We start from the raw sequence: 57,671 nt of genomic DNA, 5'->3' as shown, positions 1-57,671 counted from the left end.
ATGGGTGCGTATTCTCCAGTGCCACAAATTCCAGAATCAGCAGTTCAAGAGGCGATAAAAACGGTATTACATCCAACTGCTAAAGTGATGATTGCAGAAAACCGTTCGTTTACAGGCATTTTATACGCAGGTCTTATTTTAACAAATGATGGTCCAAAGGTAATTGAATTTAATGCACGCTTTGGTGATCCTGAAACAGAAGTAGTATTACCTCGCTTAGAAAACGATTTAGTTGATGTATGTAACGCTGTATTAGATGAAAGTGAGCTAACGTTACAATGGTCAGAGGAAGCAGTAATTGGTGTTGTACTTGCTTCGAAAGGATATCCAGAAGCATATAAAAAAGGTGACATTATTAAAGGATTAGATGCACTGCAAGATGCGATTGTTTTCCATTCAGGCACAGCGATGAAGCATGGTGATTTTGTAACAAACGGTGGCCGTGTACTATTTGTTGCTTGCAAGGCGAATAGTTTACAAGAAGCAAAAGATAAAGTATATAAAGAAATCGGTAAAATTGAGAGTGATGGTCTATTTTATCGAAGTGATATAGGATATCGTGCAATTGAGCATAAGATGACGAGAAGTTAATATGTAAAAATCCCGCTGAGGAATCAGCGGGATTTTTTATGCATCTTTATCTTTTTTTAATTTCCCTTTTTGCTTTGCCATTTCTCGAAGTAAATACTCGATGTGTGCATTGACGCTACGAAACTCATCATTTGCCCATTTTTCGATGACTGCGTGTAATTCAGGATCAATACGTAATGGAAAGCTTTTCTTTTTAGCCATAATTACTTATAGCCCTTAGTATAGGCTTCCTGTATTAATAACCGGTTGCGCACCTTTATCTGAAACGATGGCAACTAATAAGTTGTTTACCATATTTGCTTTACGCTCGTCATCAAGTTCCAGTACGCCTTCTTCATCTAACATATGGATTGAATCTTTGGCCATCTTCACAGCACCTTCAACAATTTCTTTTCTAGCAGCTAATACTGCTTTTGCTTGTTGACGTTGTAGCATTGCATGGGCAATTTCTGTTGCGTAAGCTAAATGCGTTAAACGAGTTTCCAATACTTCTACACCAGCAATTTCAAGACGTGCCTCTAACTCACGTTTTAATTCTTCAGAGATTTCTTCAGTATTTCCGCGTAACGTAATGCAAGTTTCATCTTGGAAATTGTCATATGGATATTTTGTTGCGACGTGGCGGATTGCCGTTTCGCTTTGAATTTCTACAAATCGATCGTAATGTTCAACACCGAACATTGCTTTTGCAGAATCAACTACTTTATATACGATAACAGCTGCAATTTCAATCGGATTTCCCTCAACATCGTTTACTTTTAATTTCTTACTATTAAAGTTTTCAACACGTAAAGATACAGTTTGACGGAATGCGAACGGAATCGTTAAAAATAAACCGTTTTGACGAATTGTTCCTAAATAATTACCAAAGAACGTAATAACTTTCGCTTGATTTGGTTGAACAATCCCGATACCCGTAGCGAGAATTGCGGCTAATACAATAGTTAGTGCTGCTCCTATAAAAATTTCTTGTGCAAGGAAAAATACACCGATAGCCGCTAAAATCAAAATTCCAATAATACCGAGAAAACCATTTACATAAAATACTTGTTTCTCTTTCATATGATCGCCTCCTGATATAAAAATGATATCACTTTTATATCATTTTAAGCAAGAGGTATGCACCTAATTTTCTGAATTTTATTGATTGATATCTTTTATATACATTTTAAGCTTAAAAAGGGAATGTACGTTCTGTTTTTATGGTAAAATAAAGAAGACTTAACCGCCCACTGCAGCAGCTAAGTCCCTTTGAGAGCATCTTGCATCGTGACAAATGATTCAAAGCGGTTTTGCCAGGATTATTTCTTCAATCGCTGACTCAATCTCTTTGTCAGAAGCGTCATAACTTCCTTTTGACTTTGGCTTGTCATGAGAGGAAGTTTGATTCACTTCTTCTTTAGCATGTCCTTTTTCAGTAAAATTCATGCTAGGCATTTTAAATGCACCCATATTCATGTATTTTCCAAACTTCCACGCTTCAACAATAGGGCAGAAGCGAACAATTCCCTCTGCAACTTTCATTGCACCAATCCATAGAAAAATGTTAGACCAAGTGCACCATGGCTTGCGTACAAGTTTAGTTGCACTACATCCGAAGAGGACAAGCCCAAGTGTAATTCGAATTAGAGCGTTTATTGTCCCGATGTTTTGCTTCATTAGAAAAACACTCCTTTTTATGAAAATTGAAATAGTAAATACTACTTCTCTTATTAGTATCCCGTGTGATTTTGGGGATATGTAATCCAACATTTGACGTTGAAAAAGATGTTGGAATGGGCGTGTGTGTCAGTAGCTTTTTTTGTTATAATGAAAGAATGCATAAAAAGAAGATGAAATTAAATCATTCTTTTTGAAAAATATTTAAAAAACAAGATGAAAACTAACTGTTATTTTAAACAGAACTATAGATATAACTAGAGAAAAGGAAGGGTGTTTTCATGTACGATATTTCCGGATGGAAACATGTATTTAAGCTTGATCCAAATAAGGAGTTAAGCGATGAACATTTAGAAATGATTTGTGAGTCTGGAACTGATGCGGTTATTGTAGGCGGAAGTGATGGGGTTACAATTGATAACGTATTACACATGCTAGTTAGCATTCGTAGATATGCTGTTCCTTGTGTATTAGAGGTCTCTGATGTAGAAGCAATTACACCAGGATTTGATTTTTATTACATCCCAAGTGTGTTAAATAGCCGAAAAGTAGAATGGGTAACAGGTGTTCATCATGAGGCATTGAAAGAATTTGGGGATATTATGGACTGGGACGAAATTTTTATGGAAGGGTATTGTGTTTTAAATCCAGAAGCGAAAGTAGCCCAGCTTACAGATGCGAAATGTGATTTAACAGAAGATGACGTTATTGCATATGCTCGTTTAGCAGACAAGTTATTACATTTACCGATATTTTATTTAGAATATAGCGGTACGTATGGAGAAGTTGAACTTGTTAAAAATGTAAAAGCAGAATTGAAACAAGCTAAGTTATACTATGGCGGCGGTATTTCTAATGCAGAACAGGCGAAAGAAATGGCACAATATGCTGATACAGTAGTTGTTGGAAATATTATTTATGATGATATAAAATCGGCGTTAAAAACAGTTAAAGCAGTAAAAGGAGAGTAGGTGCAGGCGTATATGAGTATGACAGATAAGTTATTAAACGGTTTAAATCCACAGCAACAAAAAGCGGTACAAACAACGAATGGACCACTTCTATTAATGGCAGGTGCAGGTAGTGGTAAAACACGTGTGTTAACACACCGTATTGCGTATTTGCTTGGTGAAAAAGGTGTAGCACCATGGAATGTATTAGCTATTACCTTCACAAATAAAGCAGCTCGTGAAATGCGCGAGCGTATTGATACACTTGTGGGACCAGAAGCAGAAGATATTTGGATTTCGACGTTCCACTCTATGTGTGTACGTATTTTACGACGTGATATCGATCGTATTGGCATTAATCGTAACTTTACAATCTTAGATTCAGGTGATCAGTTAACGGTAGTCAAAAAAATTATGAAAGAGCGCAATATTGATCCGAAGAAATTTGAGCCGCGCTCTATTTTAGCGGGTATTAGTAATGCGAAAAATGAACTGTTATCTGCGGATAAATATGCAAAAAAAATTACAATGGCTGATCCATATGAAAAATTAACGAGCGATGTATACACAGAGTATCAAAAACGTCTTTTGAAAAATAATTCATTAGACTTTGATGATTTAATTATGACGACGATTCAGCTATTTGAACGTGTTCCAGAAGTATTGGAGTTTTATCAGCGTAAGTTCCAATATATTCACGTTGATGAGTATCAAGATACGAATAAAGCGCAATATCTTCTTGTTAAACATTTGGCAGCGCGTTTTAAAAATCTTTGCGTTGTAGGTGACTCTGACCAGTCTATTTATCGCTGGCGTGGTGCAGATATTTCTAACATTTTGTCATTCGAAAAAGATTATGAGAATGCACAAGTAATTTTGTTAGAACAAAACTATCGTTCGTCACAAAATATTTTAAATGCAGCGAATGCTGTTATTGAAAAAAATACGAATCGTAAACCGAAGAAATTATGGACGGACAATCAAGTTGGGAGCAAAATTTCGTATTATCGTGCTGCAACTGAAAAGGACGAAGCGTATTTTGTTGCGAAAAAAATTCGTGACGATCTTCAAATGGGGAAACGAAAATACACTGATTTTGCAGTACTATATCGTACGAATGCTCAGTCTCGTATGGTCGAGGAGATTTTCCTTAAATCTAACATCCCGTACAAAATTGTCGGGGGTACGAAGTTCTACGACCGTAAAGAGATTAAAGATATTTTGGCGTACTTACGTTTAATCGGTAATCCAGATGATGAAATTAGTTTTGCACGTATTATTAACATGCCAAAGCGTGGTATTGGTGCGACTTCTATTGATAAAATTATTAATTATGGTGTGCAAAACGGAATTTCATTAACTGCTGTATTTGATGAGATTGAGCATGTTGGAGTAAGTGCAAAAATTACAAAGGCAGTAAAAGAATTCGCAAGTTTATTACACAACTGGGTAAATATGCAAGAGTATTTATCTGTTACAGAATTAGTAGAAGAAGTTATTGAAAAAACAGGCTATCGCGATATGTTGAAAAATGAGCGTTCTTTAGAAGCGGAAGGTCGTTTAGAAAACTTAGACGAGTTCTTATCTGTTACGCAAACATTTGAATCTCAAAGCGAAGATAAGAGTCTTGTTGCATTCTTAACAGATTTAGCACTTGTTGCTGATATTGATCGTGTAGATGAAGACCCAACTGCTGGTGAAGAAGTTATCTTAATGACGATGCACTCAGCGAAAGGATTAGAGTTCCCGGTTGTCTTTATTGTTGGTTTAGAGGAAGGGATATTCCCTCATACTCGTTCTCTTATGGAAGAGGATGAAATGCAAGAAGAACGTCGTCTTGCTTATGTAGGTATTACTCGTGCAGAAGAAGAGCTATATTTATCTAATGCGCAAATGCGTACTTTATTTGGTAGAACAAGTATGAACGCTGCGTCTCGCTTCATTACAGAAATCCCGACAGAACTAGTGGAATCATTAAATGAAACAGCGCCGAAGCGTGAAAATTCGTTTGGTGCAAAAGGCAGAACAGCAAGTAGCAGTAAAATGACAACGACAACCACAACACGCTCTCGTTCAGCTTTCGCGCGTCCTGCAGCTAAGACGACAGGCGGTGAGCAAATTGGCTGGGCAGTAGGCGATAAAGCTTCCCACCAAAAATGGGGAATCGGTACAGTTGTAAGTGTAAAAGGTGAAGGTGATGCAAAAGAATTAGATATTGCGTTCCCAAGCCCGATTGGTGTTAAACGTTTGTTAGCAAAATTTGCACCTGTGACGAAACAATAGAAAGGAATGAGGATATGTCAAAAGAGATAGCAAAAAAACGTATAGAAGAACTGCGTGATTTGTTAAATACATTTAATTATCAATATCACGTATTAGACAATCCTTCTGTTTCTGATGCGGAATATGACCGTAATATGCAGGAGCTTATAAAATTAGAAGCAGAGAACCCAGAGTTTATGAGTGAAGATTCTCCCTCCGTTCGCGTTGGGGGAACTATTCTTGATATATTCGAAAAAGTAACACATAAGTCACCAATGTTAAGTTTAGGAAATGCATTTAACGAAGGAGATTTACGTGATTTCGACAGAAGAGTACGTCAAGGAATTGATGATGCGAATGTAAGATATATATGTGAATTAAAAATTGACGGGCTTGCCGTTTCGCTTCATTATGAAAAAGGACGCTTCATTCAAGGGGCGACACGTGGTGATGGTGTAACGGGTGAAGATATTACTCAAAATTTAAAAACGATTAAAGCTATCCCACTTCGTTTAAATGAAGAAGTAACGTTAGAAGCACGAGGCGAAGCTTATATGCCGAAGCGTTCATTTGTTAAACTAAATGAAGAAAAAGAGCAAAATGGAGAAGATGTATTTGCGAATCCGCGTAATGCGGCAGCAGGCTCAATACGTCAACTTGATCCGAAAATTGCAGCGAAGCGTAACTTATCTATGTTTGTGTACGGTCTTGCGAATGTAGAAGAAAAAACAATTCCATCGCACAGTGAATCGCTTGATTTCCTAGGTGAACTCGGATTTAAGACAAATCCAAATCGCCGTACATGTGAAATAATCGAAGAGGTTATAGCTTATGTAGAAGAATGGCAAGAAAAACGTCCGCATCTTGATTATGAGATTGATGGAATCGTTATAAAAGTAGATGATGTTGCTCTTCAAGAAAGTCTAGGAACTACAGCGAAGAGTCCAAGATGGGCGATTGCTTATAAATTCCCGGCTGAAGAAGTTGTAACGAGATTAACAGGCATTGAATTAAGTGTTGGCCGAACAGGGGTTGTAACACCGACTGCAGAGCTAGAGCCAGTGAGAGTTGCTGGTACGATCGTTCGTCGTGCTTCTTTACATAACGAAGATTTAATTCGTGAAAAAGACATTCGAATTGGTGACTACGTTGTTGTGAAGAAGGCTGGAGATATTATTCCTGAAGTTGTGAACGTTATTTTTGATAAGCGTACTGGTGAAGAAGAAGAATACCGCATGCCAACGCATTGCCCAGCATGTGAGAGTGAACTTGTTCGTTTAGAAGAAGAAGTAGCACTTCGATGTATAAATCCAACTTGTCCAGCTCAAATTCGCGAAGGATTAATTCATTTCGTTTCAAGAAATGCAATGAATATTGATGGGCTTGGAGAACGTGTCATTACACAACTTTTTGATGCAGATTATATTCGTACATTTGCTGATTTATATGCATTAACGAAAGAGCAGTTATTACAGTTAGAACGTTTTGGTGAAAAATCAGCAACAAACTTAATACAAGCAATTGAAAATTCTAAAGAAAACTCGTTAGAGCGATTATTATTTGGTCTTGGAATTCGACACGTTGGAGCGAAAGCAGCACGTACATTTGCAGAGCACTTTGAAACGATGGATGAGCTTGTAAAAGCAACAGAAGAAGAACTAAAAGCAATTAATGAAATTGGCGAAAAAATGGCTCAATCTGTTGTGACATATTTTGATAATGAAGATGTATTAGAGTTATTACAGCAGTTTAAAGAGTATGGCGTGAATATGACATACAAAGGTATAAAAATTGCAGATTTACAAAATGTTGAATCTTACTTCGCAGGAAAAACGGTTGTTTTAACAGGTAAGCTAGAAGTTATGGGACGAAGTGAAGCGAAGAAGAAGATTGAGGCATTAGGTGGAAAAGTAACAGGAAGTGTTAGTAAGAGTACAGATTTGGTTGTTGCAGGTGAATCGGCTGGTTCGAAATTAGCACAAGCGGAGAAACATAATGTTGAGGTTTGGAATGAAGAGAGGTTCTTACAAGAGCTAAATAAGTAAGAGGTGCAAACTTACCATGAAAAAAATAGCATTAGCGGTATTAAGCCTTGGCCTACTTGTAAGTGGGTGTAGTGCAGGTGCCGACAAAGATGAAAAAGTGTCTGAGAAATCGGGGAAAGCAAAAGAACAATCAGTTGTCCCAAAATACGCTATGTCGGATGAATATTATAAGACGACTATTCCATTTTATGGTGGAAAGGCACGTGGTTTAGTCGTGCAAGGAGTAAATAATCGTCTTGATATAGATGAATTTGAAACAGGATTAATGCGTATTGCGAAGGAATCATTTAGTACGAAAGATCATTTCTTTAAAGGCGGAGATACTCTAGAGGCTCAATATGTACAAATGCTTGTTAAAAGAAAGCGTACAAATGCTGAACAGAAAGAACTAGAAGATACATTAAAAAAAGATGCAGTTAAATTTCCAAACATAGGATTAAATCCAGCTTTAGGTGAAGGATCCGAAATACTAGAAGAAAAAAACAAAAAAAATCCAATATATATTTCCAATATTTTAGAGCATGATTATTATGTGAAAAACGGCGACAAAGATGAGCGTAGCGGCATTGTAGTTGGATTAGCAATGAATTCAGTGCATTATTATAATGAAGAACATGGTTACCCACGTGAAGCTACAATCTCGAATGAAAAAATGTTAGCTGAAGGGAAAAAAATGGCGCAAGAAGTCTTGAAGTTTATGCATCAAAAAGATCCTGAAACAAAAAACCTTCCGATAACATTTGCAATTTATCGTCAGGCTCCGAAGGCGTCACTTGTGCCAGGTAATTTTGTTTCTTATGCAAATGTTGAAAAAGGTAGTGAAACGGTTGAAGATTGGAAACAAATTAATGAAAAATATTATTTGTTCCCATCAGAGCAAGCGAAAACAGATAATAAACGTGAAGATCTTGCAAGAGTATCCAACTTTAAGGCAAAACTAAGCGATTATTTCCAAGGCGACTATACAGCTGTTATTGGTACGGGTATGTATAGAGATGATGAATTAAGAGAAATGAAGCTTGATATTCCTGTCCAATTTAATGGAAAAGCTGAAATAGTTGGTTTTACACAATATGTGGCAGGGCTTGTTATGGAATACTTCCCGAATTATATGAAAGTACAAGTAACAATTAAATCTGTAGAACGCCCAGAAGCCATTATTATACGTGAAGCAAAACAAGATGAACCACTTGTGAAAATTTTAGATTAAATATGAAGGCTGTTCCTCTAAGGAACAGCTTTTTTTCTTATGCAATTTTGTTATAATTTAAAATGTTGTAAATAATAGGGGTAAGGGGTAAAGCTCATGGAAGAATTAAGTTTTCAAGTCATTATTTTATTAATTGCATTCGGTTTTTTAGCAGCTTTTATTGATTCGGTTGTTGGAGGAGGAGGGTTAATTTCGCTTCCGGCGCTTATGTTTGTTGGCTTATCGCCAGCTTCGGCAATTGCAACGAATAAATTAGCGGCAACGATGGGGACGTTTACGAGTGCGATGTATTTCATTCGATCAGGAAAAGTTGATTTTAAAATTGTAGGAAAGTTAATCCCGTTAACTATTGTTGGAGCTGTTGTAGGCGCTTTAGTAGTAAAATTTATTCCATCGGATATTTTACGCCCATTAGTACTTGTAATGTTGGTATTTATTGCTATTTATATTATTGCAAAAAAGAATTGGGGAAGTGTGTCTACCTATAAGAAGATGACGCAAAGAAAAACATTAATATTTTTCTTTGCTATTTTAATGATAGGATTTTATGATGGATTTTTTGGACCAGGGACAGGGTCGTTTTTAATTTTTGCATTTTTATTAATTGGCTTGGATTTTATTCAAGCGGCAGCATCTGGAAAACTTTTGAACTTTGTTAGTAATATTGTATCTTTAATTACTTTTTTATTTTTAGACATAATTCATTTTGAATACGGTATTATCATGGGATTATCAATGATCTTAGGTGCTTATTTTGGATCGAAGTTTGCGGTTCAAAAAGGTGTTGGATATGTAAGAACTTTATTTTTATTAGTTACTATATTATTGATTGGGAAAAATGTTTTGGAATATACTCATATTTTGTAGATTCATACGCATGTATGAATCTCTTTTTTTATTATATTTTAAAAATTTATTAATTTTTAAAATATAAGTCTAGGAATATTTGAATAAATCTAAATTATCGTGTAGAATAATGTTGTAAAATGTAAACGTTTTTCTAAGGGGAGGCTAAAAAAAATGGTAGTAGCATACAAACATGAGCCATTTACAGATTTTTCAGTGGAGGCTAACAAATTAGCGTTTGAAGAAGGTTTAAAGAAAGTAGAATCTTATCTTGGACAAGACTATCCATTAATTATTGGGGGAGAAAAAATCACTACAGAAGACAAAATTGTTTCTGTAAACCCTGCAAATAAAGAGGAACTTGTTGGTCGTGTTTCAAAAGCAAGCCGTGAGTTAGCTGAAAAAGCAATGCAAGTAGCGGATGAAACATTCCAAACTTGGAGAAAATCAAAGCCAGAAATGCGTGCAGACATTTTATTCCGTGCTGCAGCAATCGTTCGTCGCAGAAAACATGAATTCTCTGCTATTCTTGTAAAAGAAGCAGGTAAGCCATGGAATGAGGCAGATGCTGATACAGCAGAAGCAATCGACTTTATGGAATATTATGGTCGTCAAATGTTAAAATTAAAAGACGGTATTCCAGTAGAAAGCCGTCCAATTGAATATAATCGTTTCTCTTACATTCCATTAGGAGTAGGTGTTATCATTTCTCCTTGGAACTTCCCATTCGCAATTATGGCAGGTATGACAACAGCTGCTTTAGTTTCTGGTAACACAGTATTACTAAAACCAGCTAGTACAACTCCTGTAGTAGCAGCGAAATTTATGGAAGTATTAGAAGAAGCTGGCTTACCAGCTGGCGTAGTAAACTTCGTTCCAGGTAACGGTTCTGAAGTTGGTGACTACTTAGTAGATCATCCTCGTACACGTTTCGTAAGCTTCACGGGATCTCGTGATGTAGGTATCCGTATCTATGAGCGTGCAGCGAAAGTAAACCCAGGACAAATTTGGTTAAAACGTGTTATCGCTGAAATGGGCGGTAAAGATACAATCGTTGTTGATAAAGAAGCAGATCTTGAATTAGCAGCTAAGTCTATCGTTGCATCAGCATTCGGATTCTCAGGACAAAAATGTTCTGCATGTTCTCGTGCAGTAATCCATGAAGATGTATACGATCACGTATTAAATCGTGCTGTTGAATTAACGAAAGAATTAACAGTTGCTAACCCAGCAGTATTAGGTACAAACATGGGTCCTGTTAATGACCAAGCTGCATTTGATAAAGTAATGAGCTATGTTGCAATTGGTAAAGAAGAAGGTAGAATCTTAGCAGGTGGCGAAGGAGACGATTCTAAAGGCTGGTTCATCCAACCAACAATCGTTGCTGACGTTGCAGAAGATGCTCGCTTAATGAAAGAAGAAATCTTCGGACCAGTAGTAGCATTCTGTAAAGCGAAAGACTTCGATCATGCACTTGCAATTGCAAACAATACGGAATACGGTTTAACAGGTGCTGTTATTACTAACAACCGTGACCATATTGAAAAAGCACGCGAAGACTTCCACGTTGGTAACTTATACTTCAACCGTGGATGTACTGGTGCAATCGTAGGTTACCAACCATTCGGTGGCTTTAACATGTCTGGTACAGACTCTAAAGCTGGTGGACCTGATTACTTAGCACTTCACATGCAAGCAAAAACTACTTCTGAAACTTTATAAGAAATAGTAGAGGAGCTCTTCACAGAATGTGAAGAGCTCCTTTTAAAATTGAAATCCTATATATTACCATCGTTCGAAGGGAATGAGCTAAAACCTATTAATAGCGTGATAAACATGTGAACAGAAATAAAATGATGAGAAAAGTTGACTTATTAGTCATATTTTTTAGTATTCATTTTGAGAATTTCCTGTATAATACAATTTGAAAGAAAATCTATGGTTCGACAAGGAACACTCCTTTCAGTTTTGCTCACTGAAAGGAGTGTTTTTTTATGTAGCTAAAAATTCTTGCGTGCTTATTACATTTGCATATACGCCATTTAAACTAGCTAAAATTGTATTGTGAATATAAACAGCTGGTATAGTAGCGTTCTTAAAAGAAAGGTCTTTTGTAGCACAAGCGTCATGTATAACGGTACATTGAAAGCCAAAATCGAATGCAGCCCTTACTGTTGCATCGATACACATATGAGTCATCATCCCGCATACAACGACATGTTCAATATTTAAACGTTTTAATTGCTCTAGAAGATTAGTTTCTCGGAAGCTATTTGGATAATGTTTGACTATAACTGTTTCTTCTCTAAGTGGACGTACGCTTTCATGAATATGTACACCTTCTGTATTAGGTAGGAAAAAAGTAGCGTCATCTTTTATAGCTACGTGTTGGATATGAAAAATAGGTTCGCTGTTTGTTCTAAAGTGTTGTAATAACTGATTAGTATATTCGCTTGCTTCTACTGGATTACGCAATTCCATCTTTCCATTTGGAAAATAATCGTTTTGAATATCGACGAGTAAAAGAGCTGTTTTCATATATTTATCTTCCTCCGAGTTTCATATTCAAATAAATTTATTCAATTTGTAGAGAGGATTCTCCTGTTTAAAAATATGAGGAAGAAGAATTTTAAATAACCTTGAAAGTTACTAATTTTCAGATGAATATTCATCTGAAAATTTTAATAAAGGAATAATTAATATTTTTCTAAAAAATGTATTGACTCTTATTATTCTGAGTTCTATAATGAGAATTAATTAAACGACAATTAAATCGATACATTCTTATCCAGAGAGGTGGAGGGACTGGCCCTACGATACCTCAGCAACGGGTTTTTTAATACCGTGCTAACTCCAGCAAGCCATATAAAGGCTTGGAAGATGAGAAGATGTGAACGAGTACATATAAGTGCTCTCCTTCTTATCTTTATGGTTGATAAGAAGGAGGGCACTTTTTATTTTACCTCGAAAGCTCTACTTTAAGTTTTTACAGCATATAGGAGGGGGAAAAATGATTTCTTTTAACAATGTAAGTAAAGTGTATGAATCAGCTGGGCAATCTGTTCATGCGGTGGAGGATGTAACATTATCAGTTGAGAAAGGCGAAATTTTTGGCATTATCGGTTTTAGTGGAGCTGGAAAGAGTACATTATTACGCTTAGTAAATATGTTAGAGAGACCGACGGCAGGAACGATTTCAATAGATGATAAAGATATTACATCATTATCGACGAAAGAATTACGCAAACTAAGACAAAGAATCGGAATGATTTTTCAAAGCTTTAATTTATTTAATTCAAGAACAGTGTTTGGGAATATTGCTTATCCATTAAAGTTAGCGAAATTGCCAAAGAACGAGATAAAGGAACGAGTGAATGAACTGCTGAGGTTTGTAGGGTTAGAAGATAAAGCAAACTATTATCCAGAACAGCTATCAGGGGGACAAAAGCAGCGTGTTGGTATTGCTAGAGCACTTGCGACATCGCCAGATATTCTTATATGTGATGAGGCAACATCAGCCTTAGATCCAGAAACGACGACAGAAATTCTAAACTTATTAAAGAAAGTAAATCGAGAATACAATTTAACAATTCTTCTTATTACACATGAAATGCATGTTGTGAAAGAAATTTGTCACCGTGTAGCTGTAATGGAGAAGGGAAAAGTTATTGAAGAAGGAAAACTGTTTGATGTTTTCACGCAACCAAAAACAAAGACGACTCAAAACTTTGTACGTTCTGTTATTAATGATCATTTACCAGAAAGTGTTCTAGCGAAAATTCAAAATGGTGGTCAAATTTATCGTCTAACATTTACTGGTGAGGAGACAGGACAGCCGGTACTATCATATATCGCAAAAAACTATAACGTTGATGTAAATGTACTGTACGGAAATATTATTGAACTTCAAAATGTGCTATTTGGAAATCTGCTTGTAGAATTGCAAGGTGAGCAGAGGGAAATTCAAAAAGCATTACAACATCTAAGACTGCAAGTGCAGCTGAAGGAGGTAGAAGCTCATGCGAGTTGATTGGAGTATATTTTGGCCGCGCATACTAGATGCGACGGGAGATACCCTCTTAATGGTAATTGTAACACTTATATTCGCTACAATTCTTGGTATACCTCTAGGTTTACTTTTATATGTAACGAGAAAAGGAAACTTTTTAGAAAATAAATGGGTCTTTTCTATTCTTAACATCATAATTAATACAATTCGTCCGGTACCATTCATTATCTTTTTAGTAGCTTTAAGCCCACTAACAAGAAGCGTTATTGGAACGACGATTGGAACAGCAGCGGCAATTTTCCCGATGACGTTAGTCGCATCAATTGGTATTGCTAGAATGGTTGAAACAAATCTTGTTTCCGTTCCGAAAGGAGTAATTGAAGCAGCGCAAGCAATGGGCGCCTCGCCAATTAGAATCGTTTTTGAAATCCTTGTACCAGAAGCGTTAGCACCATTAATCTTAGGTGTCACGTTTATGACAGTTGGTTTAATTGAATTTTCTGCAGTTGCTGGGCTTGTCGGTGGTGGCGGTCTTGGTGACTTGGCAATGACATATGGTTATCAACGTTTTGATACATCGGTTATGTTCGTAACGGTCGTGTTACTTATCATTCTCGTACAGATAGCTCAAAATTTAGGAAACTACTTTGCGAAAGTCTTGTTACGCAGATCATAAAAAGGAAGAGAGGAAAAGAAAATGAAGAAAATTTTAGCATTTGCATTATCAGCGATTGTAGGAGTCTCAGCATTAAGCGGCTGCTCAAGTGGAGACACGGGTGCAGGAGCGAAAGAAAAAGTAGTTCGCGTCGGTGTAACTGGAACGGATGGAGACGCTTGGGAAATTTTGAAGAAAAAAGCTGAAAAAGAAGGGATTAAAGTTAAACTGATTGAGTTCTCTGATTACACAACGCCAAATAAAGCGTTAGCTGATGGAGATATTGAATTAAACTCATTCCAGCATATTGCTTTCTTAGAGCAATTTAAAAAAGAGCATAAGTTAGATATTACAGCTGTTGGTACAACGCAAATTGCACCAATGGGTTTATACTCTGAAAAATATAAGAAAGCAAATGAAATCCCAGATGGTTCAGAAATTGCAATTCCAAACGATCCAACGAACCAAGCACGTGCATTAAAACTTCTTGATGCAGCTGGGTTATTAAAGCTTAAAAAAGATTTTGGCTTATTTGGAGATCCAAGCGGCATTGCTGAAAATCCGAAGAAATTAAAAATCACGCCGGTTATCGCACAGCAAACACCTCGTGTATTAAAAGATGTAGCAGCTTCAGTTATTAATAACGGTGTTGCTGGTCAAGCTGGATTAGATCCAGCGAAGGATCCTATTTTCTTAGAAGATCCAAAGAATGAAAATGCGAAGCCTTATATTAATATTTTCGCAGCTCGTACGAAAGATAAAGATGATCCAACACTGAAAAAAGTAATTGAATTATATCATTCAAAAGAAGTAACAGATGCAATTAAGAAAGAAACAAATGATGGTTCAATTTCAGTTGACCTTTCACTTGAGGAGCTTGAAAAAATCGTAAAATAATGATTGGGTTTAATGGACTAACAGAAGGAACCCCTCCGCTGTTAGTTCGTTCAACATATAATCTACTTAACAAACGAACCCTAATTCTGTACCTTCCAATTTTGTATAACGTAGAATCCAATGTTTGTTAAGTAGAGTAATGGATCAGGAGTTTTCCTGGTCTTTTTTTATGAATGAAAGTAGATAGCGAACAGTAAGGTAATCCAAATTATAATGGGATAAGAAAATAAGCTGAAAAGGAGTGTAATTACGAATTGCTTTTGATGAATTAAGTGTTTTTTTGGTAAAAAAAAGAAAATAGAAAAGAGAGTAATGAAAAATGCTGATATTACGCCGGGGTTATAGGAGCGATAAATGAAAAACAAAATAATATGTTGAACAGAGTTAAAGAAGATGGCCCCTTGTATAAAAATAATCCAGCATATAGAAGACAAGAAGTTAAGTTGATATAGAAAGACGATAAGTAATACAAAGATTGTTAATACGGAAATGGCAATGAAGAATTGTTGGCTAGTTATAATACGGATTGAAAATTGATTAGCAAGATATTGTGGCATTTGGAAAGCTTCTTCAAGGTTATGAATGAAAAATAATAAGGGAATGATCCAGAGTATAGTAGTGGAATGCTTTTTCATCAACTTACATCACTCCAATAAAGTATAGAAAGCCTAAAAAAGGCCCTCTATACAGAGATAGTTATTCAATTATGATATTTTTTAAATTAACATCATGATGCTCTCGTTCTTTCGGATAAGCAGCTAGTTCCTCTTGTAAAATATTTAATATTTGCTTAGCTGATTGCTGGATTGGATTAGGTAGCTCTTCTAATATATGCATCCCGACTTTTACTTTTGTACGAATTACCCTTCGTAGTAATTCCTCATGCATGTACTACACCTCCAAAGCGAATATTTAGTACATCTTCTTCAAATTTTGCTCCTTGAATAGAAAGGTGTGTTAATGTTTTGGGTAACGTGATGTTCCGTTTAACAGAACCGGCTCGAATAATAAGTTCATCACCTTTTTGATTTAATGAAAGTTCACTTTTATTTGAGAAGGGAATAGAAAGAATGAAAATATAATCATCGCCATCTTTTTTTACATATTGTGTGCGGCCGTTAAATTTCACTTCAGTAGGACAATGATCAGTTTTAAATAAAGCATCTCCTACACGCCCTAACATAGGTAAACCAACAACTTCTTGTTCAAACATTGGAGCTTCGTAAATAGGAAGCGGCTGAAAACTATCTTGAATTAATGTTTTATATTTTTTTTGAGTATCTTTCCATGCTTGAAAATAAGGATCGGTGACAGTGTTAGGGATGACGCGGTTAATCATAATGGCATCTACGTTATAATCGTATAAATTTAAATAAGTAAAGCTACGCTGAGCTTCTTTAATGACCATTTTTTCGGGATTTACAACGATGCGGATACTTGTTATTTCTCGGTTTGATAAAATATCTCTCATTTCTCCGAGCTGTTCAAGTGTATTCGTTAATTCGTCCATAATATCATCGTTTGGAAGAGGAACACCAAGAAGTGGTTGAGCTACAGGGCGAACAACTTTTAAAACTTTTCTTTTAATAGGAAAGAGTTTTTCCATCCACCAGCTGAGCATGTCTGGAAAGCTGAGCATTGCTAATGTTTCTCCTGTTGGAGCACAATCAATGATAATAACATCATATGTGTTTTGTTTATAATAATCGAGTACGCGAAGTAAGCTAATTAAATCTTCCATACCAGGAAACATCGTTAACTCTTCTGTTGTAATATCATCAGCTGCTTTGGAAGTGAAGAGTAGCGTAATATATTTCTGTAATTTCCCCCAGCCTTTTTCCATCTCATAAATCGTATTAATTTCTTGTGCCCACAAATTTTCACGAATTTCTAATGGCTCAGAAGATAGCTTTATACCAAATGAATCTCCTAAACTATGAGCAGGATCTGTACTCATTACTAATGTTTTTAATCCTTGTTTTGCGCTTTGAAGCGCTGTTGCTGCTGAAATGCTAGTTTTTCCTACGCCGCCTTTACCTGTATACAAAATAATTCTCATTATTCTATCCCCTTTGTTTCGAGTATCGAATATTACGAGTATCGAAATAAAATATTGAATAAAAACCCAACTAGGGTTTTATTCAATCGGAATGTTTTTCATTTTAGGTGTAGAAACCTTTTCTTCTGTTTTTTGCTGTGACGTAGCGATGTGATTCATGATCTTTTGGAAGATTTGTAGTAAGAATGCTTTTTCTTCTTCTGATAATGCTTCTGTCACTAGGTTAAAGTAATGGGCTGCATTTTGTTTTACTTCTTGGACGAGCATTACGCCGTTTTCTGTTAAACGAATTAATACAATGCGTCGGTCGTTTTCATCACGGTACCTTTCAATATATCCCTTTTTTACGAGGCGATTTACAACACCTGTCGTTGTACTCATCGGTATATCAAGAAGGTCAGCAATTTTTGTCATTGTAATATCTGTATTTCGCTCCATCCAAAGTAAACAAAATACTTCTGTTTTAGAAAGTGTTAAATCTAGGCTTACCCATTCTTCAGGATAGAAAAGTTTCTTGGCGTTATCTAGCAGTAAGTCTAAAAAATGTTCATATTGCAACAATTAATTCCACTCCCGTATATTTCGAGGTTCGTAATATTTATTTTTATTTTATGTAGAATAGAAATAATTGTCAATGTTTTTAATTGATTTTTCAGATTAAAAAGAAAACTATCTTTAAAATAGTATTCTTTTATGATAGATTTATAAATATAAAACTAGAATTTACATAAAAATCCATCATGGTAAATATACTTATCTATAATGGGTATACAGCTAACGAGGGGGAGAACGATGAGAAGACGTAATACGCAAGCGTTCACATTTTTAGCATGGACTTCATTTGTTTGTGCGCTTTCAGGTATGCTAATTGGGATTTATACGTTAGATGAAACGCTTAGTGTAAAAGGATACTATTTAATTGGAACACTATTTTTAACGATGTCTTGTTTTGTGTTACAAAAAACAATTCGTGATAATGAAGAAGATAACGAGAGATTTCCGAAAAATAAACCGTTAGATAAAGAGTAAATTGTAAAGAAAGGCATTTGCCTTTCTTTTTTTATGTAAAAATGGCGTAAGTGCCGTGTGTTGACTTGCTTGAAGTACTGAAAATTTGGTATCATCAATAGTATTGTAGATTGAACGATATATTATGGAGGTGGCCTAGCCGTGTCAAGAATTTCCGTTGAGAATGTAAAGCACGTAGCACATTTAGCACGTCTTGCAATTACTGATCAAGAAGCTGAAAAATTTCAAAAACAACTAGATGCAATTGTTACATTTGCAGAACAGTTAAATGAATTAGATACAACAGATGTAAAACCAACAACTCATGTATTAACTATGAAAAATGTTATGCGTGAAGATGTACCAGAAAAAGGTTTACCAGTCGAAGAAGTATTAAAAAATGCACCGGATCACAAAGATAATCAAATCCGTGTTCCAGCAGTATTAGAATAGAGGAGGGGAATTTCGATGTCATTATTTGATCATTCAGTATCAGAGTTACATAAGAAATTAAACAACAAAGAAATTTCCGTTACGGATTTAGTAGAAGAATCTTACAAACGTATTGCGGATGTTGAAGATAACGTAAAAGCTTTTCTTACATTAGATGAAGAAAATGCACGCGCAAAAGCGAAAGAATTAGATGCAAAAATCGGCGCTGAAGATAATGGTTTATTATTCGGTATGCCGATTGGTGTAAAAGATAACATTGTAACTAACGGCCTTCGTACAACTTGTGCGAGTAAAATGTTAGCAAACTTCGATCCAATTTATGATGCGACAGTTGTGCAAAAGCTAAAAGCTGCTGGCACGATTACAATCGGTAAATTAAACATGGACGAGTTTGCAATGGGTTCTTCAAATGAAAACTCAGGATTCTACGCTACGAAAAACCCATGGAACTTAGATTACGTTCCGGGCGGATCTAGTGGTGGTTCTGCAGCAGCTGTAGCAGCGGGAGAAGTACTATTCTCTCTAGGTTCTGATACGGGTGGTTCTATCCGTCAGCCGGCTGCATATTGCGGTGTTGTAGGTTTAAAACCAACTTACGGACGCGTATCTCGTTACGGATTAGTAGCATTCGCATCTTCACTTGACCAAATCGGACCGATTACACGTACAGTAGAAGACAATGCATACTTATTACAAGCTATTTCAGGTATTGACCGCATGGATGCAACTTCTGCAAATGTTGAAGTTGGAAACTATTTAGCTGGTTTAACAGGCGATGTTAAAGGTTTACGCATTGCTGTACCGAAAGAATACTTAGGCGAAGGTGTTGGCGAAGAAGCTCGTGAGTCAGTACTAGCTGCTTTAAAAGTATTAGAAGGTATGGGCGCAACTTGGGAGGAAGTATCTCTTCCGCACTCTAAATACGCTCTAGCAACGTATTACTTATTATCTTCTTCTGAAGCATCTGCTAACCTTTCACGCTTTGATGGCGTGCGTTACGGTGTTCGTTCTGATAATGTAAATAACTTATTAGATCTTTACAAAAACACACGTAGTGAAGGTTTCGGTGATGAAGTTAAACGTCGTATTATGCTTGGTACATTTGCCCTTAGCTCTGGTTACTATGATGCATATTACAAAAAAGCACAACAAGTACGTACATTAATTAAAAATGACTTTGAAAATGTATTTGCTAACTATGATGTTATTATTGGACCAACAACACCAACTCCGGCATTTAAAGTTGGAGAAAAAGTTGACGACCCAATGACAATGTATGCAAATGACATTTTAACAATCCCAGTAAACTTAGCGGGTGTTCCAGCGATTTCAGTTCCATGTGGATTCGGTGCTAACAACATGCCACTTGGTCTACAAATCATTGGTAAACACTTCGATGAAGCGACAATTTACCGCGTTGCACATGCGTTTGAGCAAGCAACAGACTATCATACAAAAAAAGCAAGTCTGTAAGGAGGCGAGCATAGATGAATTTAGAAACAATTATTGGTTTAGAGGTTCACGTTGAGTTAAAAACAAATTCGAAAATTTTCTCTGCGAGTCCAACAGAATTCGGAGCGGAGCCAAATACACAAACAAGTGTAATTGACTTAGGATACCCAGGGGTACTTCCTACTTTAAATAAAGAAGCAGTTAACTTTGCAATGAAAGCTGCAATGGCATTAAACTGTGAGATCGCAACGGAAACGAAGTTCGACCGTAAAAACTATTTCTATCCAGATAATCCGAAAGCTTACCAAATTTCTCAATTTGATAAGCCAATTGGTGAAAATGGTTGGATTGAAATCGAAGTAGACGGTAAAAAGAAACGTATCGGTATTACACGTCTTCATTTAGAAGAAGATGCTGGTAAATCAACGCATACAGCTGATGGTTCATTAGTAGACTACAACCGTCAAGGTATGCCTTTAATCGAGATCGTATCTGAGCCAGATATGCGTACGCCAGAAGAAGCATATGCATACTTAGAGAAGTTAAAATCAATCATTCAATATACTGGTGTATCTGATTGTAAGATGGAAGAAGGTTCTCTGCGTTGTGATGCGAACATTTCTCTTCGTCCAGTTGGACAAGAGAAGTTTGGTACAAAAGCGGAACTGAAAAACTTAAACTCATTCACTTACGTACAAAAAGGTCTTGAGCACGAGCAAGTGCGCCAAGAAAAAGAACTGTTATCTGGTGGTATCATCCAACAAGAAACACGTCGTTATGATGAAGCAACGAAGAAAACAATCTTAATGCGTGTGAAAGAAGGATCTGACGATTACCGTTACTTCCCGGAGCCAGACTTAGTTGAACTTTACATCGACGATGAGTGGAAAGAAGCAGTTCGAGCTTCTATTCCAGAACTTCCAGATGCGCGTAAAGCTCGCTACGTTGCAGAAATTGGCTTACCAGCTTATGATGCACACGTATTAACATTAACGAAAGAAATGTCTGATTTCTTTGAAGCGACTGTTGCAGACGGTGCTGATGCGAAATTAACATCGAACTGGTTAATGGGTGAAGTACTTGCATACTTAAACAAACAACAAAAAGAATTAAAAGACGTTGCATTAACGCCTGCTGGTTTATCTAAAATGGTTCAATTAATTGAAAAAGGTACAATTTCTTCTAAAATTGCGAAGAAAGTATTTAATGAATTAATCGAAAAAGGTGGAGACCCAGAAGAAATCGTTAAAGCGAAAGGTCTTGTTCAAATTTCTGACGAGGGTACACTTCGTAAAGTTGTAACAGAAATTCTTGATAATAATGGGCAATCTATCGAAGACTTTAAAAACGGTAAAGACCGTGCAATTGGGTTCTTAGTTGGTCAAATTATGAAAGCTACAAAAGGACAAGCAAATCCACCGCTTGTTAACAAAATCTTACTTGAAGAGATTAATAAGCGATAATAGTAGTGACTTTTAAAGATTAAGCAGAAAAACACCCGTACATGGGTGTTTTTCTAGGTTAATCAAACGTTTGTTTAAATGAGACAAAATCGTTTAAACAAACGTTTGATTAACTGTCAAAAGTGGAAAAATGTTTGTATAGCAACTATGGTATGATAGTTGCAAAAAGGTGGGAATAATGATAAATCTAAACATAGAGGTTTTTTTTCATCTCATGAAATAATAGATAGTTATTATTCGTTATATGTAAATTTTTATGGAAGAATGGATAGAAATAAAGTGAAACTTTAATCAGTGGGAGGTTCATCCAAAGCTGATTATTAGCCCACACCAATCGGGCATTTACTGCCCACAAATAGCGGGATAAATTTTTTGGTCAAATAAAACAAAACCATTGAAATGAATATTTACTTTTGATGGACTACACGAATCGGGTTCTTACTGCCTGTTTGAGCGGGATAAAAGAAGGATAGCAAGATGAGAGGAGGTAGGCATGGGAATACTGAATAGAAGTTCGGTATGTTCTTTTTCGATGCATAAAGAAATTTCCTGTGCTAATAAATGATGAAGCGAGCAAGAATTATTTATAATCCTACTTCTGGGCGTGAGCTATTTAAGAAGAGCTTACCAGAAGTATTACAAAAATTAGAACAAGCTGGCTATGAGACATCTTGTCATGCGACAACGGGTCCTGGAGACGCTACTGTGGCGGCGAGGCAAGCTGCGGATCGTAAGTTTGATGTTGTTATTGCCGCTGGTGGCGACGGTACATTAAATGAAGTAGTAAACGGTTTAGTTGGACATGAATTCCGCCCGAAATTTGGAATTATTCCAGTTGGAACGACAAATGACTTTGCACGTGCGATTGGTGTACCTCGTTCTATTGAAGAGGCAGCAGATATTATTTGCGAAGGAAAAACAGTGCCATTAGACCTCGGTAGAGCGAACGATACATATTTTATTAACATCGCTGGTGGCGGTCGTATTACAGAATTAACATACGAAGTACCGAGTAAGTTAAAGACAGTATTAGGACAACTTGCTTATTACCTAAAAGGTATCGAGATGTTACCATCATTGCATCCGACATATGTTGAAATTGAGTATGATGGAAAGTTACTACAAGAAGAAATTACGATGTTTTTAATTACGAATACTCGTTCAGTAGGTGGATTTGAAAAGGTAGCACCGTATGCATCTATTAACGATGGGTTATTTGACCTATTAGTACTGAAAAAAGGTTCTATCGCTGATTTAATTAAAGCAGCAACACAAGCACAACGTGGTGAACATATTAATAATCCAAAAGTGTTATATACACAAGCGAACCGAATTAAAGTACATTCACCAGATAAACTAATGATTAATTTAGATGGTGAGTATGGTGGAGATGCACCGATGGAATTTGAAAATATATATCATTGTTTAGAACTATTTGTTCCTGAACATCAAGAGGATGCCTTGTAAAGGCATCCTTTTTTACTTTGTTAAAATGAATTGTAAATTGGGAGTTAGTTTGATTTTTATGGTATTTTTACAATTCTTTTATTTTACATCCATATTTTATTGATACACTGGAGGAGATAAGAAACGAGAGGTAGGATGCTATGGAGAAGGTAAAAGCAATACTATTTGATAAAGATGGGACATTAATGGATTTTCATTCAATTTGGATAAAAGTAGCTGAAGAACTTGTAGCTGAATGTATAAGTTTATATCATTTACCAAGTACAATAGGGCAGACCTTATTAGAAGAGATTGGTGTAGAGGGAGCATTTGTTAATCCGAGGAGTGCAATAGCTGCTGGAACAAGCCTTGATGTAGCGAAGGGGCTTTGTAATTATATTGAGTCTGCTAGAGAAGAAGAGATGCATCATTGGGTAAGTGAGAAGTTATTTTCCCTTATGTATGAGCATCGTTCGCATATGAAAATGACAGCAGATTTACCGAAAGTGTTACAGGCATTAAAAGATAAAGGATTTATATTAGGGGTTGTCACGTCGGATGATTTCGCACCAACAGAATTATTTTTAAAACAATATAAGTTGGAGAACTTTTTTGATTATATTATAGCCTCGGATACATTCCTTGCGCAAAAACCAGATAAAAAGATTATAGAAGTGTTTTGTGAGAAATTTAATTTAGAATCATGTGAGGTTGCGGTTGTTGGAGATACGCCAACTGATTTACATTTAGCTAAAAATGGTGGTGATTGCTATGCAATTGGGGTGCTATCTGGTACGGGAGACCGTCCAACATTAGAACCACTTGCTGATTTAGTGTTAGATTCTGTTGGAGAGTTTATTTCTCAATCGGGTGAGTTTTTCTGGGAGAAAGAAAAGTCTAATGTGTAAGGAAAATAAGTCTATAAAGACTCTTAATGAGTCTTTATAGACTTATTTTTTATGCCTGGATACAAAGAATATAGGATAAATGCTAGAAAGGAAAGTTGGCATACATTTTGCAATAAGAAGAGAAAACAATGTAAAGAAAAGGATGGGGTACGCAATGAACACAAAAAAATTTGCTAAAGTAAATGAACAAATTCCAGGACCGAAAGCGGCATCTTTATTGGAACGCCGTCAAAATATAGTACCAAAAGGAGTAAGTAACGGCATCCCAACGTTTGTACAATCTGCAAATGGTGCTCTTGTAACGGATGTTGATGGCAATCAGTACATTGATTTTGCAGGAGCAATCGGGACAATTAACGTAGGACATTGTCATCCAACGGTTAAAGAAGCGCTCCATAAACAAGTCGATCAATACATTCATACTGGATTTAATGTCATGATGTATGAGCCATATATTGAATTAGCGGAAAAGCTTGCGGCATTGGCACCAGGAAGTTTCGATAAGCAAGTCCTATTTTTAAATAGTGGTGCAGAAGCAGTTGAGAACGCGGTGAAAATCGCTCGTAAATATACGAAGAGACCTGGTATTATCGCATTTTCTAAAGGTTTCCACGGGCGTACATTAATGACAATGACGATGACAAGTAAAGTGAAGCCATATAAATTTGGGTTTGGTCCCTTTGCTCCAGAAGTATATAAAGCGCCATTTCCATACGAATACCGTCGCCCAGAGGGATTAACGGAAGAGCAGTATGATGATTTTATTATTGAAGAGTTTAAGAACTTCTTCATATCGGAAGTAGCACCAGAAACAATTGCAGCTGTTGTAATGGAACCTGTTCAAGGGGAAGGTGGATTTATCGTCCCAAGTAAGAAATTTGTTCAAGAAGTACGCCGCATTTGTTCAGAGAACGGCATCTTATTTGTAGCGGATGAAATACAAACAGGCTTTAGTCGTACAGGAAAATATTTTGCAATTGATCACTATGATGTCGTTCCAGATTTAATTACAGTGTCTAAATCATTAGGGGCTGGTGTACCGATAAGTGGTGTCATTGGACGTAAAGAAATTATGAATGAATCTGTACCAGGTGAACTTGGTGGAACGTATGCAGGAAGTCCATTAGGATGTGCGGCTGCATTAGCTGTTCTCGATGTAATAGAAAATGAGAAACTAAATGATAGAGCGATAGAATTAGGAAAAGACGTAATGAACCGATTCGAAGAGATGAAAAATAAATATCATTGCATCGGTGATGTGCGTGGGTTAGGCGCAATGTGTGCATTTGAGGTCGTTCAAGATCGTAAGACGAAAGCACCTGACAAAACGTTAACGGCTAATCTATGTGCAGAAGCAAATAAGCGTGGGTTACTTTTATTATCAGCAGGAACGTATGGAAATGTTATACGTGTGTTAATGCCTTTAATTATTACAGATGAGCAACTTGAAGAAGGATTAACAATAATTGAAGAATCGTTGCAAGCTTGTTATGAGCAAACAAACATCGCTCGCGTTTAAAAACTGAAGTATAAATAGCAAACATTCTAGCTGACTCTATATTAAATGCAGAAAATTCACTTTATAATAAAGGTAGTGAAGTGGGTCGATGGATTTGAAGTTAGGGGTGGCTAGGATGGTTGCAGAAAAGGAACGAGTGTTAATGGATTTAAAAGATGTATTTGAATATGCGTTTGACGAAATTTTTGTTACAGATGAGCAAGGGATCGTTGTGCGTGTAAATAGTACATGTGAAAGGCACTACCAACTAGCTGCCGAAGAGTTAGTGGGTAAGCATGTAAAAGAACTACAAAAGGATGGAATCTTTTATCCATCAGCGACATTAGAAGTGATTGAAAAAAAGAGGCCAATTGAACTCGTTCAAACTACAAAATCAGGAGAGTATTTACACGTTCGTACAAGGCCTGTTTTTGATGATGAGGGAAATTTAAGAAGAGTGATTAGTTATTCTCGCGACCTTACTGAACTCTATCAATTACGTCAAAAGGTAGAGGAAATGGATAATCAGCTAAAAACATATAAAAAAGAATTAAGAGAAACATATGAGCATGAAGGACTTATTTTTAAAAGTCTAGCTATGCAAAAAATAGTCGATACAATCAAAAAAGTATCTGTAGTGGATAGTACTGTTCTCGTTTTAGGCGAGACTGGAGTAGGAAAAAGTCGATTAGTACGCCATTTACATGAGGTGAGTCATCGGAAGAATGAAAGTTTCTATGAAATTAATTGTGCGGCATTGCCAACTAATTTAATTGAATCGGAGCTTTTTGGATATTCAGGTGGATCTTTTACAGGTGCAAATCGTGAAGGGAAAAAGGGACTATTAGAATCCGCGCATAAAGGAACTCTTTTTTTAGATGAAATCGGTGAAATGCCGATTGAAATCCAAGCGAAGCTTTTGCAAGTATTGCAAGAAAAAACATTTCGTCCTATAGGCGGAAGAGAATTAAAAAAAGTGGATGTTCGAATTGTCGCGGCAACAAATAGAGATTTAAGCGAGATGGTGAAACAAGGAACATTTCGGAAAGATTTATACTATCGTCTGAATGTCATTCCAATTGCAATTCCCCCGCTTAGGGAAAGAACAGAAGATATTTTACCGCTTATTTATCATTACTTGCAGCACTTTAATAAAAAGTACGGACGTGATGTGAAACTAGCACCGGGTACATTACAAATGTTTGTTGGATATCCGTGGGAAGGAAACAATAGAGAGATAGAGAATGTAATTGAGAGAATTGTTATTACTGTCGATGATGTTGTAACGGTAGAGGATTTGCCACTCTCTATGCAAGAGGCTGCAGTTGAACAATCGGGGCAAAGCCTTTATAAAATGCTGGAAGAGGTAGAGAGAAATATTATTCTTAAAGCGTATAAAACGTATGGATCAAGTTATAAAGTGGCTGAGTTTTTGCAAATTAGTCAATCTGCTGCTACTAGGAAAATTAAGAAGTTCATAGAGGGGGAAGAAAACATTGGATAAAAAGGCGACTTTCGTAAGTATAGATAAAAAGGCGATGTATATAAATGGTGAGTGGATTACACTACAAGAACAAATTGAAGTAAATAATCCTGCGACGAAGGAAATATTTGCAACTGTACCAAAAGGCGGAGTAACAGAGGCAAAGCAAGCTGTTGATGCTGCACATGAAGCTTTTAAAACGTGGTCTAAGTTAACGGCAGCAGATCGTGCCACGAAGTTAAAAAAGTGGTTTACGCTTATTGATGAAAATAAAGAAGAGATCGCAGCGATTATGACGAAGGAACAAGGAAAGCCGTTTGCAGAAGCGCTTGGTGAAGTAAATTATGCAAACAGTTTTGTTGAATGGTATGCAGAAGAGGGGAAACGCGTATACGGTGAAATGATTCCTGCTTCTCATCCGAATAAGCGCATTTTAGTTATGAAGCAACCAGTTGGCGTTATGGCAGCTATTACACCTTGGAACTTCCCAGCTGCTATGATTACGAGAAAGGTAGCCCCAGCGCTTGCAGCAGGCTGTACAGCCGTTGTGAAACCAGCAAGTCAAACGCCATTAACTGCATTGAAATTAGCTGAATTAGCCCATGAAGCAGATATTCCAAAGGGCGTAATCAATATCGTAACAGGTAGTGCAAAAGCAATTGCTGATACATGGATGGAAGATGGTCGCGTTCGAAAAGTGTCCTTTACAGGGTCAACGGAAATCGGGAAAGAGTTAATGGCTAGTGCGGCGCAAACGATGAAAAAAGTTTCGCTTGAGTTAGGGGGACACGCTCCGTTTATCGTAATGAATGATGCAGATTTAGATAAAGCAGTAGAAGCGGTGATTGGTTCGAAATTCCGTAATGCAGGACAAACGTGTATATGTACAAACCGAGTATTCGTTCAAGAAGAAGTATACGAAGTATTTGTAGAGAAGTTCCAAAAGGCAGTAGGGCAGTTGAAAGTAGGAGACGGTTTCGGTGACGGAACGACTGTCGGGCCACTTATTGATGAGAATGCAGTTTCAAAAGTACAAGAACATATTGAAGATGCTATTCAAAAAGGTGGAACAGTTTTATATGGTGGTCAAAAGGTCGCAGAGTTAGAGGGACATTTCATTCAACCGACTGTAATTGGGTTGGCAAATGATACGATGCTTTGTATGAATGAAGAAACATTTGGGCCAGTGGCACCAGTTGCGAAATTTAAAACAGTTGATGAAGTAATTGAACGTGCAAATAATACACCATACGGTTTAGCTGCGTATATTTTCACGAAAGACATTAGCCAAGCATTCCAAATTAGTGAAGCGCTAGAGTACGGTATTATTGGTCTAAACGATGGTCTTCCATCAGTTGCACAAGCACCATTCGGTGGATTTAAAGAAAGTGGTATCGGCCGTGAAGGAGGCCATTTCGGCATCGAGGAATATTTAGAAATTAAATATATTTCATTAGGACTATAAGTAGTATACTAGAATCTCTATAAGGTAACAGAGAAGGAGATTCTAGTATGGTATATTGGCTATTATTACTTGTTACAATTATTTTTGAAGTGGCTGGAACAATTGCGATGAAACTATCAAATGGTTTAACAAAGCTCGTTCCAAGTGTACTTATTTTCGTATTTTATGGAATTTGTTTCAGCGTGTTTGCTATCGTCGTTAAAAAGATTCATTTAAGTATTGCTTATGCCATTTGGTCTGGCGTTGGAACGTTACTTATTACAATCATTAGTGTGTACTTTTTTAAAGAGCATATTAGCTTATTCCAAGCATTTTGTATTCTCTTTATTGTTTTGGGTGTCATTGGGCTTAAGGTTTCATCGGCATCATGAAAGCTATCTTTTGTAGAAGATAGCTTTTTTCTATTTGTGCAGTTAGCAATTAATACGACAAAATATGACAAGAAAGAGTAAAGCGTTTTGTTATGATACATATGAAATATTGTCTTATGTGGAGGAAAGAGTATGTTAAAAAAGGTGAGTCAAATTGTTTTAATTTTTGGCATAGCTTTTAGTTTAAGTGCTTGCACTGAGACTAAAGATAGTAATGAAAGTAAACAAGAAGATGTTCAAGATAAAGTGTATAAAATAGGGGAGACAGTAGACGTAGATGGTTTGCAAGTAACTATCGATTCAGTTGAATTAGGATATCCGGATTATGATGAGGATAAAAAGAAAGAAGAGATTTTGGGGGTTATTTTCAAAGTGGAAAATAATAGTAAAAAGGAAATACCTTTTGCATTTTATGAATTTGAGATTACCGATAAGAAAGGTACAAGATTTAAAGAATATAATAACCCTGATAGCTTTATTAGTAAAAAGTTAGCACCAGATGAAAAAATTCAAGATATCATGCTATTTGACGTAGCGAAAGAAAATACGTATATCGCTACATATAGACCGGAGTTTACGCATGAAAATAGAACGATAAAATTTGAATTGAAACCAAATAAATAAAGAAACACATTGGATTATCCAATGTGTTTCTTTATGGTAATAAATTTAAAACGCCCAGTTACCTTTACGGAAGATAGGCTCATGTCTGCCATCAGCAGTAATACCGTCAATATCAAGCTCAGCTGATCCAATCATGAAGTCGTTGTGTGTGATACTAGCGTTTGCGCCGTTTTCAGCAAGTTCTTCTTTAGACATTGTTTTTCCGCCAACTAAGTTAAATGCATAAGCATTTCCGATTGCAAGGTGGCAAGATGCATTTTCGTCAAATAGTGTATTGTAGAATAAAACATTTGTGTTTGAAATTGGTGAGTCATGAGGCACTAAAGCTACTTCTCCTAAGAAGTGAGAACCTTCATCTGTTTCTACTAAATGTTTTAAAGCTTCTTCACCAGCTTCAGCTTTATAGTCTACGATACGCCCGTTTTCAAATGTTAACGTGAAATTATCGATAATATTACCTGCAAATACTAACGGTTTTGTACTAGAAACTTGGCCGTTTACACCTGTTTTAAGTGGCATTGTAAATACTTCTTCAGTTGGAATATTAGCCATAAATGGTACGTTCTTTTCATTTAAGCTACCAGCACCAGCCCATACATGTTTTTCTGGAAGTTCGATTGTTAAATTTGTTCCAGGACCTGTATAGTGAAGAGCTTTATAATGCTTTTCGTTTAAGTAATCCACTTTTGTATGTAATGTTTCATCATGTTCTTTCCATGCTTCTACAGGATTTTCTAAATCAGCACGAGTAGCTTTGAAAATAGCATCCCATAACTTTGCTTCTTGTTCTTCTGGCGCTACGTCAGGGAATACTTTCGCAGCCCATTCTTTCGTAGGAACAGAAATGACACACCAACTTACTTTATCTGCTTGTACGTAATCACGGTATACTTTCATTGCTTCTCCAGCTACTTTATGAGCTGTTGCAATACGCGATGCTTCTACACCTTTTAATAAATCAGGGTTTTCTGCATAGATAGACATAAATGCAGCGCCTTCTTTTGCTAATTCTTCACGAGCATGTGCTTTCCAAGATGGAAATTCAGCGAAAGCTTCTTCAGGAGCTAGATCGAACTTTAAGCGTGTTAACGTCTCATCATTCCAATCTACATATACGTGTTTTGCACCAGATTTATATGCTTTTTCTGTAACGAGGCGTACAAATTGTACAGCTTCAAGAGGTGCACTAATTGATAAAGTTTGTCCAGGTTGAATATTAACACCAACATTAACTGCAAGAGCAGCATATTTCTCTAACGTTTGTTCAAATGACATATGTATAATCTCCTTTAATTTGAAAGATTTCTTACTATATATAATACAAGAAAATTCTAAAAATATATATAAATATAAAGTAAAAAGAGAGCTCAAAATGTATTGAGCCCTTATATTTACTTAATTGAAGAAGCAAACTGCTCTACAGTCGTTGTATGGTGTATACGAACGCGCTTCATCTTTAACAATTCATCAGGTTCACCCTTCGTAATGAATTGCCCAGGCTTTGTCGTCGTCGCAAATTGATAATACTTCTTCGTTTCTGTAACAACCTTATCATCTACATGACCGAATGGATAAGCAATCGCGATAACAGGCTTACCTGTTATTTTTTCTAGTTTTTCTTTTGAACCTTTTAACTCTTCCTCATAGTTTGTAATTTTCGGTAAGTCTGCATGTGTTGCAGTATGAGATTGCACCGAGAAAATGCCGGAATCAACCATTTCTTTTATTTCAGAAGTAGACAATGCTCCTTCTACATCAACGTTATCAACAATCATATATTCTGTTGCTGCCGGTTTAAAAGTATCATCTTTTAGCTTTTGTAAAACGCGAAATGCATTCATATTATTTTTCATACCGTCATCAAATGTAACGAAAATCGGCTTATTTACTTTATTTATATCGCCCCAGCGTTCAAACGTTAACAGCGTATAACCATTGTCCTTTAAATGTTTCATTTGTGCTTCAAAGTTAGCTGGTGATACGAATAAGTCTTTAATACCTTGACCATGATAATCATCAATTGCGTGATACATAAGAACAGGAACCTTTTGTTCGAAAGTAATAGTAGATTTCGTAAGCGGGATTGTTTTCCCATCTTCTTTCATTCCTGTTGCTTCAATTTGGAACTCACCGCGTTTTCCTTCAAATTCCTTTATATCAAAAGGAAGTGTGAATTGCTTCTCTTTTTCTTTAGAAGAAAAAGATTTAGCACTTTCCTTGCCATCAGCTGTGCGCCAAATTTTATATTGTACTTCAGTTAAATTATCTTTTATATCTGTCATATGAATAGTAGTGTCTGTAGATTCGTATGTGATGGGAGTATAAGAAATTTTACCTTGTTCTTGTACAGTCTCTTTTTGTTTAGCTACTTCTTGAACCTTTTTCTCTTTTTTAGGTTCTTGGCTTACATTGCTAGTATTGAAGCCTGCTAGAATGGCAGACGTACATAAAGCAATTGCTGCGTATTTTCTCATGAAAATCACCTTCTATTGTGTAGTATGTTGCATATTGACATTAAAATCCCCACCGCTATAAGAGTGTGGGGATATACCCTTGTTCATCATATCATTTGAAGAAAATGAGGGGAATATGATTTTTAGGAGGCTATTAAGGTAATAGATTAGTGACTTTGAATAGATGTATTTTTTTGTTTCTTATTAGAATTAATAATGATATAACCAACTACAAAGATAAGAGGAATAATGAAGACATAGATAGGCATTCCCCATACATAATAGCTTTTCAGCGTTAAGACTAGTAAATGTAAGAAATCGAAAATTGCGTGGGCTTTCATAATATCCTCCAATGTTTTTTGAAAATTATAACATTTTAAACTTGTTATTTGTATAATTTGGAAAGTGATTTAAGCTAATTTTAAAGTAAGAAGAAGACTTATTAATATGCAATTTTGCATACGGGTATGGATTCTATTAAAATATAAAGATTTTATACTATAATAAAAACCGCTATAAAACTAAGTAAGGATAATGTATGGAGTGGAGAATAGAAATGAAATATAAAAAAATAATATATATCTTTTTCATATCGCTATTTATAGTTGGTTGTCAAAGTGAAGTGAGTAAAGCGAATAGTGTGGAAGAGTATATTCCATCGCATCTTATGAATGCGGAAGTGACGGCGGATATTATGACACTAGAGATGGATCGTGATACACGTAAAAAAGTAGAGGTTATTACTAAAAAGATGAGTGATCATGTAAAGAATGATAAAGAGTGGTACATAAACTATATATCAGGGCATATAGATAAACAGGTGAAACCGTATCATCCTAACTTTGGTATTACAGAAGAAGAATATAACTTTTTTAGAAACGCCGTTGAGAATAGTAGTTTATCTAATACAAGTGATGGAAAACTTCAATTTAAGCAAAAAAGTAACCATGAAATTGAAATTGTTTCAAGTAGAAACCTAGAACTATTCCAGCATCTAGTAATTGATACAGAGAAGAATATAATAAAAACTTCTTTTGGAGAATGCCAGTATGTTGGAGAAATAAAGCCATCTTCAGAAAAAAGAATATTAGGTCGAGTAAATGGCAAACAATGGATGTTACAAAAAGAAAATTTAATCTATTTATTCTCTTTAGGAAAGCTTGAAGGAGAAGATAAATCTGTTATGGTTATTTCAGTAAAAGGCATACACGAAGGAAAACTTATTAGTAACGAGGAAGTAGTCGAATTCCGTTCGATTTCATAAAGAATCAAAAAAATCACCTTACTCGTTAAAGTAAGGTGATTTTTTATTAAATAAACAATCCAGCGATTGTTGCAGATAAAATAGAAGCAAGTGTTGATGCAAATAGCATTTTCCAACCAAATTTAGAAACAACGCTTCCTTGTTTTTCAGAAAGGGCACGGATTGTACCAACGATTGCACCAATTTGGCTAATACTTGCGAAGCTAATTAAGAATACTGTAACGATTCCAACTGTACGTGGAGCTAATGTTGTAGCTGTGTCTTTTAAATCAAGGATTGCTACAAACTCGTTTAAAACAATCTTCGTACCCATAATACCACCAGCTGGGATAATATCTTGAGTTGGAATACCCATTAAGAATGCGAATGGAGAAAGTACGTAACCGAAGATTTGTTGTAAAGTAACAGCATGTCCCATTGCGCCTGAAGCTGCACTAATTACGTAGTTTACAACTTCCATCACACCGATAAAGGCGATCATTAATGCGGCAACGATACCAGCTACTTTTAAACCATCAAGCGCACCGTTAATCATTGCGCCGATAAAGCTGTCTCCGAATAGAGTTCTATCAAATTTTTGAATCACTTCATCTTCTTTTTTCGTATCAACTGGTGTTAATAACGAACAAACGATTAAGCTTGAGAATAAGTTTAGCGGAAGAGCTGCTAGTACGTATTTTGCATCTAACATCATTACGTATGATGCTGTAACAGAAGCAGAAACGGAGCTCATCGCAGAACAACAAATGATAAACATACGATTTTTATTGAAATGCTGTAAATCGTTTTTAATGACGATTAACGCTTCACTTGAACCGAAGAATACAGAGTTTACTGCGTGGAATGACTCAACGCGCGGCAAACCAGTAATTTTTGAAATTGCACCGCCGACAACACGAACGATGAATGGTAAAACACCTAAATAACTAAAGATTGAAAGTAGTGCTGAGAAAAATACGATAATTAATAATACGTTTAAGAAAAAGACAAAATCTCTGTGAATTCCATTAAAGAGAAAATCGACACCTGTCGTACCAAGTTTAATTAGTTTGTTGAAAACTTTACTAATGAAAATAATGATTTGTTGACCAATCTTTGTAGCAAACATAAACCAACCGATTAAAATTTGGAAACCAATCATAATTGCAATTGCACGGAAGTTGATTTTACTTTTGTTGTTTGACAAAGCAAAACATAAACCTAACACGGCAAGAATACCGATAATGCTCATTACATATTGCATGTAGTTGCCCCTTTCAGAAGTTCGTATAAAGTTTGTACATAAAACGTTCGTTATATTACTAAAAATAAAAGAACGAGGTTTTATGTCATACGTAAGATGTCTGACCTTTTAGAAAAATAAAAATAAAAAAAGACCCATATGGATTCACTTTCATCTATGAGAGAAAGCTAATCAATATGAGTCCTTTTTTACGCATAGGCTAATATTCATTAGTTTTCCCCATAGTCCAGCAATTTAAGGTTGCCGGGTAGAAACTCTCGATCCATATTATCAAGTATATATGAGGTAACATCGTCCGTATTAAATTAGTAGTAGCGTAACATTAACAGAGAAGTATCGTCAATAGCTTTTTTTCTTCCAATAGAAAAAGACCATATAAGTATGATAAAATGTAACGCAGTGTTATGAAAAAGAGAGGTCGGAAAATGAGTACTAAAATGACGCCACCAGTTGAGAAAAACGAGTTTATAGATGTAGTATTTGAAGATTTAACACATGATGGTGCCGGTGTTGCGAAAGTAAAGGGCTATCCTATTTTCGTTAAAAACGGATTACCAGGTGAAGAAGCGCAAATTAAAATTATTAAAGTGAAGAAAAACTTTGCATTTGGTCGTTTAATGAAGCTTCATACAGAAAGTCCATATCGTAAAGATGCAGAGTGCCCGGTATATAACCAGTGCGGCGGTTGTCAGCTTCAGCACTTAACTTATGAAGGACAATTACAGGCGAAAGAAAAGCAAGTACGTGACGTTATGCAGCGCATCGGAGGACTAGGCGATGTTCCTGTTCATCCTGTACTTGGTATGAAGAACCCGTGGGTATACCGCAATAAAGCACAAGTACCAATCGGAGAACGTGAAGGTGGGCTTGTAGCTGGTTTCTATCGTCAAGGAACGCATGACATCATTAATATGGAATCATGCTTAATTCAGGCAGAAGAAAACGATACATTAATTCAAGAAGTAAAACGTATTTGTGAAAAGCACGGTATCACTGCGTACAACGAAGAGCGTAACAAAGGAACACTTCGTCACGTAATGGCTCGTTACGGACAAGTAACAGGGGAAATTATGCTTGTCTTCATTACACGTACAGCAGAACTACCAAACAAAAAAGCAATTATTGAAGAAATTGCAGCGAAATTCCCAGAAGTAAAATCGATTGTTCAAAACGTAAATACGAAGCGTACGAATGTAATTTTCGGAGATAAAACGACAGTACTGTACGGATCAGAATATATTTATGACTTTATCGGTGACATTAAATTTGCGATTTCAGCACGTTCATTCTATCAAGTAAACCCAGAACAAACGAAAGTGCTATACGATAAAACGTTAGAATACGCAAAATTAAATGGTAACGAAACAGTAATCGATGCCTATTGCGGAATCGGATCAATCTCGTTATTCCTAGCGCAAAAAGCGAAAAAAGTGTACGGCGTTGAAATCGTCCCAGAAGCAATCGAAGACGCAAACCGAAACGCAGCACTAAACAACATGACAAACGCTGAATTTGGCGTAGGAGAAGCAGAAGTAGTCATTCCAAAATGGTACAAAGAAGGCGTAATCGCCGACACAATGGTCGTAGATCCACCGCGTAAAGGCTGTGACGAAGCATTACTAAACACAATCATCGACATGAAGCCAAACCGCGTCGTATACGTATCGTGTAACCCAGCAACATTAGCACGTGACTTAAAAGTACTAGAAGAAGGCGGATATAAAACACAGGAAGTACAGCCTGTTGATATGTTCCCGCATACGACTCATGTGGAGTGTGTGGCTTGGCTTAAGTTAGTATAATAGGAAAGCAGTTGATATAGAAAAAATCTATACCACCTGCTTTTTGGTTTACAAAAATACCATTCATAAGCGATTTTAGTTAAAATAAATATTGCTGATTTTCACAAATTATAAATTGAGATTTTGAAATTGTATTCATAGTGAGAGGATTTGAATTTGAAATGATAGATAATTTTTGGCGTGAATTACCACGACCATTTTTCGTACTTGCACCAATGGAAGATGTGACAGACGTTGTTTTCCGTCACGTAGTAAGTGAGGCTGGTCGTCCAGATGTATTCTTTACAGAGTTCACAAACTCAGATAGCTATTGTCATCCAGAAGGTATGAAAAGTGTACGTGGTCGTTTAATTTTTACAGAAGATGAACAGCCAATGGTGGCACATATTTGGGGAGATAATCCTGAATATTTCCGTCAAATGAGTATTGGTATGGCAGAGTTAGGATTTAAAGGCATTGATATTAATATGGGCTGCCCTGTACCGAATGTAGCATCAAGAGGAAAAGGTAGTGGTCTTATTCTACGTCCAGACGTTGCAGCAGAACTTATCCAAGCAGCAAAAGCGGGCGGACTACCTGTCAGCGTAAAAACAAGACTTGGCTTTAAAGAGTTAAGCGAGTGGGAAGATTGGTTAACGCACATTTTCAAACAAGATATTGCGAACCTTTCTATTCATTTACGCACAAGAGAAGAAATGAGCCAAGTAGATGCGCATTGGGAACTAATTCCGGAAATTAAAAAATTACGTGACCGTATCGCACCAAATACGTTAATAACAATCAATGGAGACATCCTTGATCGTAAAATGGGACTGGAACTTGCTGAAAAATACGGCATTGATGGCGTAATGATCGGACGAGGCATCTTCAAAAATCCATTTGCTTTTGAAAAAGAGCCAAGAGAGCATAGCAGTAAAGAACATCTAGATCTTTTAAGACTACAACTTGATCTTCAAGATCAATATGCAGAAGTACTGCCACGCTCAATCACAGGACTTCACCGCTTCTTCAAAATTTATGTGAAGGGCTTCCCAGGAGCTGCGGAATTGAGAAATCAATTGATGAGTACGAAATCGACCAATGAGGTGCGTGCTTTGTTGGATAAGTTTGAGGATAGTGTTGGTGTTGCTCAGGATAGTGAGACGGTTTAACTTTTAAGCAGTTAAATCATTTCATATGTAGTGTATGACATGAGTGAGTTGAAAATAAGCGTAGAGCTGGAAAAGAACAGTGTATTTGAGAAATCAAAGCACTGTTTTTTTCTTTTAGTTAATGTTAAGAGAGAAATCTTTTTAAAGGCATATAAAAAACACGTAAGATCTCTGTAGATACAATGATAGAGAAAAGTTCGGGTAAGACTATAAAACATATCTTTAAAATGTTAAAGTATTAATTTAGCGGACAATAACTAAAAGGTTAGATTTAAACATGATAATTTAAAGCACGTTATAGGATAAACTTTAACTGCTGAATAAATAATCAACATTTCAGGAGGAAACCCAATGGCAATGAGCAACAACGATATATTAAAAAGAGTACGATACGCTTTAGATATAAGAGATATAGATATGGTGGAAATCTTTAAACTCGGCGGGATGGAAGTAACGAAAGAAGACGTAGTTGATATGCTTACAAAAATAAAGAGAGCTCCTCAGCATGAAGCTGAAGATGCGGATGTAATCGAAGATGAGTACGTAAAAACATGCGATATGATGATGTTAGAGGCATTTTTCAATGGATTTATTACTTTAAAAAGAGGAAAGCAAGATCCGAAACCAGGGCAGCCTGCACCTGTACAGAGTAAGGAGAGTGCCAATAACCTTCTTCTAAAGAAAATGAAAATCGCACTATCTTTAACGAGTGAGGATGTACTTGATATATTAGATAGCGTAGGCGTTACGGTAACAAAAGGAGAGTTAGGCGCTCTATTAAGAAAAAAAGGTCATAAAAATTACAAAGAGTGCGGCGATAGATACGCAAGGAATTTCATTAAGGGATTAGGTGTAAAGTATAGAGGATAATGAGTTCGTTAAAGCAGTAAATGATATAATAGGTAGAGTAGGACGTTTGTATCCTACTCTTTTTTATTTGTAAAATAATACGCTAGGTGATGAAATGGTACATACATATTTAGGTGAGACAATTAATTTTCATATAACTTATAAGAAGAAAAAGTCCGTGCGTCTTTTTGTAGATTCGTATGGAAATGTGGAAGTGCAGGCTCCGAAAGGGACACCTGTTGAATACTTAGTCCAGTTGCTAGAGGAGAAGTGGGATTGGATTCAGACAACTCGTAAGGAAATGGCGGAGCGAGCGCATGGACCACAGGAAAAGGATTATGATCAAGGAGAGGGCTTTTTGTATTTAGGGAATACGTATCCGATACAGATTTCCCAAGATGCAAGCATTGAGCAAGACAATGCGATTTTTGAAGGGGATAAGTTACATATTTATGTAAAAGAGCTAAAGGATGAGAAAATACAGCAAGCTTTAAAACGATTTTACTATAAGCAGTGTAAATCTTTAGTAGAGAAGAGTATTAAAGCGCATCAAAGTAATTTCAAAACAAAACCACGTTCTATTCGTATTACAGATAGTAGTCGTACTTGGGGTACTTGCGATTCGAATTTACAACTAACATTCAATTGGAAGCTAGCAATGGCACCACAGCGAGTAATTGACTATGTAGTCGTTCATGAAATGTGTCATATGGTTCATTTAAATCATGATCGCTCTTTTTGGCGTCTTGTCGGGAAGATAATGCCTGATTATAAGGAAATGGAGAACTGGTTAGCTTTATCTAGTTGGAAGATGACGGTTTAGGAAGGGATATCAATTTTTGTCGGTAAATCGATATTTCTTGTCGAATCGTTGATATATTGTAAGTTTTGATAGATATATTTTAAAAATCGTTGATATAATTTCATTTACCACAGGATTGTTCAACAAATCGAAAAGAGAAGAGATCACAGCAGACATCTCCTCTTTTCGAGTATATAGATTATCGCCCAAACTTCACAATGAAAGTATCTGCTGTTTTCTCCATCTCATACCCACGATACCCCTCCGAAAGCAAAGCCTGCTGTCCACTAGCATCACTCATTAGAATACTTTGAACATCCGTCCAATCTCTTTCATTATCTCCGCGCAATTTCTTCACAAAAACATACCGCAGACTATCACCATATTTTTCCTTCAACACAGCAATCTCCATCCCTTGCGCAAATTTATCCTTCAAACTCGGGATGTTAAAAGGAGCAACGGTGCAGCATACATAATCATGTTTGCTATCTTCTTTTTGCAATTCGTCCATGATGACGTTTGCTAATATTTTTTGCATACCATTTCCTCGGCAGTTCGGATGAACGTTTGAGATTTCTTGATAGATGACGCGGTGTAGTTCACTTTCTGGCAAACCAATATCAAGCCCTAAATGTTCATCATCGATAGGCGGGACGAGTAGAGCGCGAAATGCGATGAGTTCGTTTTCGATAAAAGCACCGATCATCATGCCGTTTCCTTTTAGAATGTATTGAAATTCTTCTTGTGAGAGTGGTTGTAAACGACTTTTATCTTCTAGTGCTTCAACTACAATGTTTTGTAGTGATAAAATTTGTTCGATGTGCTCTAGTGATAGTAATGTAACGTGAAATGATTCGTTATTTTGTTTTAATGTTCCTTCGTATAGAACCGTCATATGATAGTCCTCCTTTAGCGTACAACGTCTTGAAAGACGGTTAGTTCTTGTAGTGTATCTTCGTTTATTTCAATGCCGAGTCCCGGCTTTTCGTTTAAGCGAATGAATGGTACATCGTAATGTAAGTTTCCAATGTCTTTCGTGAATTTTAATGGTCCTGTTAGCTCTACGCTCGTAATGATTTTCTTTGAGAAAGCGACATGGAATCCTGCGGAAGAGGCAACAGAGGATTCGACCATTGATCCCACTTGGCATTCAATGCCGGCCATTTCAGCTTGATGAGCGAGCTTTACAGCTGGATATATGCCGCCGCATTTCATTAGTTTTATATTCACTTTATCGGCAGCTTCTAATTTAATAATTTGGCGCATTTCACGAGAACTTTTTAGTCCTTCATCAATCATAAGCGGGAGATCTGTTTTAGAACGAATATGAGCCATGGCATCAATATCGTCCGCGATAACAGGTTGTTCAATCCAGTCAATGTTTAAATGTCCTAATGAACGCAGTGCTGTTAATGTGTTCGCGCTATTTTTCCAGCCTTGGTTTACATCAATGCGAATAGCGATGTCATTTCCTACACGTTCTCGTACAGCTTCAATACGTTTCACATCTTCTTTTACATTCGTACCAACTTTCATTTTGAAAGATTGGTAACCTTTTTGAATCATAGAAGCAGCTTCTTCAGCCATATCTTCAGGATCGGCAATACTTAAAACGTGAGTGACAGGGAATTCTTCATGATAGCGCCCACCAATTAATTGATATACAGGTTGATTTAGTTTTTTGCCCATTATATCAAAACAAGCAATATCAATTGCGGCTTTCGCTGTTGGAACACCGTAAATTGTATTGTCCATCATGTCGTGTATTTTTTCGATATTCATTGGATTTTTCCCGATTAGAGCAGGGGTTAGCGTATGTTTTAAAGTATGGAAAGTACTTTCCCATGATTCACCTGTGACGTGATCATCAGCAACGCCTTCACCGTAACCGATAATACCTTCATCTGTTTCCATTTTGACGATAATAGAGGGCATATCAGAATAAGAGCCATAACTAATAACAAACGGACTGCGAAGCGGTAAACGAATTGCGTAAAGATGAATAGCTGTAATTTTCATTGAATAGAAACTCCTTCCTGTTTTACAATAGTTTTATACATTTGATATAGTTGACGTTAAATAGTCGTTAATTAATGATAAGGAGTTAGAGAAAATGATGATAAAAATTGCAGTTGTCGGTTCAAAGGAGTTTATGGATAACCTTTTTCCTATTGCTCAAAAATTAGAAGGAATAGAAATTGATTCCTATATTTACCTTCATCCGGCAGAATCTTCTGAACTATTAAAGTGTCTAAAGCCTTGTGATGTCATCTTTTTCTCAGGTGCTTTACCTTATTATATGGCAAAAGAAGTAAGAGAACAATTACGAATTCCAAGTACATACTTACAGCAAGACGAGACAACTGTCGCATCTTCCATTCTTTCTATCATGTATCATCAAAGTATTCAACCACATAACATTTCCATCGATTTAGTAGACCGCTCGTTTATTACAAATGTGTTCCATGATATCGGTATAAAAGAAAGTCCGCAAGTGTTGGATTATGAAAATATGCTGTGGAGTAAAGATGAAATAAATAGAGTTATCGATTTTCATGTAGCTAAATATCAATCTGGAGAAGCTCATTTAGCTTTAACTAGTATTCACGCTGTTTACGACGAGCTTCAAAAAATGGGTGTTCCTTCAGAGCGTATGATTGATCCAGCACAATCCATTATACATGGGCTAAAAGATGCAAAAATAAAAGCTGAGTTAGCAAAAAGCTATTCAGCTACTGTTGGTACTTGTATTATTTCGTCCTTAGAATTACGAACGAGTTTGCTTGAAAAACTAGATGTCATTTCAAAAGAACTACGTGGTTCATTTAAACAAGTGGATGAAATGACATGCATTTTGTATACAACTCGTGGTGATATCGAATCAATTATTAAAACAAATGCGATAGATAACTTGTTTGCGAGTGTAGAAGGAACGATAGCTATTGGATTTGGTTATGGAAAAACCGTGAAAGAAGCGGAGCAAAATGCAAAAATTGCTCAAAGTTTTGCAAAGAATAATCCAATAGATCGTTGTTTTTATATACTAACAAGTGATAAAGATTTGTTTGGTCCATTCCCGAAAGAACAGAGAGTACAAAGTTTGAAAAATGATAATCCGGAACTAATGAAAATAGCGAAGGAAACGAAGCTTAGTCCGGCCAACTTGTCAAAAATTATTCAATTTAGTCAATCGCATCCGTCATTGAAATTTACAGCAGCTGACCTTTCTGAGTACTTACAAGTGACTCGAAGATCGACAGAAAGGTTGTTAAAGAAATTAGTTGATTACGGGTATGCTCATATTTGCGGCGAGGAAATGCCCTATCAACAAGGGCGACCTCGCGCACTATATGAACTGAATTTACCGCTATTTTTAAGCTTCTAGTTGAGCTTTTTGTTTCTTTAGCAGTTCTGCTTTTTCAATGTCTGATAGTTTTACAATTGTGAAACCTGTTATACCATAAATGATTGAGATAATAGGTACGATGAAATTCAAAATAGCATAAGGAGCATATTCAAATGCACCTACGCCAAGTGTAGCGAGAATAAATACACCGCACGTATTCCAAGGAACGAAGACAGAAGTTAATGTTCCGCCATCTTCTAATGCTCTGGATAAGTTTTTTGAATGTAGTCCTTTTTCTGTGTATGCATTTGCGTACATTCTTGAAGGGACAACAATTGAAATATATTGTTCAGAGCAAGTAAGGTTTGTTGCAAAACAAGATGCGATAGTAGAAGCGATAAGCCCTTTTGCTGATTTCGCTAACTTTAAAATTTGATTTACAATTGAGCGAAGAATACCTGTATGTTCTAATACTCCTCCGAAAGTCATAGCGACAATTGTCATAGAGACTGTATTCATCATCGAATCTAAGCCACCGCGGTTAAATAGTTCGTCTACTAGCTTGTTTCCAGTGTCTATAACAAATCCAGCTTGGAGTGCACCGACAGATGCTGAGACAGAACCACCTTGAATAAAGACTTGTGATAAGAATCCTAAAATAATACCGACGAGAATGGCTGGTATGGCAGGAACCTTTTTAGCGACCAATACCATAACGGCTACGGGTATAATGAGTAGGAAAGGTGAGATAACAAAGTTTTGTTGCAATACTTGTAACGTTTGATCGATGCTCTTCGCATCAATATTGTTAGCGCCGAAGCTTCTTCCTAAGACCGCGTATACGATAAGAGTAATAATTAAACCGGGAACTGTAGTAAATAACATATGACGAATGTGTGCGAATAAATCTGTATTTGTTAATCCTGCGGCTAAGTTAGTTGTATCTGAAAGCGGTGACATTTTATCGCCAAAATAAGAGCCTGAAATAATGGCACCAGCAACCATTGGAGCTGGAATTCCCATACTTAGGCCAATTCCCATTCCAGCAACACCAATTGTACCCATTGTAGACCAAGAGCTACCAATCGCTAATGCAACGATAGAACAAATGACAGTAATGGAAACTAAAAATAGTGATGGAGTTAAAAGTTTTAAACCGTAATAAATCATCGTTGCGACAATTCCACCGCCAATCCAAGCACCAATTGTTAAGCCAACAAGAATAATAATGACGATAGCGGGTAATGCAAGACGAATCCCTTTATACATTGCTTCTTCAAGATCATTCCATTTGTAACCGTAACGCCAAGCGACAATAGAAGCAACGGTTGTACCGATAATAAGTGGAACGTGAGGGCTTTGTTTTAATACAACAATTGTAACCATCATAACTGCAACGGTAATGATAATAGGGATAATCGCTATTCCAAAAGGTATTTCTTTTTTCATAAAGTTCCTCCTTGTTACGTATGTTTGTTTGTATTTTTAGAATTGTCGTAAAATAGACGTTTATTAGGTTATGATAACTAAAAGTTTATGTAAGCGTCAACATAAAAACAGAAAATAAGGAATGTTCTATCGTTATGAAGTGAGTTGTCGATCGTATTTAAAAATAAACAATTGACTTTTTTCTTAAAATTCAATATGTTCATAAAAACATCTGTTTTTCATAAGTATAATTAACCTGATGGTTTATAATTTGGGAAGGAGACTGGAACGTTGAAAACATTAGAACTACAAGAGCGCTTAACGGAGATTTTTCAGCATTTACACGAAAACCCTGAAGTAAGTTGGAAAGAATATGAAACGACAGCGTATATTACTGACTTTTTAAAAGAAGAAGGAATTTCATATAGAACATTTGATGATTGTCCAGGTGTAATTGCTGAGATTGGAGGCGGGAATCCAGTTATTGCGATTCGTGCTGATATGGATGCACTTTGGCAAGAAGTAGATGGAGAATTTAAAGCGAACCATTCATGTGGTCATGATGCTCATATGACCATTGTAATGGGAGTTATTTTACAATTGAAAAATATGAGATGGAAAAGTGGTACGGTTAGGTTTATTTTTCAGCCGGCAGAAGAGAAGGGTAATGGTGCTTTGAAGATGGTGGAGAAAGGTGCTGTAGATGATGCTGATTTCTTATTTGGTGTCCATCTAAGACCGATTGAAGAACTATCTTTGAAACAAGGAGCCTCATCTATTCGCCATGGAGCAGCTGGATTTTTAGAGGGGATGATTCATGGGGAGGATGCACACGGGGCGAGACCACACCAAGGTGTGAATGCAATTGATGTCATTTCCATGATTAATATCGGTTTGAAAAATATTTGGTTGCCACCGCAAAGTTCCTATTCAGTAAAAATGACGAGATGCCAAGCTGGTGGCGATAATTTAAATATCATTCCGGGAAATGGTCATTTCAGTTTAGATGTAAGAGCAGAGAGTAATATACTATTAGAAGAATTAAAGGAAAAGATTGAGCATGTAATAGAATCAGCTGCATCGATGGGGTCGAAAACTTCATATGAATGGATGGATCTTGCACCAGGAGCAGAGGTTTCCGAAGAAGCAGAGCGCTTTATGCGTAAAGGTATTATCGAAGTGTATGGGGAAGAGAGATGTACGGGACCTCTCTATACGACAGGAAGCGATGATTTCCATTATTACACAGTGAAAAGACCACATTTAAAAGCTGTCATGCTTGGACTAGGAGCAGACCTACAACCTGGATTACACCATCCGTATATGAGGTTTGATCATAGTTGTATTATGGATGGAGTAGAAATATTGAAACAAACTGTATTGAAAGTGTTAGAAGACAGGGGCTAGAGAGCTCCTGTTTTTTTGTCGTGGATTGTCGGTAAATCGATATATTTGAAAAATCGTTGATATATTTGAAGTTACGATAGATATATTAAGAAAATCGTTAATATAATTTCACGTACCTATTAATTTGATTAAAAATGAATCTCCAGTACATGGTGTATAATAATAAGTACCATTTTTTAATAGGAGAAAACGAATGAACGAACAATATTACGATGCAGTTTTACATATAAAAACAGTCGGTGAGCAAAAGGGGTTTAACAAGTCTATGCATTATCACCGCTATGAACCGACGCCCTATAGCGGATTAGATGAGTTACTGAATCAATATGAAATACGAAGTAGCGACCGAATTGTAGACTTTGGGTGCGGAAAAGGAAGATTAAACTTTTATATGCATCATAAATCTGGTGCATCAGCAGTTGGAATTGAAATGAATGAAGAGTTTTATAAAGAAGCGATGGATAATCGAGATCGTTATGCACGAAAGACACGAAACAGTAAGGGGAAAATCCAGTTCCAATGTTGTTTAGCGCAGGAATATGAGATTGATCCGCATGATAATAGGTTTTATTTTTTTAATCCATTTTCTGTACAAGTGTTTATGAATGTAGTAAATAACATTTTGCTTTCGGTAGAAGAAACGGGGAGAGAAGTGGATATTATTTTATATTATCCTTCTGAGGACTATATTTTCTTCTTAGAAAATCAGACTGCGTTTGAGCTGAAGAAAGAAGTTAGATTGCCAGGTGCTTATGAGAAGAATGGGAATGAGAGGTTTTTAGTTTATACATTAAGGTAAAAAAACAGGTGCTAAGGCACCTGTTTTTTTATTAGTTACGAATTAAGTAATCAAATGCACCTAAAGCTGCGTTTGCACCTGAACCCATAGAGATGATGATTTGTTTGTACGGATTATTTGTACAGTCACCTGCAGCAAACACTCCTGGTACGTTTGTAGCGCCGTGCTTGTCTGTTACGATTTCACCGCGAGCGCGTTCAACTGTTTCGCCTAACCAGTCTGTGTTTGGCACAAGACCGATTTGTACGAATACACCTTGTAATTCAACGTGATGAACTTCTTCAGTTTCACGATCGATGTAAGAAATACCGTTTACTTTATCAGTACCAGTAATTTCTTTCGTTTGAACGTTTTTCAGAACAGTTACGTTTGGTAAGCTGTTAAGACGCTCTTGTAATACAGCATCAGCTTTTAATTCTGGCATGAATTCAAGAACAGTTACGTGCTTAACAATACCTGCTAAGTCGATAGCTGCTTCAATACCAGAGTTACCTCCGCCGATAACTGCTACGTCTTTTCCAGTGAATAATGGACCGTCACAGTGTGGGCAGTATGCTACACCTTTATTTTTGAACTCAGCTTCACCCGGTACGCCAACGTTACGCCAGCGAGCACCTGTTGAAACGATTACGCTCTTACTTTTCAGAATAGCGCCGTTTTCAAGTTCCACTTCAATAAGTTCTTTTTTCTCTAAACGTTTCGCACGTTGTAGATTCATTACATCGATATCGTATTCTTTTACGTGCTCTTCAAGACTTGCTACTAGCTTAGGACCTTCAGTCTTTTTTACGCTGATGAAGTTCTCAATGCCCATAGTATCCATTACTTGACCACCGAAGCGCTCAGCAACGATACCAGTGCGGATGCCTTTACGTGCTGCGTAAATTGCTGCACTTGCACCAGCAGGGCCGCCACCAACAACAAGAACATCGTATGGATCTTTATCAGAAAGCTCTGATGCATCTGGACCGTTACCCATTTTAGCTAAAATTTCTTCAAGTGTCATACGACCGCTTCCGAAAGATTCGCCGTTTAGGTAAACAGTTGGTACTGCCATGATGTCTTTGCTTTCTACTTCCTCTTTGAATGCAGCGCCATCAATCATAGTATGTGTAATACTAGAGTTAAGAACGCTCATTACGTTAAGAGCTTGTACAACATCAGGACAGTTATGACAACTTAGGCTGATATAAGATTCAAAATGATATTCGCCTTGAATGTTTTTAATTTGATCGATTAATTTTTGTTCAACTTTTGGAGCGCGTCCACTTACTTGTAGTAAAGCTAACACTAATGATGTAAATTCGTGTCCTAATGGAATACCAGCGAATACGACACCAGTGTCTTCACCAGGGCGGTTTACGCTAAAGCTTGGTGTTCTCTCTAATTCAACTTTTTCTACTGTAATCTTAGATGACATAGTAGCTAATTCGTCTACTAGAGCTAACATATCTTTAGATACGTTATCGTCTCCTGCGTTTACTTTAAGTAAAATATCGTTCTCCATTAACTGAAGGTATTGGGATAGTTGTGTTTTTATATCTGCATCTAGTATCATTTTGATCGAACTCCTTAGATTTTGCCTACAAGGTCAAGGCTTGGTTTAAGTGTTGCAGAACCCTCTTGCCATTTAGCTGGGCAAACTTCACCTGGGTTGTTACGTACGTATTGAGCAGCTTTAATTTTGTTAACAAGAATGCTTGCGTCACGGCCGATACCGTCAGCATTGATTTCCATAGATTGGATAACGCCGTCTGGATCGATGATGAATGTACCACGAGCAGCAAGACCTTCTTCTTCCATTAAAACGTTGAAGTTTGTAGTGATTGTTCGAGTTGGGTCACCGATCATGATGTACTCGATTTTGCCGATAGTTTCTGAGCTATCATGCCATGCTTTGTGAGTGAAGTGAGTGTCTGTAGATACAGAGTATACTTCAACGCCTAAGTCTTTTAGAGTTGCATATTGGTTTTGTAAGTCTTCAAGTTCAGTTGGGCAAACGAATGTGAAGTCAGCTGGGTAGAAACAAACTACACTCCATTTTCCTTTTAAACTTTCGTCAGTAACTTGGATAAATTCTCCATTATGGTAAGCATTAGCTTTAAACGGTTTTACTTCTGTGCCGATTAATAACATGTTAAAATTCCTCCTAAATGTTGGTTTGAGCATCAAAAAATAGTGTGCTCATAAAATATATATTTTAATTAACTATAATAATTCTAATTCGATATTAATTATCATATAGAATTGGTTATTTTGTCAAGCGAATAAACCAACTTTATTCCAATTTAATTAATATTTATTCTCAATTAAGGCTATCAGGGAATAGAAAGGTAATTTTAAGTCTATAAATTTTAGATGAGTGTTTGAAAAGTTTAGTGTGTATGTTAGAGATAGTGTGTAAGTTTAATTTTTTAGGAAGGAAATATTTCTTAGAAGTTGTGGTTTTGAAAAGGAACTGCTTACTTCTATTTTACAAAGAATTTTGTGATAAATAAAATAAAATGAATCGGAAATTTTTTGAACAATTTTTGTCATCTCAAATATATAATTAGGAAGTATATTAAGATGATAGTTAGAAACATTGACTCAAAGTGCTAACAAGATATAATAAAACCTAGATATATCTTTCAAAAAGAAGAATACATATTTATAGGATGAAAAAATTCAACCTATTATTTTTTATAGCTTTTAGAAAACGCTTACAATTAGTGTGGAGGGGAAACCATGTCTAAGTTCACGAAGTATTTTTTAATGGAAGCTAAAGATGTGATTGCATATGTGAAAGAGAAATTGTCTAAGTTTGAACATGCAAAGGAGTTACAGTGTAAAGAAATAGGTGATGGCAATTTAAATTATGTGTTCCGCGTTTGGGATGAAAAAGAGAACATGTCAGTCATCGTAAAGCAAGCTGGGGATACAGCTCGCATTTCAGATGAGTTTAAGTTGTCGACAAACCGTATTCGTATAGAATCAGATGTTTTGCAGTTAGAGGATGAGTTAGCACCCGGACTTGTTCCTAAGGTGTATTTATTTGATAGTGTGATGAATTGTTGCGTAATGGAAGATTTATCGGATCACACAATATTACGTACAGCACTTATAAATCATCAAATATTTCCGAGGCTTGCGGATGATTTAACTACTTTTATGGTAAATACACTTTTATTAACATCGGATGTTGTAATGAATCATAAAGAGAAGAAGGAACTTGTGAAGAATTATATAAATCCTGAATTATGTGAGATTACAGAGGACCTCGTATATTCAGAACCATTTACCAATCATAATAAGCGTAATGAGTTATTTCCGTTAAATGAGGGATGGATTAGGGAACATATTTATAGTGATAAAGAGCTTCGTATGGAAGTAGCGAAACGTAAATTTTCTTTTATGACGAATGCACAGGCATTACTTCATGGTGATTTACATACTGGTTCTGTTTTTGTAAGAGATGATTCTACAAAGGTTATTGATCCTGAGTTTGCTTTTTATGGACCTATGGGATATGACGTTGGGAATGTAATGGCGAATTTAATGTTTGCTTGGGTGAATGCAGATGCAACGATACCACCTGGAGCGGAGAAAGATACGTATATGGATTGGTTACAAACTACGATGGTAGAGGTAATTGATTTATTTAAGAAGAAGTTTTTAGATGCTTGGGATATTCATGTGACCGAGATTATGGCGAAGGAAGAAGGCTTTAGCGAAGTATATTTACAATCTGTATTAGAGGATACGGCTGCAGTGACAGGTCTGGAATTAATTCGCCGTATTGTTGGATTAGCGAAAGTAAAAGATATTACTTGTATTGAGAATGAGGAAGCACGTGCTAGAGCGGAGCGAATTTGTCTTCAAGTAGCGAAGAGTTTTATTTTACGAGCGAATCAATATAGAACGGGTGCACGTTTTGTAGAAACGTTAAAAGAACAGTCAATGCACTACGCGAAGTAAGGGGAGAATATGATGGAAGAGCAATTAATACCCATTCAGTGGAAAGATGATGCTTTAGTTTTATTAGATCAAACATTATTACCGAATGAGGTTGTCTATGAATCTTTCAAGACAGCTGAAAGTGTGTGGGATGCCATTCAAGTAATGAAAGTACGAGGAGCACCAGCAATTGGTGTTTCGGCAGCGTACGGTGTGTATTTAGGAACAAAGGAAGTTATTCAAAGTAAGATGGAAGACTTTATAGAGGAAGTCAAAAAGGTATGTGCATATTTGGCAACATCAAGGCCAACGGCAGTAAACTTATTCTGGGCACTTGAAAGAATGGAAGCGATAGCGACAGAGAACGCGCACTTATCAATCGTCCAGTTGAAAGACAGATTACTAGAAGAGGCAAAAGAGATTCATAGAGAAGATGAAGAAATTAATCGTCAAATTGGAGAGCATGCATTAACATTATTCCATGATGAAATGGGAGTATTAACACATTGCAATGCTGGTGCGTTAGCGACGACTAAGTATGGTACTGCGACAGCACCAATGTACTTAGCGAAAGAAAAAGGATGGGACTTAAAAATCTATTCAGATGAAACTCGTCCTAGGTTACAAGGTTCAACGTTAACAGCATTAGAACTACAGCGAGCGGGAATTGATGTTACTGTCATTACGGATAATATGGCAGCTATGGTCATGTCACAAGGAAAAATCGATGCTGTAATCGTTGGATGTGACCGCGTGGCAGCAAACGGTGATGTAGCAAATAAAATTGGCACATTAGGCGTATCTATTTTAGCTAAATACTACAACATTCCGTTTTATGTAGCAGCGCCAACACCAACAATCGACTTAAAAACACCGACAGGAAAAGAAATTCCGATTGAAGAAAGGGATGCTTCTGAAGTGATTAATCGTTTCGGACAATATTCAGCTCCGAAAGAAAGTAAAGTATATAATCCAGCATTTGATGTTACTCCATATGAAAATGTAACAGCGATTATTACAGAAAAAGGGATTGTAAAGGCACCGTTTACGGAGAATTTAAAAAAGCTATTTCAATAAATAGATAAATATAAAAGTCAGTCATCATAAGCTTCATACTTAGGGGGATGTATATGTTATTACAAAAAGAAAGAGAAGAAATTGTAGCGTATGGAAAGAAAATGATCTCTAGTGGTTTAACAAAGGGGACTGGGGGTAATATTAGTATTTTCAATCGCGAACAAGGTCTTGTTGCGATTAGTCCAAGTGGTTTAGAGTATTATGAAACAAAACCTGAAGATGTAGTTATATTAAACTTAGATGGTGAAGTGGTAGAGGGAGAGAGAAAGCCATCAAGCGAACTAGATATGCATCTTATTTATTATAGAAATCGTGAAGATATAAATGCGCTTGTGCATACACATTCTCCTTACGCAAAGACGATTGCGTCATTAGGATGGGAGCTTCCTGCTGTTTCATATTTAATTGCTTTCGCAGGCCCGAATGTTCGCTGTGCACCGTATGAAACATTTGGTACGAAGCAATTAGCGGATGCTGCTTTTGAAGGCATGATTGATCGTCGTGCTGTGCTACTTGCAAATCACGGTTTAATTGCTGGTGCAAATAATATAAAAATGGCGTTTACTGTTGCAGAAGAGATTGAGTTTTGTGCTCAAATTTATTATCAAACGAAAAGCGTCGGAGAACCGAAGCTTTTGCCAGAAGATGAGATGGAGAATTTGGCGAAGAAGTTTGAAGGGTATGGGCAGCAGTAGAATGAAACAAAAACACCCTCAAGAAAAGATCTTGAGGGTGTTTTTTACGCTTTCTTAAGCAACAAATACATAAAGTAAGGAGCCCCAATTAAAGCAACGACAATACCTGCTGGGATGCCGTTAGGTTCAACGATGTTTCGGCCAATTGTATCTGCTAATAGCAATAGCCATCCGCCGATTAAAACGGCAATAGGCATGAAAATTTGATGTCTTGGACCTACTAAAGATTTCGCGATATGAGGAGCCATTAGTCCGATAAAGCTAATTCCTCCTGTTACGGAAACAGCTGCAGCTGCAAGCGCAACGGCTGCAACTAATAAGTATCTGCGTTCTTTTTCAATTTCAATTCCAACACCGATTGCGACTGGCTCGTTTAATGCTAGAATGTTTAATCGATTTGCTTTATAGAAAACGAACGGAATTAATACGATTAACCATGGGAGCATTGCTAAAACGAAGACCCAGTCATCTCCCCAAATGTTTCCGGCAATCCACTTGGCGATAAAGTCCACTTTCATACGATCAGCGGATGAAATAAGGACAATCATCATTCCAGATAGTGCAAATGAAAAACCAATACCGGTTAATGTTAGTCGGATTGGCTGAAGCCCAGTTGATTTACTATATGAAAATACGTAAATTAGAACAGCTGTCAGAAAAGCCCCGATAAATCCAACGACTGGTAGTAAGTAAAGAAATGAACCTACATCTATTGGAAAGTATAAAAAGAAAATAGCAACAGCAACACCGGCCCCAGAGTTGATCCCGAGAATACCAGGTTCAGCTAAATCATTTCGAGTAATTCCTTGGAATATAGCCCCTGATAAAGCGAGAGCCATACCAGCTAATAATGTAATCACAATTCTAGGTAGTCTTAAAGAGTATAAAACAAACTCCTCTTTAAAAGTCCCTTGTCCCATTAATGTTGGGAGTAGTCGATCATAAGATAAAGATGCTGAACCAAGTCCCATTCCAACTACAATGGTGGTGATGGTCAGTATTAGTAAAGCGAGTATAATAAGACGTTGTTTTCTTAGAATAGATTGCATCATGAGAATGTTTTTCCTCCTTTACGTACAATGAATAGGAAGAATGGTAACCCTACAATCGCGACAATTGCCGCAACTGGTGTTTCGTACGGAGCGTTAATAGTACGTCCGATTGTATCTGCAAGTAGCATAAAGGAAGCTCCAGCAATTGCTGACATCGGTATAACAAATCGGTAATCTGGACCGACAATTGGGCGTACCATGTGAGGTACCATTAAACCGATAAATGCCATATTTCCAACAAGCGCTACAGATGCACCTGCAAGTAAGATAATAATGATAAATAAAATAGTTTTAATAACAATAATTTTTTGACCAAGTCCAATAGCCACTTCCTCACTGAAACTAAGAACTGTTAATTTTTTTGCTAGTAAGATAGCGATAAAGATACTAATTGAAATGACTGGAATAATAATTTTTAATTGGCTCCAAGTTGTTCCAATTACGCCCCCAGCAGTCCAAAGTGATACATCTTGTGAAATTTTAAAATAAATGCCGATTCCTTCTGAAATTGCGAGTAGAAATGCGGAAACTGCAGCGCCCGCTAATACAATTCGAAGAGGAGAAAGGCCGCCTTTTTTCACCATACCAATTCCAAATACCATGATTGCGCCAATTGCCGCACCGATAAAGCAAGCTAATGTTAAGTAAAGATAGCTGATGGAAGGATTGAAAGCAAGTGTCAGTGCAAGCGCAGCATTTGCTCCACCAGATAGCCCTAATAAACCAGGATCTGCAAGTGGATTTCGTGTTAATCCTTGCATAATCGCTCCAGAAACGGCTAATCCAGCTCCTACAAAAATAGCAGCAACTTCACGTGGTAAACGTATTTCTCGAATAATAGATATTTTGTCTCCTTTAGCGGAGGAAGTGAGTGCTAACCATACATCTTTTATCGAAGTATCTGCAGCACCTAATACCATTGCAACCATAAAAATAAGAAAGAATGCAATTAAGCTTAAAATTAGTTTGTATGTAAAAGCTATAGAACGTGGATTTTCATGATCTTTTGTCATTCGTTTCACATCTTTTCTGTTCATAGAATAAAGGAAGAGGAATTCTTAAATTAAGAATTCCTCATGTTTGTATTATTTACCAAGAAAGTTCTTCTTGAAGAAGTCTAGTTGGAAATCTAATGTAAGTGGATCATTGAAATAGAATTCCATCATGTTTGCTTCATATACGCGATTATTTTTTACTGCTGGGATGTTTTTATATGATTCTGTCTCTTGGAATGAGTTATCAGTCTCTTTATTTTTACTTACGATTAAGTAATCACCAGCAAATTCCGGTAATACCTCAGTAGATAATGCGTAGTAACCTTCTTTTAATGCTTTTTCTTTTACTTTTTCAGGCATTTTTAATTTCATTTCTTGGTACAGGATTTCTGTTCCGCGGCCCCAGTTCTCGCCGTATACATAAAGCTGTTTGTTGAAGTTTTCTACAACAGAAACTGTTGCATCTTCACCGATTTTTGCTTTAATTTCTTTACCAGCTTCTTGTGCACGTTTCTTGAAGTCATCAACCCAAGTTTTTGCTTCTTTTTCTTTGTTTAATAACTTACCAATTTCTAAATGCTGTGTTAAGTAATCAACTTTTCCGTAAGTGTATGTTACAGTAGGAGCGATTTTCTTTAACTTATCGACATTTTTAATATTTGATAAACCGATGATTAAATCTGGATTTAGTTCAGCGATTTTTTCAACATTTTCATCTGATACTTCAGCAACATCTTTAAGTTTGCTATCAAAACGTGGGTTTTGTTTAGACCATGAATCTACCCCAACAAGATTTACATCTAATGACATTACGTTACCAGCGAATGATGATAATACAACAACGCGTTTTGGATTTGCAGGAACTTCTACTTTACCATTTTCAGATTGGTATGTAATTGTTTCTGATTTACTACCTTTTGCATCGTTCTTTTTGTCTGTAGAGCCATTGCTACAAGCACTCATAACAAGAACGAAAAGAACTGTTAGTGAAATAAATAACTTTTTCATCGTCTTTCTCCTTTAACATAGATGATATGTGTATACAATAATTTGTTTAACTGTAATCTTTTTGAAAGAGTAGTGGTAATGCAAAATAATTTATTAAAAATCTTGAATATGAGATTTTATAATATAGTATTAACCATATTAATGAAAGAAGATGTAATCTCAATTTGCTAATTATTAACAAATTGATAATGATTATCACTATTGATTCTTTAAATAATATAATTTTATATAGGTGTATTGTCAATAGTAATTTTGATTGTAAATTTTGCGGAAACAGGTTATATTTTATTGAGAATGATAATCAATGACTAGTAGCTGAGGAGTGACACGAATGAATCAAGAAGAATTGTTTGATGTAACTGTGATAGGCGGAGGACCTGCAGGGCTTTATTCAGCTTTTTATAGTGGACTCAGAGAGATGAAAACGAAAATAATAGAATTTCAACCACAGTTAGGTGGAAAAATACATGTTTATCCAGAGAAGATGATTTGGGATGTAGGAGGGCTGCTGCCAGTTACAGGTGATAAATTAATTGAACAACTTGTACAGCAAGGGCTAACATTTAAGCCAGAAGTGGTATTAAATACAAAAGTAGAATCGATTATTCGTAACGAAGATGGCACTTTTACGTTAAAAGCAAGCAATGGCGAAGAACATTTTTCAAAAACAGTTATCGTCGCAACTGGAAGTGGTATATTGAAACCTCAAAAGTTATCAATTGAAGGTGCTGAGCGATTTGAAGTATCTAATTTAAATTATACAGTGAAATCTTTAAAGCGTTTCAAAGGTAAGACGGTCATTATTTCCGGCGGAGGAAATTCTGCGGTTGATTGGGCAAATGAATTAGAACCAATTGCGAAAAAAGTGTATGTAACATATAGAAAAGAAGAATTATCTGGTCATGAAGCACAAGTAAAACAACTGCTGAACAGCTCGGCGGAGTGTTTCTTTAATACATCGATTACAAAACTCATTGCTGGTGATAATCATGAAGCGATCGAATATGTAGAATTGACAAATCATGAAACAGGTGAGGTTTCTCATTTACCTATTGATGAAGTTATTATTAATCATGGATATGAACGTGACATTACATTATTAGAAAATAGTGAGTTAGACGTTGCGATTATAGATAATTATTATATTGCAGGTAATGCAAATAGTGAGTCTTCAGTAGATGGATTATATGCTGCTGGAGATATTTTAAAGCACGAAGGGAAACTACACTTAATTGCAGGTGCATTCCAAGATGCTGGAAATGCTGTGAATAAAGCAAAGCAATTTATCCAACCAGATGCAAGTGAGTACGGAATGGTTTCTTCTCATAATGAAGTATTTAAGAAGAGAAATCGAGAACTGATTAAACAGATGATGAAATAATAAGGAACAAGTATACCCCCACATACTTCTCTATTCAAATGGATGAGAGATGTACGTGGGGGTTTTCCTGTTTACTATATTTTCAATCATTATAATGACACCGGTTTCATCAGTTCATATGATATGAACATTTTATTGGTAAAGCATCCTAGAAAACAATTTAGCTATGTTTTGCTTACGCAGAACATGGCTAAATTACGCTGTCCCTTTAGCGCGTTCATTAGGAAATGGCATATTTAGTATAGAAGCAATATATTGTTTTCCATGTTTTCGAGCCAATGATTCTAATATTTGACGGACGCGTTTTGTAAGATGGCCTTGTTTTTTGATGGCTTCACAATATGCGTCATAGAAAGCATATTTAGCCCAAAGGAAATCATCTTGTTGGAATAAGAAATGATTTTTGTACCATTCACCAATTGTATGATAACAATTGTTTTCATGTATTGCTGTGCTTTGAGAAAGAAAACGATCAGATAAAGATACATTCAAATGAGAAATTGTGTTTTCTGTTTCAACTTGTAGTGTTTTTTCTAACATTGTAATGATGTGACGAGTAGCCATATGTTAACTCTCCTTTGTGTAAATGGGTAATACCATTCTATATTTAAAAAATTCTTACTATATAATACTATACAATATATGGAATGCATCTACCTGCTTTTTGAACTGCATTTACAAAATCTTTTTTATTTGTTTACAAAAATAAAGTAAAGTAAGATACAGTATAGATGAAAAAATAATAAAGGAATGAACGCATTGTATATAACAGTAGAAGAGACTGCGGAGTATTTGAATTTACCGAAATCGTATATTGAAGAGTTAATTCAGCAAAAGAAAATTCGTGCGCTATTCGATGGAGAGCAATATTTAGTAAATAAAGAACAATTCAATACACATTTAGAACAAATGGAGAAATATAAGCAGTTAGTGGAAGAAATATTAAATGAACCAATTCCAGAAGATATGGATGTTAAAGACGAAGACTAAACTTTGGGAAATCCCGTATGAAGATATGCAGAAATGTATCTTCATACGGGATTTTTGTTTAAATGTATCAAAATCCTAATGGGCACGCAGAATTTCTTATATTTTTGATAGGTAGTAGTCTACCATGTTAAAAGCATATTTTTTTCTAGCTAGGACAAACATAGAGAACGTAACCTGTACAGATACATATACTATCAGTGCAAAAGCTTATAAATTAATGGAAGGGGTTTTCTCGTGAGTTTATTTCATTGTGATTTTCTGAAAGACTTAATTGGATCTTTTGTGAGAGTAAACAGGGGTGGTCCAGAATCTCAAAAAGGAACAATAATATCAGTATGTCCGGACTACTTCGTATTGAAGAATGAAAAAGGTGAGCTTTATTACTATCAACTTAGCCATCTGAAAAGTATTACGAAAAATGCAAAAGACTGTGGATCAAGTGATTGTGATTGGGAAGATTGCGAATGTGCAGACGACTTTGAAGCACTACTTCTAAGCTTCAAATATTGCTGGGTGAAAATTAATCGCGGTGGTCCAGAGAAAGTGGAAGGCATTTTACAAGATGTTTCTTGTGACTTCGTTACATTAATTGTAAAAGAAGAAGTTATATTAATTGCAATAAAGCATATTAAAAGTGTT

55 protein-coding genes, 1 pseudogene and 2 riboswitches (1 of these 58 running past the window's edge) are annotated in these 57,671 nt (G+C 36.3%); of the genes and pseudogenes, 35 read left to right on the top strand and 21 right to left on the bottom strand.

Features of this window, described 5'->3' with window-relative positions; genetic code table 11:
- Window positions 1-591 carry the 3' portion of a phosphoribosylamine--glycine ligase gene (purD, locus tag MR160_RS11295; RefSeq protein ID WP_242297358.1) on the top strand. 681 nt of this gene lie to the left of the window's left edge, so the window shows 591 of its 1,272 coding nt (coding positions 682-1,272); its start codon lies off the left edge, out of view; the stop codon is at window positions 589-591.
- A gap of 36 nt (window positions 592-627) precedes the next feature.
- Here the strand turns inward: purD and MR160_RS11290 are convergent, their stop codons facing one another.
- From MR160_RS11290 to MR160_RS11280, 3 genes are all read right to left on the bottom strand, one after another.
- The gene (locus MR160_RS11290; RefSeq protein ID WP_001085171.1) at window positions 628-792 is read right to left on the bottom strand and encodes a type II toxin-antitoxin system antitoxin; all 165 of its coding nucleotides are present in this window, start codon (window positions 790-792) and stop codon (window positions 628-630) included.
- Between the two features lie 15 nt (window positions 793-807).
- Window positions 808-1,653: an SPFH domain-containing protein gene (locus MR160_RS11285; protein WP_000660674.1), complete on the bottom strand. Its 846-nt coding sequence runs from the start codon at window positions 1,651-1,653 to the stop codon at window positions 808-810.
- A 219-nt stretch (window positions 1,654-1,872) separates the two neighbouring features.
- The gene (locus MR160_RS11280; RefSeq protein WP_000812342.1) at window positions 1,873-2,250 is read right to left on the bottom strand and encodes a YgaP family membrane protein; all 378 of its coding nucleotides are present in this window, start codon (window positions 2,248-2,250) and stop codon (window positions 1,873-1,875) included.
- A gap of 281 nt (window positions 2,251-2,531) precedes the next feature.
- On the opposite strand from MR160_RS11280, the gene pcrB reads away from it, so the two are divergent.
- The 6 genes from pcrB to pruA all read left to right on the top strand — a co-directional run bounded on the left by pcrB (window position 2,532) and on the right by pruA (window position 11,285).
- Window positions 2,532-3,221, top strand: coding sequence for a heptaprenylglyceryl phosphate synthase (gene pcrB / locus MR160_RS11275; RefSeq protein WP_000272084.1), 690 nt, complete (start codon window positions 2,532-2,534; stop codon window positions 3,219-3,221).
- A 12-nt stretch (window positions 3,222-3,233) separates the two neighbouring features.
- Window positions 3,234-5,483 carry a DNA helicase PcrA gene (gene pcrA, locus MR160_RS11270; RefSeq protein ID WP_003309016.1) on the top strand — a complete coding sequence of 750 codons (2,250 nt, stop codon included), beginning with the start codon at window positions 3,234-3,236 and terminating at the stop codon, window positions 5,481-5,483.
- A 14-nt stretch (window positions 5,484-5,497) separates the two neighbouring features.
- Window positions 5,498-7,507, top strand: coding sequence for an NAD-dependent DNA ligase LigA (gene ligA, locus MR160_RS11265; RefSeq protein WP_098900413.1), 2,010 nt, complete (start codon window positions 5,498-5,500; stop codon window positions 7,505-7,507).
- 16 nt (window positions 7,508-7,523) lie between these two features.
- Entirely contained in the window at window positions 7,524-8,717 is a 1,194-nt protein-coding gene (locus MR160_RS11260) for a CamS family sex pheromone protein (protein ID WP_000717037.1), read from the top strand.
- 96 nt (window positions 8,718-8,813) lie between these two features.
- Window positions 8,814-9,584, top strand: coding sequence for a TSUP family transporter (locus tag MR160_RS11255; protein WP_098900412.1), 771 nt, complete (start codon window positions 8,814-8,816; stop codon window positions 9,582-9,584).
- A 153-nt stretch (window positions 9,585-9,737) separates the two neighbouring features.
- Window positions 9,738-11,285, top strand: a complete 1,548-nt coding sequence (gene pruA / locus MR160_RS11250; RefSeq protein WP_000259555.1) for an L-glutamate gamma-semialdehyde dehydrogenase — start codon at window positions 9,738-9,740, stop codon at window positions 11,283-11,285.
- Window positions 11,286-11,535: 250 nt separating this feature from the next.
- Here pruA and MR160_RS11245 read toward each other — a convergent pair.
- Window positions 11,536-12,101 (bottom strand): annotated as a pseudogene (locus MR160_RS11245) (cysteine hydrolase family protein).
- A 243-nt stretch (window positions 12,102-12,344) separates the two neighbouring features.
- A riboswitch (SAM riboswitch) is annotated at window positions 12,345-12,450 on the top strand.
- 123 nt (window positions 12,451-12,573) lie between these two features.
- Between MR160_RS11245 and MR160_RS11240 the strand changes: the two are divergent.
- From MR160_RS11240 to MR160_RS11230, 3 genes are read left to right on the top strand one after another with little or no spacing between them, the layout of a single operon-like run.
- Complete coding sequence (locus tag MR160_RS11240; RefSeq protein WP_000622967.1) at window positions 12,574-13,593, top strand: methionine ABC transporter ATP-binding protein; 1,020 nt, start codon at window positions 12,574-12,576, stop codon at window positions 13,591-13,593.
- Entirely contained in the window at window positions 13,583-14,248 is a 666-nt protein-coding gene (locus MR160_RS11235) for a methionine ABC transporter permease (protein ID WP_001261865.1), read from the top strand. Before MR160_RS11240 ends, MR160_RS11235 begins: the two co-directional genes overlap by 11 nt.
- A 21-nt stretch (window positions 14,249-14,269) precedes the next feature.
- Window positions 14,270-15,124: a MetQ/NlpA family ABC transporter substrate-binding protein gene (locus tag MR160_RS11230; protein ID WP_000721600.1), complete on the top strand. Its 855-nt coding sequence runs from the start codon at window positions 14,270-14,272 to the stop codon at window positions 15,122-15,124.
- A 167-nt stretch (window positions 15,125-15,291) separates the two neighbouring features.
- On the opposite strand, the gene MR160_RS11225 is transcribed toward MR160_RS11230, so the two are convergent.
- From MR160_RS11225 to MR160_RS11210, 4 genes are all read right to left on the bottom strand, one after another.
- Window positions 15,292-15,759: an HXXEE domain-containing protein gene (locus MR160_RS11225; RefSeq protein ID WP_242297366.1), complete on the bottom strand. Its 468-nt coding sequence runs from the start codon at window positions 15,757-15,759 to the stop codon at window positions 15,292-15,294.
- Between the two features lie 61 nt (window positions 15,760-15,820).
- Window positions 15,821-16,012 (bottom strand): DUF3926 domain-containing protein, encoded by a 192-nt coding sequence (locus MR160_RS11220; RefSeq protein ID WP_000544107.1) that lies wholly within the window; start codon window positions 16,010-16,012, stop codon window positions 15,821-15,823.
- Window positions 16,005-17,186: an ArsA family ATPase gene (locus MR160_RS11215; RefSeq protein ID WP_098900411.1), complete on the bottom strand. Its 1,182-nt coding sequence runs from the start codon at window positions 17,184-17,186 to the stop codon at window positions 16,005-16,007. Before MR160_RS11215 ends, MR160_RS11220 begins: the two co-directional genes overlap by 8 nt.
- 75 nt (window positions 17,187-17,261) lie before the next feature.
- Complete coding sequence (locus tag MR160_RS11210; protein ID WP_000942477.1) at window positions 17,262-17,744, bottom strand: MarR family winged helix-turn-helix transcriptional regulator; 483 nt, start codon at window positions 17,742-17,744, stop codon at window positions 17,262-17,264.
- A 231-nt stretch (window positions 17,745-17,975) separates the two neighbouring features.
- Here MR160_RS11210 and MR160_RS11205 point away from each other — a divergent pair, with 231 nt between their 5' ends.
- From MR160_RS11205 to MR160_RS11155, 11 genes are all read left to right on the top strand, one after another.
- Window positions 17,976-18,212 carry a YiaA/YiaB family inner membrane protein gene (locus MR160_RS11205; protein ID WP_001254393.1) on the top strand — a complete coding sequence of 79 codons (237 nt, stop codon included), beginning with the start codon at window positions 17,976-17,978 and terminating at the stop codon, window positions 18,210-18,212.
- A gap of 141 nt (window positions 18,213-18,353) precedes the next feature.
- Window positions 18,354-18,644 carry an Asp-tRNA(Asn)/Glu-tRNA(Gln) amidotransferase subunit GatC gene (gene gatC / locus MR160_RS11200; RefSeq protein WP_000086999.1) on the top strand — a complete coding sequence of 97 codons (291 nt, stop codon included), beginning with the start codon at window positions 18,354-18,356 and terminating at the stop codon, window positions 18,642-18,644.
- A 15-nt stretch (window positions 18,645-18,659) separates the two neighbouring features.
- On the top strand, window positions 18,660-20,117 hold the full coding sequence (gene gatA / locus MR160_RS11195; RefSeq protein WP_242297356.1) for an Asp-tRNA(Asn)/Glu-tRNA(Gln) amidotransferase subunit GatA: 1,458 nt from the start codon (window positions 18,660-18,662) through the stop codon (window positions 20,115-20,117).
- Between the two features lie 14 nt (window positions 20,118-20,131).
- The gene (gene gatB, locus MR160_RS11190; RefSeq protein WP_001047684.1) at window positions 20,132-21,559 is read left to right on the top strand and encodes an Asp-tRNA(Asn)/Glu-tRNA(Gln) amidotransferase subunit GatB; all 1,428 of its coding nucleotides are present in this window, start codon (window positions 20,132-20,134) and stop codon (window positions 21,557-21,559) included.
- A 561-nt stretch (window positions 21,560-22,120) separates the two neighbouring features.
- A complete protein-coding gene (locus MR160_RS11185; RefSeq protein WP_000977679.1) occupies window positions 22,121-23,026 on the top strand; it encodes a diacylglycerol kinase in 906 nt (301 codons plus the stop codon).
- Window positions 23,027-23,166: 140 nt separating this feature from the next.
- Complete coding sequence (locus MR160_RS11180; protein ID WP_242297354.1) at window positions 23,167-23,913, top strand: HAD family hydrolase; 747 nt, start codon at window positions 23,167-23,169, stop codon at window positions 23,911-23,913.
- 154 nt (window positions 23,914-24,067) lie between these two features.
- Complete coding sequence (gene gabT / locus MR160_RS11175; protein WP_242297353.1) at window positions 24,068-25,432, top strand: 4-aminobutyrate--2-oxoglutarate transaminase; 1,365 nt, start codon at window positions 24,068-24,070, stop codon at window positions 25,430-25,432.
- A gap of 115 nt (window positions 25,433-25,547) precedes the next feature.
- A complete protein-coding gene (locus MR160_RS11170; protein ID WP_000225139.1) occupies window positions 25,548-26,915 on the top strand; it encodes a sigma-54 interaction domain-containing protein in 1,368 nt (455 codons plus the stop codon).
- Window positions 26,908-28,359 carry an NADP-dependent succinate-semialdehyde dehydrogenase gene (gene gabD, locus MR160_RS11165; RefSeq protein WP_000358137.1) on the top strand — a complete coding sequence of 484 codons (1,452 nt, stop codon included), beginning with the start codon at window positions 26,908-26,910 and terminating at the stop codon, window positions 28,357-28,359. Before MR160_RS11170 ends, gabD begins: the two co-directional genes overlap by 8 nt.
- Before the next feature lie 47 nt (window positions 28,360-28,406).
- Complete coding sequence (locus MR160_RS11160; protein WP_000263262.1) at window positions 28,407-28,730, top strand: DMT family transporter; 324 nt, start codon at window positions 28,407-28,409, stop codon at window positions 28,728-28,730.
- Window positions 28,731-28,862: 132 nt separating this feature from the next.
- A complete protein-coding gene (locus tag MR160_RS11155; RefSeq protein WP_000915102.1) occupies window positions 28,863-29,354 on the top strand; it encodes a DUF4352 domain-containing protein in 492 nt (163 codons plus the stop codon).
- 45 nt (window positions 29,355-29,399) lie between these two features.
- Here the strand turns inward: MR160_RS11155 and MR160_RS11150 are convergent, their stop codons facing one another.
- The 3 genes from MR160_RS11150 to MR160_RS11140 all read right to left on the bottom strand — a co-directional run bounded on the left by MR160_RS11150 (window position 29,400) and on the right by MR160_RS11140 (window position 32,148).
- Complete coding sequence (locus MR160_RS11150) at window positions 29,400-30,629, bottom strand: aminopeptidase (protein WP_242297351.1); 1,230 nt, start codon at window positions 30,627-30,629, stop codon at window positions 29,400-29,402.
- 116 nt (window positions 30,630-30,745) lie between these two features.
- On the bottom strand, window positions 30,746-31,828 hold the full coding sequence (locus MR160_RS11145; protein ID WP_242297349.1) for a polysaccharide deacetylase family protein: 1,083 nt from the start codon (window positions 31,826-31,828) through the stop codon (window positions 30,746-30,748).
- A 146-nt stretch (window positions 31,829-31,974) separates the two neighbouring features.
- Window positions 31,975-32,148: a hypothetical protein gene (locus tag MR160_RS11140; protein ID WP_000643592.1), complete on the bottom strand. Its 174-nt coding sequence runs from the start codon at window positions 32,146-32,148 to the stop codon at window positions 31,975-31,977.
- A 215-nt stretch (window positions 32,149-32,363) separates the two neighbouring features.
- Between MR160_RS11140 and MR160_RS11135 the strand changes: the two genes are divergently transcribed.
- On the top strand, window positions 32,364-33,071 hold the full coding sequence (locus MR160_RS11135; RefSeq protein WP_000875600.1) for a hypothetical protein: 708 nt from the start codon (window positions 32,364-32,366) through the stop codon (window positions 33,069-33,071).
- A 46-nt stretch (window positions 33,072-33,117) separates the two neighbouring features.
- On the opposite strand, the gene MR160_RS11130 is transcribed toward MR160_RS11135, so the two are convergent.
- Window positions 33,118-34,314, bottom strand: a complete 1,197-nt coding sequence (locus tag MR160_RS11130; protein WP_001200491.1) for a NupC/NupG family nucleoside CNT transporter — start codon at window positions 34,312-34,314, stop codon at window positions 33,118-33,120.
- 202 nt (window positions 34,315-34,516) lie between these two features.
- A riboswitch (purine riboswitch) is annotated at window positions 34,517-34,618 on the bottom strand.
- A 121-nt stretch (window positions 34,619-34,739) separates the two neighbouring features.
- On the opposite strand from MR160_RS11130, the gene rlmD reads away from it, so the two are divergent.
- The 4 genes from rlmD (at window position 34,740) to MR160_RS11110 (ending at window position 38,939) form a co-directional block, all read left to right on the top strand.
- The gene (rlmD, locus tag MR160_RS11125; protein ID WP_000105032.1) at window positions 34,740-36,116 is read left to right on the top strand and encodes a 23S rRNA (uracil(1939)-C(5))-methyltransferase RlmD; all 1,377 of its coding nucleotides are present in this window, start codon (window positions 34,740-34,742) and stop codon (window positions 36,114-36,116) included.
- Window positions 36,117-36,277: 161 nt separating this feature from the next.
- Window positions 36,278-37,267: a tRNA dihydrouridine synthase gene (locus tag MR160_RS11120; protein WP_000566714.1), complete on the top strand. Its 990-nt coding sequence runs from the start codon at window positions 36,278-36,280 to the stop codon at window positions 37,265-37,267.
- A 351-nt stretch (window positions 37,268-37,618) separates the two neighbouring features.
- Window positions 37,619-38,137, top strand: a complete 519-nt coding sequence (locus MR160_RS11115; protein WP_001251723.1) for a YehS family protein — start codon at window positions 37,619-37,621, stop codon at window positions 38,135-38,137.
- Window positions 38,138-38,231: 94 nt separating this feature from the next.
- A complete protein-coding gene (locus tag MR160_RS11110; RefSeq protein WP_000233754.1) occupies window positions 38,232-38,939 on the top strand; it encodes a M48 family metallopeptidase in 708 nt (235 codons plus the stop codon).
- A 178-nt stretch (window positions 38,940-39,117) separates the two neighbouring features.
- Here MR160_RS11110 and MR160_RS11105 read toward each other — a convergent pair whose 3' ends face one another.
- Window positions 39,118-39,813, bottom strand: a complete 696-nt coding sequence (locus MR160_RS11105) for a GNAT family N-acetyltransferase (RefSeq protein ID WP_242297347.1) — start codon at window positions 39,811-39,813, stop codon at window positions 39,118-39,120.
- Between the two features lie 14 nt (window positions 39,814-39,827).
- Complete coding sequence (locus tag MR160_RS11100; protein ID WP_000704500.1) at window positions 39,828-40,937, bottom strand: mandelate racemase/muconate lactonizing enzyme family protein; 1,110 nt, start codon at window positions 40,935-40,937, stop codon at window positions 39,828-39,830.
- Between the two features lie 94 nt (window positions 40,938-41,031).
- Between MR160_RS11100 and MR160_RS11095 the strand changes: the two genes are divergently transcribed.
- The gene (locus tag MR160_RS11095; RefSeq protein ID WP_097980823.1) at window positions 41,032-42,303 is read left to right on the top strand and encodes a transcriptional regulator; all 1,272 of its coding nucleotides are present in this window, start codon (window positions 41,032-41,034) and stop codon (window positions 42,301-42,303) included.
- Here the strand turns inward: MR160_RS11095 and nhaC are convergent.
- Entirely contained in the window at window positions 42,292-43,713 is a 1,422-nt protein-coding gene (gene nhaC, locus MR160_RS11090; protein WP_000711513.1) for a Na+/H+ antiporter NhaC, read from the bottom strand. The two genes, MR160_RS11095 and nhaC, sit on opposite strands and share 12 nt — an antisense overlap.
- A gap of 270 nt (window positions 43,714-43,983) precedes the next feature.
- Here nhaC and MR160_RS11085 point away from each other — a divergent pair, with 270 nt between their 5' ends.
- Window positions 43,984-45,099 carry a M20 peptidase aminoacylase family protein gene (locus MR160_RS11085; RefSeq protein ID WP_000853510.1) on the top strand — a complete coding sequence of 372 codons (1,116 nt, stop codon included), beginning with the start codon at window positions 43,984-43,986 and terminating at the stop codon, window positions 45,097-45,099.
- 193 nt (window positions 45,100-45,292) lie between these two features.
- Complete coding sequence (locus MR160_RS11080; protein WP_242297345.1) at window positions 45,293-45,898, top strand: SAM-dependent methyltransferase; 606 nt, start codon at window positions 45,293-45,295, stop codon at window positions 45,896-45,898.
- Window positions 45,899-45,929: 31 nt separating this feature from the next.
- On the opposite strand, the gene ahpF is transcribed toward MR160_RS11080, so the two are convergent.
- Complete coding sequence (gene ahpF, locus MR160_RS11075) at window positions 45,930-47,456, bottom strand: alkyl hydroperoxide reductase subunit F (RefSeq protein WP_242297343.1); 1,527 nt, start codon at window positions 47,454-47,456, stop codon at window positions 45,930-45,932.
- 14 nt (window positions 47,457-47,470) lie between these two features.
- Window positions 47,471-48,034 carry an alkyl hydroperoxide reductase subunit C gene (gene ahpC / locus MR160_RS11070; RefSeq protein ID WP_000924420.1) on the bottom strand — a complete coding sequence of 188 codons (564 nt, stop codon included), beginning with the start codon at window positions 48,032-48,034 and terminating at the stop codon, window positions 47,471-47,473.
- Window positions 48,035-48,625: 591 nt separating this feature from the next.
- On the opposite strand from ahpC, the gene mtnK reads away from it, so the two are divergent.
- Genes mtnK through MR160_RS11055 form a run of 3 tightly spaced genes read left to right on the top strand, consistent with a single transcriptional unit; the run spans window position 48,626 to window position 51,606 of the window.
- Window positions 48,626-49,855 (top strand): S-methyl-5-thioribose kinase, encoded by a 1,230-nt coding sequence (gene mtnK, locus MR160_RS11065; RefSeq protein WP_086389656.1) that lies wholly within the window; start codon window positions 48,626-48,628, stop codon window positions 49,853-49,855.
- A gap of 12 nt (window positions 49,856-49,867) precedes the next feature.
- On the top strand, window positions 49,868-50,911 hold the full coding sequence (mtnA, locus tag MR160_RS11060; RefSeq protein WP_242297341.1) for an S-methyl-5-thioribose-1-phosphate isomerase: 1,044 nt from the start codon (window positions 49,868-49,870) through the stop codon (window positions 50,909-50,911).
- Between the two features lie 53 nt (window positions 50,912-50,964).
- Entirely contained in the window at window positions 50,965-51,606 is a 642-nt protein-coding gene (locus MR160_RS11055; RefSeq protein WP_000926560.1) for an L-fuculose-phosphate aldolase, read from the top strand.
- A gap of 44 nt (window positions 51,607-51,650) precedes the next feature.
- Here the strand turns inward: MR160_RS11055 and MR160_RS11050 are convergent, their stop codons facing one another.
- The 3 genes from MR160_RS11050 to MR160_RS11040 are packed head-to-tail and all read right to left on the bottom strand — an operon-like array spanning window position 51,651 to window position 54,661.
- Entirely contained in the window at window positions 51,651-52,658 is a 1,008-nt protein-coding gene (locus MR160_RS11050) for a FecCD family ABC transporter permease (RefSeq protein WP_000983742.1), read from the bottom strand.
- On the bottom strand, window positions 52,655-53,695 hold the full coding sequence (locus MR160_RS11045) for a FecCD family ABC transporter permease (protein ID WP_002153558.1): 1,041 nt from the start codon (window positions 53,693-53,695) through the stop codon (window positions 52,655-52,657). Before MR160_RS11045 ends, MR160_RS11050 begins: the two co-directional genes overlap by 4 nt.
- A 48-nt stretch (window positions 53,696-53,743) precedes the next feature.
- The gene (locus MR160_RS11040) at window positions 53,744-54,661 is read right to left on the bottom strand and encodes an iron-hydroxamate ABC transporter substrate-binding protein (protein WP_000732570.1); all 918 of its coding nucleotides are present in this window, start codon (window positions 54,659-54,661) and stop codon (window positions 53,744-53,746) included.
- A gap of 331 nt (window positions 54,662-54,992) precedes the next feature.
- Between MR160_RS11040 and MR160_RS11035 the strand changes: the two genes are divergently transcribed.
- Complete coding sequence (locus MR160_RS11035; protein WP_001070938.1) at window positions 54,993-56,042, top strand: NAD(P)/FAD-dependent oxidoreductase; 1,050 nt, start codon at window positions 54,993-54,995, stop codon at window positions 56,040-56,042.
- A 195-nt stretch (window positions 56,043-56,237) separates the two neighbouring features.
- Here the strand turns inward: MR160_RS11035 and MR160_RS11030 are convergent, their stop codons facing one another.
- Entirely contained in the window at window positions 56,238-56,606 is a 369-nt protein-coding gene (locus MR160_RS11030) for a hypothetical protein (protein WP_000235474.1), read from the bottom strand.
- Window positions 56,607-56,792: 186 nt separating this feature from the next.
- On the opposite strand from MR160_RS11030, the gene MR160_RS11025 reads away from it, so the two are divergent.
- Both MR160_RS11025 and MR160_RS11020 read left to right on the top strand, forming a co-directional pair.
- Complete coding sequence (locus MR160_RS11025) at window positions 56,793-57,032, top strand: helix-turn-helix domain-containing protein (RefSeq protein ID WP_001998970.1); 240 nt, start codon at window positions 56,793-56,795, stop codon at window positions 57,030-57,032.
- A 234-nt stretch (window positions 57,033-57,266) separates the two neighbouring features.
- A partial coding sequence (locus MR160_RS11020) for a spore coat protein (RefSeq protein ID WP_242297339.1) occupies window positions 57,267-57,671 on the top strand: 405 nt, incomplete at its 3' end.

The organism is Bacillus cereus group sp. BfR-BA-01382 (genome assembly GCF_022663475.1).
In the GTDB taxonomy this organism is placed as follows: Bacteria; Bacillota; Bacilli; order Bacillales; family Bacillaceae_G; genus Bacillus_A; species Bacillus_A thuringiensis_S.
Note: the sequence above shows the minus strand (reverse complement) of the source record. Positions and strands in the feature narration are given on the sequence as shown.

Coding starts and splice junctions, on each gene's coding strand:
- MR160_RS11290 (WP_001085171.1), bottom strand. CDS start 792: ATGGCTAAAAAGAAAAGCTTTCCATTACGTATTGATCCTGAATTACAC.
- MR160_RS11235 (WP_001261865.1), top strand. CDS start 13,583: ATGCGAGTTGATTGGAGTATATTTTGGCCGCGCATACTAGATGCGACG.
- MR160_RS11030 (WP_000235474.1), bottom strand. CDS start 56,606: ATGGCTACTCGTCACATCATTACAATGTTAGAAAAAACACTACAAGTT.
- MR160_RS11260 (WP_000717037.1), top strand. CDS start 7,524: ATGAAAAAAATAGCATTAGCGGTATTAAGCCTTGGCCTACTTGTAAGT.
- gatA (WP_242297356.1), top strand. CDS start 18,660: ATGTCATTATTTGATCATTCAGTATCAGAGTTACATAAGAAATTAAAC.
- MR160_RS11285 (WP_000660674.1), bottom strand. CDS start 1,653: ATGAAAGAGAAACAAGTATTTTATGTAAATGGTTTTCTCGGTATTATT.
- pcrB (WP_000272084.1), top strand. CDS start 2,532: ATGTACGATATTTCCGGATGGAAACATGTATTTAAGCTTGATCCAAAT.
- MR160_RS11140 (WP_000643592.1), bottom strand. CDS start 32,148: ATGAAAGCCCACGCAATTTTCGATTTCTTACATTTACTAGTCTTAACG.
- ahpF (WP_242297343.1), bottom strand. CDS start 47,456: ATGATACTAGATGCAGATATAAAAACACAACTATCCCAATACCTTCAG.
- MR160_RS11170 (WP_000225139.1), top strand. CDS start 25,548: ATGGTTGCAGAAAAGGAACGAGTGTTAATGGATTTAAAAGATGTATTT.
- MR160_RS11035 (WP_001070938.1), top strand. CDS start 54,993: ATGAATCAAGAAGAATTGTTTGATGTAACTGTGATAGGCGGAGGACCT.
- MR160_RS11155 (WP_000915102.1), top strand. CDS start 28,863: ATGTTAAAAAAGGTGAGTCAAATTGTTTTAATTTTTGGCATAGCTTTT.
- MR160_RS11050 (WP_000983742.1), bottom strand. CDS start 52,658: ATGATGCAATCTATTCTAAGAAAACAACGTCTTATTATACTCGCTTTA.
- MR160_RS11185 (WP_000977679.1), top strand. CDS start 22,121: ATGATGAAGCGAGCAAGAATTATTTATAATCCTACTTCTGGGCGTGAG.
- mtnA (WP_242297341.1), top strand. CDS start 49,868: ATGGAAGAGCAATTAATACCCATTCAGTGGAAAGATGATGCTTTAGTT.
- rlmD (WP_000105032.1), top strand. CDS start 34,740: ATGAGTACTAAAATGACGCCACCAGTTGAGAAAAACGAGTTTATAGAT.
- MR160_RS11145 (WP_242297349.1), bottom strand. CDS start 31,828: ATGAGAAAATACGCAGCAATTGCTTTATGTACGTCTGCCATTCTAGCA.
- gatB (WP_001047684.1), top strand. CDS start 20,132: ATGAATTTAGAAACAATTATTGGTTTAGAGGTTCACGTTGAGTTAAAA.
- MR160_RS11160 (WP_000263262.1), top strand. CDS start 28,407: ATGGTATATTGGCTATTATTACTTGTTACAATTATTTTTGAAGTGGCT.
- MR160_RS11100 (WP_000704500.1), bottom strand. CDS start 40,937: ATGAAAATTACAGCTATTCATCTTTACGCAATTCGTTTACCGCTTCGC.
- gabT (WP_242297353.1), top strand. CDS start 24,068: ATGAACACAAAAAAATTTGCTAAAGTAAATGAACAAATTCCAGGACCG.
- MR160_RS11080 (WP_242297345.1), top strand. CDS start 45,293: ATGAACGAACAATATTACGATGCAGTTTTACATATAAAAACAGTCGGT.
- MR160_RS11180 (WP_242297354.1), top strand. CDS start 23,167: ATGGAGAAGGTAAAAGCAATACTATTTGATAAAGATGGGACATTAATG.
- MR160_RS11135 (WP_000875600.1), top strand. CDS start 32,364: ATGAAATATAAAAAAATAATATATATCTTTTTCATATCGCTATTTATA.
- MR160_RS11055 (WP_000926560.1), top strand. CDS start 50,965: ATGTTATTACAAAAAGAAAGAGAAGAAATTGTAGCGTATGGAAAGAAA.
- MR160_RS11105 (WP_242297347.1), bottom strand. CDS start 39,813: ATGACGGTTCTATACGAAGGAACATTAAAACAAAATAACGAATCATTT.
- pcrA (WP_003309016.1), top strand. CDS start 3,234: ATGAGTATGACAGATAAGTTATTAAACGGTTTAAATCCACAGCAACAA.
- MR160_RS11130 (WP_001200491.1), bottom strand. CDS start 34,314: ATGCAATATGTAATGAGCATTATCGGTATTCTTGCCGTGTTAGGTTTA.
- MR160_RS11255 (WP_098900412.1), top strand. CDS start 8,814: ATGGAAGAATTAAGTTTTCAAGTCATTATTTTATTAATTGCATTCGGT.
- pruA (WP_000259555.1), top strand. CDS start 9,738: ATGGTAGTAGCATACAAACATGAGCCATTTACAGATTTTTCAGTGGAG.
- MR160_RS11025 (WP_001998970.1), top strand. CDS start 56,793: ATGAACGCATTGTATATAACAGTAGAAGAGACTGCGGAGTATTTGAAT.
- MR160_RS11280 (WP_000812342.1), bottom strand. CDS start 2,250: ATGAAGCAAAACATCGGGACAATAAACGCTCTAATTCGAATTACACTT.
- nhaC (WP_000711513.1), bottom strand. CDS start 43,713: ATGAAAAAAGAAATACCTTTTGGAATAGCGATTATCCCTATTATCATT.
- MR160_RS11110 (WP_000233754.1), top strand. CDS start 38,232: ATGGTACATACATATTTAGGTGAGACAATTAATTTTCATATAACTTAT.
- MR160_RS11115 (WP_001251723.1), top strand. CDS start 37,619: ATGGCAATGAGCAACAACGATATATTAAAAAGAGTACGATACGCTTTA.
- MR160_RS11040 (WP_000732570.1), bottom strand. CDS start 54,661: ATGAAAAAGTTATTTATTTCACTAACAGTTCTTTTCGTTCTTGTTATG.
- ligA (WP_098900413.1), top strand. CDS start 5,498: ATGTCAAAAGAGATAGCAAAAAAACGTATAGAAGAACTGCGTGATTTG.
- MR160_RS11240 (WP_000622967.1), top strand. CDS start 12,574: ATGATTTCTTTTAACAATGTAAGTAAAGTGTATGAATCAGCTGGGCAA.
- mtnK (WP_086389656.1), top strand. CDS start 48,626: ATGTCTAAGTTCACGAAGTATTTTTTAATGGAAGCTAAAGATGTGATT.
- MR160_RS11095 (WP_097980823.1), top strand. CDS start 41,032: ATGATGATAAAAATTGCAGTTGTCGGTTCAAAGGAGTTTATGGATAAC.
- MR160_RS11220 (WP_000544107.1), bottom strand. CDS start 16,012: ATGCATGAGGAATTACTACGAAGGGTAATTCGTACAAAAGTAAAAGTC.
- MR160_RS11225 (WP_242297366.1), bottom strand. CDS start 15,759: ATGAAAAAGCATTCCACTACTATACTCTGGATCATTCCCTTATTATTT.
- ahpC (WP_000924420.1), bottom strand. CDS start 48,034: ATGTTATTAATCGGCACAGAAGTAAAACCGTTTAAAGCTAATGCTTAC.
- MR160_RS11150 (WP_242297351.1), bottom strand. CDS start 30,629: ATGTCATTTGAACAAACGTTAGAGAAATATGCTGCTCTTGCAGTTAAT.
- MR160_RS11205 (WP_001254393.1), top strand. CDS start 17,976: ATGAGAAGACGTAATACGCAAGCGTTCACATTTTTAGCATGGACTTCA.
- MR160_RS11120 (WP_000566714.1), top strand. CDS start 36,278: ATGATAGATAATTTTTGGCGTGAATTACCACGACCATTTTTCGTACTT.
- MR160_RS11045 (WP_002153558.1), bottom strand. CDS start 53,695: ATGAACAGAAAAGATGTGAAACGAATGACAAAAGATCATGAAAATCCA.
- MR160_RS11230 (WP_000721600.1), top strand. CDS start 14,270: ATGAAGAAAATTTTAGCATTTGCATTATCAGCGATTGTAGGAGTCTCA.